The following is a 55,188-nucleotide window of genomic DNA, read 5'->3' on the forward strand; positions in this document are numbered from 1 at the left end:
CCGGCAGGCATGGTCGTCGCGCCGCCGGGGCAGCGTCCGGTCGCCCCTCTGCGTGGACGGCGCGGGCGCGCGCGGACGGTGACGGTCGTGCGCCCGTGAAGTGGCGGCCCCGGGACGGTTCCCGGGGCCGCACGCACGCCGGTCAGAAGCGCTTCGCGGCCTCGACGGCGTCGGCCGTGGCCAGGGCGCGGCCGGCGTCGGCGTCGGCGGTGGCGAGGTTGGGGCGGAAGGTGACCGGCGTGATGTCGGTGATGCCCGCCCAGCGCAGCCACTCCTCGAAGAACGGTCGCTGGAAGTCGGCGCCGAAGGCCGGGCCGCGGCCCTCGCCGTAGACGGCGCTGGTGTAGACGACCGCGGCCTTGCGGCCGGTGAGCAGGCCGCTGTACCCCTCGGCGGGGTCGAAGCCGAAGACCAGGCCCGGCTGGCTGACCACGTCGATGAACTGCTTGAGGATGTACGGGACCCCGGCGTTCCACATGGGGACCGAGAAGAGCAGCTTGTCGGCGGCGGCGAAGCGGTCGAACGCGGCGCGCGCGGCGGCCCAGGCGGCGGCGCCCTCGCCGGTGGGCTCGACCCCCGCGAACACGTCCATCTTCGCGCCGGCGGCGGCCGGTCCGAACGCCGGCAGCGTGCCGTCCCACAGGTCCCACTCGGCGATCTCATGGTCGGGGTGCTGCTCGCCGTACACCTGCAGGAAACGCGACGCGAGCGCGAGTGACTCGGAGCGGGTGCCGCGCGGGGACGCCGAGATGTGCAGCAGCTTGGTCATCGTGAACCTCCGAAAGAAAGTGTGTGCGCACGCACCTAACAACGCAAAGCTAGCCACTTGCGTGCGCACGCACAAGAGTTGGTACGGTGTGACGATGGACAACACGGCCGCCTGGGCGGGCCTGCTGCGGGTGCACGCCGCGCTGGTCCCGGTGCTGGACCAGGAGCTGCAGGCGGCCCACGGCCTGCCGCTGACCTGGTATGACGTGCTGCTGGAGCTCAACTCGGCGAAGGACCGCCAGCTCACGATGGGGGAGCTGGGCGCGAAGGCGGTGGTCAGCCGCAGCCGCAGCAGCCGCGTCGTCGACGAGCTCACCAGGGCCGGCCTCGTCGAGCGGGTCGCCAACCCGGCCGACGGGCGCTCGGCGTTCGCGCGGATCACGGCCGCGGGCCGGGCCAGGCTGCGGGCCGCCGCGCCGACCTACCTCGCCGGCATCGAGGCGCACTTCACCAGCAGGATGACCGCGGCCGAGGCGCGCACGGTCGCGACGGCATTGGAAAAAGTGCTCAAGGGGTAGATACTCACCGGGCATGGAGAAGGGCCCGGGTCGTGACCTCGCGCACGCGCTGCGCACCGGCCCGTTCTCCGCGGCGCTGCACCTCGCCATCGAGGACCGTGGCATCCGCCTCGACGAGATCCAGCAGCAGCTCGCCAGCAAGGGCGTCAGCGTCAGCATCACCACGCTGAGCTACTGGCGGCGGGGGCGCAGCCGCCCCGAGCGGCCCGAGTCGCTCAAGGCCGTCCGGCTGCTCGAGCAGATCCTGGCGCTGCCCGAGGAGTCGCTGATCGTGCAGCTCGGGCCGCGCCGCCCGCGGGGGCGCTGGCTGAGCCAGCCGCCGGGCACCATCGACGTCGACCGGCTGTTCAGCGACGGCATCAGCGTGGCGAAGATGGTCGGCGAGCTCGACCGGTGGATGTACCACGAGCTGACCAGGCTGAGTCTGCACGACCTGTACGTCGTCGGGGCCCAGCGGCAGGAGCTGGGCCTGACCTGCCGGCAGGTGCTGCGGGCCAACATCGACCGGGTCTCCCGCACCGTCGCGGTCTTCCTCACCGACGACCCGGCCGCGAAGGTGACCATCAGCGCGATCCGCAACTGCCGCATCGGCCGGGTCCGGTCCGACGCCGGCGGGCTCGTCGCAGCGGAGATCATCTTCGACCGGATGCTGGCGCAGGGGGAGACGGTGGTGCTGGAGTACCAGTACCGCAGCGACTCGCTCTCCGCGACCGACAACTACTACCGGGGCTTCTCGACCCCGGTCACCGAGTACGTGCTGCAGGTGCAGTTCGACCACGACGCGGTGCCGGCGCGCTGCCGGCGGTTCGAACGCCGCGCGCTCAACGCGCCGGACCAGGGCGTGTGGGAGACGTGGATCGGCTCGACCCACGGCGCCCACGTCGTCGCGTCCGACGTACCCCCCGGCATCGTCGGCATGCGATGGGAGTGGGAGTGAGCCTCGTTGATCACTCCCACCCCCGGACGGTGACCGGGCGCCCGATGTCGGCGGGCGCCCGGCCGGCTATCAGGAGGCGCTGATCGACACGTCGTCGAGGACGAAACTGGTCTGCAGCGACCAGTCCTCGACGCCGTTGAACTTCAGCGTGACCGTCTGCCCCGCGAACGCGCTCGCGTCGATGACCTTCTCCACGTACCCGTTGGTCTTGTCCAGGTTCGTGTACGTGGCCACGGTGGTGCTGCCGAGGGTGACGGTCAGCCTGTCGTAGACCAGGTTCTCGGTCTCCGCGGTGGTGATGCGGATCCAGAAGCGCAGCTGCACGGTCGTGCAGCCGGACGGGACCGCCACGGGCTGCGAGACCGTGTCGGTCTGCACCTGCCCGCCGCCGTTGAGCCACGCGTTGCGGGTGCCGCTGCGCGCCGGGTACTGCGACCACGTGCCGATCACGTTCGCGGTCGCGGTCCACGGCGACGTGCCGCTCTCGAAGCCACCGTTGCCGACGGGCTGCGAGGGTGTGCAGCCGCCGCCACCGGTGGTGACCGTCCAGGTGAACTGGGCCGACGCGGTCTTGTTCGCCGCGTCCTTCAGGGTCACCGTGACGTTCGAGGTGCCCGCCGTCGTCGCGCTGCCGGTGATCCGACCGGTCGACGCGCCGATGGACAGCCCGGCCGGGAGGCCGGACGCGCTCCAGGTGTACGGCGTGGTGCCGCCGCTGCCCTGGACCTGAACGTCGACCTGCTGGCCGACGACGGAGCTCTTGTTGCCCGGGTTGGTCACGGCCGGGTCGGTCGGCGTGCCGCCGCCGATGAACGCCGTGTACAGCAGCACGTTGGGCGAGCCGCTCCCGGCGCTGGTGATCTTCCCGGTGGTGCCGTTGTTCACGAGCGCGTCGCGGACCTGCGCCGGCGTCGCGTTCGGGTTCGCGCCCAGGTACAGCGCGGCGGCGCCGGCCACGTGCGGCGACGCCATCGAGGTGCCCGTCATCGTCGCGCTGCCGGTGTTGCTGGAGTACGACGCCGACACGATGCTCGTCCCCGGCGCGAACAGGTCCAGGCACGAGCCGTAGTTGCTGGTGCTGTTGCGGGCGTCGGAGCTGTTGCTGTTGCCGACGGTGATCGCCGCGCCGACCCCCTGCGGGCTGTAGTAGCAGGCGTCGTCGCCGTTGTTGCCGGCCGCCTGCACGAACTGGACGCCCGAGCTGATCAGGCTCGACACGGCGCTGTCCATGGCCTGGCTGCTGCACCGGCTGCCGCAGCCGATCGAGTAGTTCGCGACCGCCGGCTTCTGGGCGTTGGTGCGCACCCAGTTGATGCCCGCGATCAGGTCGTCGTTGGTGCCGGAGCCCTGGCAGTTCAGGACGCGGACCGAGACGAGGTTCGCCTTCTTCGCGATGCCGTAGGTGGTGCCGACGGCGGTGCCCGCGACGTGCGTGCCGTGGCCGTGGCAGTCGGCGGGGTTGCTGTCCCCGTCGACGATGTCGGTGCCCTGCTTCACCCGGCCGCTGAACTCGGTGTGGCTCGCGTTGAGGCCGGTGTCCAGCACGTACACGGTGACGCCCTGCCCGGGGCCGGCCGGGTAGGTGAACGCCTGGTTCAGGGGCAGGCTCCGCTGGTCGATGCGGTCGTCGCCCCAGTTCGGCGGGTTGTTCTGGGTGTCGAGGACGGTGATGCGCTGGACCGCCTCGACCGACGCGACGGCCGGGTCTGCGGCCAGCCGCTGCGCCTGCTGCACGGACATGTTCGCCGAGAAGCCCCGCTGCACGCTGTCGAACACGTGCCGGGTCTGCCCGCCGAACCTGCCGGTGAGCCGCTGGGCCTGGGTGGCGATCGCGGTGGAGCCGTCCTTCAGCGTGACGATGTAGCGGCCTGCCACCGCGTCGGGACTGTCCGCGTACAGGATCGCGCCCTGCGCGACGGCCGCCGCCGGCGCGGCCGCCGCGAAGGCACCGGCCAGCCCCGCCACGAGCGCGACGCCGGCCGCCGTAATTCGGTGGAACACGGTGAGACCTCCTCCGAGGGATGCCAGCTCCGTGGCCGGGTCCGGTTGACGCCGACCCCGGAGGGCTGGAGCAGAAGGTAGGAGGACGCGACCGGCGAAGGTCACCCCGGTGAACAGACGGCGACGATCTGCGCCGTCAAAACTGTTTATGAGTTGCGTGCGCTCACCGGCAGTGACCGGTGGATCGGTTGAGAAGCCAGCCGGCTATGAGCCGTCTGGCTAAAAGCTGCGTCGAAGGGTGCAGCGAAAGATCGCTTCGTGCGAGGCTGGCCGCGGCACCCGCACCAGCTCAGGAGGCACGGATTTGAGCAACAACCTGGATGTCGCGCTGAAGAGCGCGATGAACATCGAGGGGGCGTTCGCGGTCGCGCTCGTCGACTACACCAGCGGCATGACGCTGGGCACCCTCGGCGGCGGCGCCGACTTCGACATCACGGTGGCCGCGGCCGGCAACACCGACGTCGTGCGGGCGAAGCTGCGCACCATCGAGATGCTCGGTCTCGGCGAGCCGATCGAGGACATCCTCATCACGCTCGAAAGCCAGTACCACATCATCCGGCCGCTGCACTCCCGCAACGGTCACGGGCTGTTCCTGTACGTCGCGCTCGCGAAGGCGCGCGCCAACCTCGCGCTGGCCCGCCACCAGCTGCGCGCGATCGAGGAGGGCCTCGAACTGTGACGTCCGGCTTCTTCGGCGGCGCCCCCGACGAGGACGGCCTGCCGCGCAGGGAGGGCCTCGAGCCCGGGGGCGGCGTCGGTCAGCTGCAGTCGCCGCAGTTCGGCGCGCGGCCCGAGCCGCTCGACGCCGCCCTGTCCCCGGTGCGCGCCGCGATGGCGGACCTGCGCCTGCGCGTGCCGGGGGTCCGCGGCAGCGTGCTCGCCGGCGTCGACGGCCTGCTGGTCACCTATGACCTGGGCGCGTACGACGCCGGCGGAGGCACCGAGCCGCACGACGCGGCCGCGCTGGCGGCGACGACGTTCGGCCTGGGCCGGCAGGTGGCGCTGGTGCTGGGGCAGTCACCGTTCCGGGACGCGACCATGCGCAACGACGGCGGCTACTTCACCGTGTACGCCGTGGACGGCAGCACGCTGCTCGCGGTGCTCGGCAGCGACGGGCTCAACGTCGCCCGCCTGCACCTGGAGGCCCGCCCGACCTGCCAGCAGCTCGCCGCGCTGCTCTGAGCCCCGCCCCGGCTCCGGTCCCGCCCGGCGCCGTGCCCGCCCCGCGCGGCGCCGGCTACCAGCGGTCGTGGTGCACGGCGTCGGCGAGCGGGGCCCGGCGGCGCCAGCCGTGCCGCTCCAGGTCGGGGACGGATTCCAGGTGGGTCACCGGGCCCAGGCACAGCCAGGCGACCGGGCGGATGCCGGCCGGGACGCCCAGCAGCTCACGGACGAACGGCTCGCGGTAGAACGACACCCAGCCGACGCCGAGCCCCTCCGCGGTCGCGGCCAGCCACAGGTTCTGGATGGCGAGGCAGACGGAGTAGAGGCCGGCGTCGGCGATCGCGTGCCGGCCGAGGACCGCCGGGCCGCCCCGCCCGGGGTCGTACGTGACGACCACGGACAGGGTCGACTCCAGCACCCCGTCGATCTTGATGCGGGCGAAGGCCGCGGCCCGGTCGGCGTCGAGCGTCGCGGCGAACGTGTCGCGTTCGGTGCGGACGTGGTCGTGGAAGGCGCCGCGCAGGGCGGGGTCGCGGACGAGGACGAAGTCCCACGGCTGGGACAGGCCGACGCTCGGCGCGGCGTGGGCGGCGCCCAGCACGCGGTCGAGGACGTCGGCGGGGATCGGCGCGCCGGTGAACTGGCCGCGCACGTCGCGGCGGCGGTGCACGACGTCGTACAGGTCGGTGCTCATCAGGGCAGGCTCCCGCTGCTCGTGGCCGCCCGTCACGGACGGCCGGTGACCGCGAGGCCGGTCTTCGGACTCTCGGATCAACGCCTGCACCGTCCGCCTTCCCAGCCCTGAGGCCAGTGACCGCGCACCGCTGGTGCGCATGGACGGCAGCTCCCCGATCACCGCGGCGGGCCCGTGCCGGATTCATACCGGCTTCCCGATTCTCCCCGGTCGCCCGGGGCACCTCGCTTCAGTTCGTGCCGTCCGGCAGCATACGCGGCGGCCCGGCCGGGCCGCGGCATTCGCGGACCGCAGGGGCTCAGTCCGCGGCATTCGCGGACCGCAGGGGCTCAGTCCGCGGCATTCGCGGACCGTCAGGGCTCAGGGCACGCAGAGCCGGTAGTGAGTGGTGAGCCGGCCGTCCTCGACGAGGTGGAACGCGAGCGCCGGCGGCGGCTCGGGCCGGTCCTCGGGCTCCCACGGCAGCACCATCGTCGACTCGACGCCCGGCGCGGCGAGCACGGGCACGCCCGCGAACGTGCCGACGGCGGCGCTGTGGACATGCCCGCACAGGACGGCGAGCACGTCCGGGTGGCGGCGGAGGACCTCGGCGAGCCGCCCGGCGCCGAGCTGGCGGACCTGGTCCGCCGCGGGCTTGCCCACCGGTACCGGCGGATGATGGCAGCACACGAGCGCGGGCGTGCCCGTCGCCGCCGCGAGGGTGCCGTCGAGCCACCGGAGGGTGTCGTCGTCGAGCCAGCCCTCGGCGTGCCCGGGCACCGACGAGTCGCACAGCGCGAACAGCACCCCCGCCACAGTCTCGGCGCGGTCGGTCCGGAAGGCGGCCGGGTCGTCGTGGTTGCCGGGCACCGCGAGGACGGGCACACCGAGCGTCCGGAGCCGGCCGAACGCGGCGTATTCGGCGTCGAGTCCGTGGTCGGCGACGTCGCCGGTGACGAGCACGGCGTCCACCGGTTCGCGGAGGCTGCCGATGTACGCGATGACGCGGTCGAACCGGTCGGGCGGCTGCGCGCCGAGGTGGAGGTCGCTGAGGTGGGCGATGAGCACCCCTGCCGGTTACCCCGGCCGGCGCGCGGCTACCGCGGCGGGTGCGCGGCGCCCGCGGTCCCGTGGCGGTCCCGTGGTTATCGCAGCAGGTGTGCGCTGCCCGCGGTTTCGAACGCGGCGCGGACGTCGGCGATGCCCTCGGTGAAGTGGGCCCAGCTGTCGACGTGGACCGGCACCACGGTCTTCGCGTCCAGGAGCCTGGCCGCCGCCAGCATCCCGGCCGCGCCGAGGGTGAGGTCGGCGTCGCCGAGCAGCGCGGTGCGGGCCCGGCCGCCGAACAGGATCGCCACGTCGACGGACGGGAAGCGCTCCGCGACGGCGGCGACGACGTCCAGCGACGCGTTGTCGCCGCTGACGTAGACGGTCGGCAGGCCGTCGCCGTGCAGGACGAACCCGGTGACCGGGCCGGTGAGGTGTTCGGTGCCATCGGGGCCGTGCTGCGCGGGGACGGCGGTGACCCGCACGTAGCCGTCGCCGCCGGGCCGGGGCAGGTCGGTGTGGGACCACGGCTCCAGGCCGGTGACCTGGCCGCCCAGGCGGGCGGCCGCCGCCGGGGTGCTGAGCACCACCGGTACCGACGCCGCGAACGCACGACCGAGGGTGTCGAGGTTGTCAGGGTGCTGGTCGTGCGAGAGCAGCACGACGTCGACGGCGCCGGCGTCGTCGGGGGTGCCGGTGGCGGGCTCGGTCTTGGTCAGCACGCGGCTGCCGAGCGGGTACTGCCCGGGCGGGTCGAACGTGGGGTCGGTGATGAACGTGACGCCACCGACGCCGAACACCACCGTCGGGCCGCCGAACCGCTGGAACTGCATCGTCATGGGCTTCACCTTCGCCGGTCCCGGCGCGCGCCGGCAGTGGCTGGAACGCCATCCTCCGATACGATCAAGCCATGACGCGCTCGGCGACGACGGTCGGGGTGCTCATCGGCGACGGCGCGCCGATGCTGGAGGTCGCCGTGGCACCCCGGGTGTTCGGCGTCGCGGCCGCCTTCGACGTGCGGACCGCGGGGGAGCACCCCGGCCCGCTGACGACGACGGCCGGCATCGCCCTCACCGCCCCGCACGACCTCGACGACCTCGACACCGCCGGCGTCGTCGTCGTGCCCGGCTGGCGGGTGCCCGGCGGCGCGCCGGTCGCGCCCGGCATCCTCGACCGGCTCCGCCGCGCGCACGACGAGGGCGCCACCGTGGTCGGGCTGTGCCTGGGCGCGTTCGTGCTCGCCGAGGCCGGCCTGCTCGACGGCCGCCGCGCCACGACGCACTGGCGGCACCTGCCCGAGTTCGCGTCCCGCTTCCCCGCGGTCGACGTCGTCGAGGACGTGCTGTATGTCGACGAGGGCCTGGTCGTCACCAGCGCCGGCAGCGCCGCGGGCCTCGACGCCTGCCTGCACCTGCTGCGCCGCGACCACGGCCCGGCGCTCGCCAACGCGGCCGCCCGCGCCCTCGTCGTCGCCCCGCACCGGGCCGGCGGGCAGGCCCAGTTCATCGAGCGCCCGGTCCCGCGGCTGCGCGACGGCGACGCCGTGGGCGACGCGATGCGCTTCGCCCTGGAGCGCCTCGACGACCCGACCCTGGACGTCGACCGCCTCGCCGCCACCGCCCACCTGAGCCGCCGCACGTTCGACCGCCGCTTCCGCGAGGAGACCGGCTCGTCCCCGCTGCGCTGGCTGCTCCAGCAGCGTGTCCTGCGCGCCCAGCACGTCCTGACCACCACCGACCTGGACATCGACGCGGTCGCCCGCGCGTGCGGCTTCACCGACGGCGTCGCCCTGCGCCCGCACTTCCGCCGCCAGGTCGGCATCCCGCCGCACTCGTACCGCGCCGGCTTCCGCACCCCCTGACGCCGCCCGCTCCGCCCGGCTTCACGGCCGCCGCTTCCGGCTTGGCGGTGCGGCGGTTCCGGCGGCTCAGTGGGGGAGCAGGAGGGCGGGCAGGTCGCGCAGTGAGCCGATCCGGTGCGCCTCGCCGGGTGGGGCGGTGCCGGGGCGGTCGAGGTGGACGGCGTGCAGGCCGGCGGCGCGGGCCGGGAGGACGTCCAGGTCGTGGCGGTCGCCGACGCTCACGACGGTCTCCGGGGCGAGGCCCCAGCGGCGGCACGCCTCGGTGAAGACGGCGGGGTCGGGCTTGAACAGGCCGAGGGTCTCGGCGGTGTAGACGGGGCCGGCGAGGTCGCGCAGGCCGATGCGGGCGAGCTTGGCGGTCTGCTGCTCCTCGATGCCGTTGGTGAGGACGGCCGTGTGCAGTCCCGCCCGCCGGATCGCCGCCAGCGCCGGGCGGGCGTCGGGGTAGGCGGCCCACGACTGCTCGTACATCAGCAGAAAGCCGGAGAAGAGGGTGTCGAGCCGCCCGTCGTCCTCGCAGGGGGTGCCGAGCGCGGCGAGGAAGTCGCGGAGCCTGCCGCGGCGCTGCTGCTGGAACGTGACCAGCCCGGCCCGCCACGCCTCGAGGTGCCGCTCCTGGACCGTCGCCCACAGGGTCCGGGTGCCGGCGTCCGGCTCGACCCCGATCGTGGGCAGCCAGCGCAGGAGGGCCGCGCCGACGGCGGCCTCGTGGTCGAGCAGGGTGCCGTCGAGGTCGAGCAGGACGCCGCACAGCTCCACGCCGCGCACTCTACGGGGTGACGTTCATAACCCTATTTCCGATCGGAAAAGCAGGTATACGATCGCCCGGTGGAAGGGGTCAGGGCGCGGTGGGTCGTCGCGGTCTGCCTCGGCGCCGGGTTCACCACGCTGCTGGACCAGTCGGTGCTGAACGTGGTCGTGCCCGCGCTGCGTGGCTCGCTGCACGCCGGCACCGCGTCGCTGCAGTGGATCCTCGCCGGGTACTCGCTGACGTTCGGGCTGGCGCTGGTGCCCGCGGGGCGGCTCGGCGACCTGTACGGCAGGCGGCTGCTCTTCGTCGGCGGCCTCACCGTGTTCGCCGCGGGTGCGATCGCGGCCGCCACCGCCCGGCACGGCTGGGTCGTCGCCGCGGCCAGGCTCGTGCAGGGCTTCGGCGCCGGCACCGTCAACCCGCAGATCATCGGGCTGTTCCAGGACCTGTTCCGCGGGCGTGCCCGCGCCCGCGCGCTCGGGGCCTACGCCTTCGTCGGCGGGGTCGCCGGCATGCTGGGGCCGCTGCTCGGCGGGGCGGTGCTGCAGGCGGCCGGACCCGGGTCCGGCTGGCGGCTCGTCCTGGTGGCGAACCTGCCGTTCGCGGTCGTGACGATCCCCCTCGCGCTGCGCTTCCTGCCCCCCGGCCGGCCCGCGGGCCACACCGGCGACCTCGACCTCGGCGGCCTGCTGCTGCTCGGCGGCACCACCCTCGCCGCGCTGCTGCCGCTCGCCGGCACCGGCGGCGGCGCGTGGTGGCTGCTCGCCGCCGGCGCGGGGCTGGTGGCGTTCCTCGCGTGGGAGCGCCGGTGGACCGCGCTCGGCCGCACCGCGATCCTGCTGCCGGCGCTGACCCGCAACCGGGGCTACGTCCTCGGCGTGCTCGTGGCCATGTGCTACTTCGGCGCCACCCTCGCCCTCAACCTGGTGCTGTCGCTGTACCTGCAGGACGGCCTGCACCACCAGCCGCTCGCCGCCGCGGCGATCGCACTGCCGAGCGCGGTCGGCTTCACACTGACGTCGGCGCTCGCCTCGGGGCTGCGGCGGCGGGGGACCACGGTCGCGCTCGGCGTCGCGGTGGCCGGCATCGCGGCCTCGATCGCCTCGGTCGAGCTCCTTCCGGAGGGGCAGGTGGTGTGGGCCCTCGCGGTGGGGCAGTTCGTGACGGGGGCGGCGGGCGGCTTCGTCAACTCGCCGAACCAGGCGCTGACCCTGTCCCACGCGCCGCCGGGCGCCAACGGGCTCAGCGCCGCGCTGCTGCAGCTGTCGCAGCGGCTCGCCGCGAGCGTCAGCATCGCGGCCGTCAGCGGCATCTTCCTGGCGACGGCGGCCGCGCCCGGCGGTCACACCGCCGCGATGGCCCACGGTGCGGCGCTGTGCCTGGGACTCGCCGCGCTCGGCCTGCTCTTCGCCGCCCTCGACCGAGACCGCCGCCGAGACCGCCGCCGAGACCGCCGCCGGGACGGGCCCGGCCCGTCGCCCGTCGCGGCCGGACGCCCGTCGCGGGTGCCATCCGAGGACTGATCGCCGGCATCGGCCTCGCTATTGGTCGCTGTGGATGGGCGATGGCTAGCGTGGCCGGCGTGTACATCGCCCGGCCGGCGTCGACCGGTCCGCAGCACCGGGTCGTCGTCGGCCATCAGCTCTTCGGGATCGACGCGGCGGTCCGCGCGTTCGCCGACCGGCTCGCCGCCGAGGGCTGCCTGGTCGCCGTGCCCGACCTGTACCACCGCAGCGCACCCGGCGTCGAGCTCCCGCAGGACGACGAGGGGCGGGCCCGCGGCTTCGAGCTGCTGCACGGCCTCGACCGGGACGAGGTCGTCGCCGACGTCGCGGCGGCGGTCGACGTCCTCGGCGGCGACCCCGCCGGCGTCAGCATGGTCGGGCTGAGCGTCGGCGGGCACGCCGCCTATCTCGCCGCCGCGCGGCTCGGGCTGGCGGCGGCCGCGGTGCTCTACCCGGGCTGGCTCACCGGCACCCAGATCCCGATGAGCCGCCCCGAGCCGACGGTGACGCTGACCCCCGCCATCACGGGCCGCCTGCTGTTCCTCGTCGGCGGCGCCGACCACGTCGTGCCACCCGGGGACGTCGCCACCGTCGCCGCCGCGCTGCGCGACTCGGGCGTGCGGCACGAGGTCGTCGTCTACCCGGACACGCCGCACGCCTTCCTGCTGCCCGGTCCTCCCACGTACCGCCCGGAGCCCGCCGCCGACGCGTGGCGGCGGGTCCTGGAGCTGATCACGGCCTCGTAGGGTTGGACGCATGCGCGCCATCCGCTGCGACCGCTTCGGCGGCCCCGAGGTCCTCTCGCTCACCGATGTCCCCGACCCGGAGCCCGGCCCCGGCCAGCTGCTCGTCGACGTCAGCGCCGCCGGCGTCAACTACGCCGACACGTATCGCACGCTCGGCACGTACAGCGGCGGCCAGACCCTGCCGTTCATCCCCGGCACCGAGGTCGTGGGGCGCACCACCGGCGGCAGGAGGGTCGCGGCGCTCACCTTCGCCGGCGGCGGCTACGCGGAGCGCGCCGTCGTGTCCACTGTGGACGCCGTGGACGTGCCGGACGCCGTCGCCGACGGCGCCGCGCTCGCGCTGCTGGTGCAGGGCCTCACCGCGTGGCACCTGCTGCACGGCAGCGCCGCCCTGCGCCCCGGCGAGACGGTCGTCGTCAACGCCGCCGCCGGCGGCGTCGGCACCCTCGCGGTGCAGCTGGCCCGGCACCTCGGCGCGGGCCGGATCATCGCCGCCGCGTCCAGCCCCGCGAAGCGCGACCTCGCCGTGTCCCTCGGCGCCGACACGGCCGTCGACAGCGACCCCGGCGGCTACCCGGCCCGAGTCCTGGCCGCCAACGGCGGCGCACCGGTCGACGTCGTGCTGGAGTCGACCGGCGGGCCCGCGTTCACGGCCGCGCTGGAGGTCCTCGCGCCGCTCGGCCGGCTGGTCACCTACGGCGACTCGTCCCGCCTCGGCCGCCCGCCCGTCGACCCTTCGCTCCTCGCCGACCGCAGCGTCGCCGTCGCGGGCTTCTGGCTGCGCCCCGTCCTCACCCGCCCGGACGCGTTCGCCGGGCCCCTCGGGCAGCTGCTGGGCCTGACCGCGTCCGGGGTCCTGCGGCCGCAGGTGGGGCCCGCGTACCCGCTGCAGGACGCCCGCCGCGCCCACGAGGACCTGCTCGCCCGCCGCACCACCGGCAAGCTCGTCCTCACCGTCGACCGGCCCCGCTCATAGCTTCACGCCACGCGACCGGTCTTGCTGACGGCCTTTCACGCCACGCGACCGGCGTCGCGACGGCTTCACGCCACGCGGCTGGCCTTGCTGACGGCGTTCGCGCAACGACTGTCATCGGGCCGGCGGGGCGAGGTGGCGGTCGAGGAAGGCGGTGACGGTGCCGGCGAGCTCCAGGCGGTGGTCGGAGAGCGCGTGGTCGGTCGGGAAGAGCGTGTGCTCGAGGAGGATGTGCGGCCGCTGCTCGTACGCGCGAACCAGCGGCACATGGTGCACCTCGTGCGGGGTGACGGGGTCGCGGCCGGTGCCGATCAGCAGGACCGGGCGGCCCTCGAACGCGGGGGCGAGGCCGGCCAGGCGCCAGGCGGGACCGGCGGCGGTCATCTCGCGCACGAGGGCCTCGCCGCTGGTGCCGCGCAGCGGAAGCAGGTCGCTGCCGAGCGCCTCCACGCACTCGGCCCGCACCACCGGATCCGCGCACAGCTGCGCCGCGGTGCCGACGTCGAACCCGGCGACGGACACGGTCGCGCGGACGGCGGGGTCGGCGGCGGCGGTCATCAGCGCCGCGAACCCGCCGAGGCTGTGGCCGGCGACCGCGACCCGCGACGGATCCAGGCGGTGCGTGGCCGCGAACGCCTCCTCGCGGACGGCGGCCACGACCGCGGCGGAGTCCTCCAGGACGTGCCGCCACGAGTAGTCGCCGCCCATGCCCCACGAGCCGCGGTAGTGGAAGACGAGCGCCGCGTAGCCCGCCCGGCGCAGCGCCTGCGCGAGGTCGAAGTTGCGCTCGTTGCCCGGGAAGCCGTGCAGGAGCACGACGACCGGGTGCGGACCGTCCCCGGCGGGCAGGTGCAGGACGCCGGCGAGGCGCTCGCCGCCGCTGGTGAAGCTGACCGCGGGCGTGCCGGCGTACGGTGGCGTCGTCATCGTGCGGACGCTAGCACCCGGCGGCCGCCGCGCAGCGAGTTGTCCAACGGTGTCCAACGACGGGCGATAGACAGATGTCACATCGACACAATGCACGCATGGCGGCGTCGCAACTCGTACACGATGAAGCGTTCTGGAACTATCGGGAGCAGACCCGGCAGAACGGCACGCACCAGCACACCGGACGGTTACGGGCCTGGCGGGAGGACGGCGGGCGGCTGCTGGCGATGCTGACCGTGCAGCCGTACTTCGAGGACTACGGCTGCACGATCCCGCAGCAGGTGCGGGCGAGGTTCCCGTTCTCGGGGCGGCTCGTCGACGTCGTGTCGTATGAGCCGGGCTGGTGGGGCGGCAGCTGCCGGTACCACATCGCGGACCCGGCGCATGTGAGCATGCAGCGGTGGATGTCGGTGGACGCACGTGCGGTCGCCAGGCGTCTGGGGCCCGGGTTCCTGATCGACGACGAGGCGGACACGACGTTCGGCCAGCTCGGGGCGTGAGGTCGTTGTTGCTCGGCCCTAGTGGCGTAAATATCGGGTAAAACCGCATATATGCGGTTTGGCGTCCGTAGCGTCGGGTTGATGAGGATGGTTCACAGGCTGGTGGGCGCTCTGGCCGCCCTCGCGGTGACCGGTGCCCCGGCACTCTCCGCGCCCGCCACCGCACTCGTTCCTGTTCCCCCTGCGGCTTCCCCGTCTCCGGCTGTGCCTCCGGCGGTTTCGCCTTCGTCGGGTTCGGCGCCTTCGTCTCCTTCGCCTTCGTCTCCTTCGGCTTCGTCTCCTTCAGTTTCGGCTTCGGCTGCCGCTTCGGAGGATCTTCGGCCCGCGCTGCTGACCGCGGCGGACCTGCCCGACGGGTTCGTGCCGATCGCCGCGGCCACCAACGACAACGGCGCGGTCACGCTCGGCGGCAACTTTCCCGGCTGCCCCTCGCTGGACCCGGTGACCGGCGACGGCACGACGGCCGCCGCCGTCACGTACAGCAAGGGCGCCGTCGGCCCGTACCTGACGCACGCGCTCGTGCACTTCCCGACCGGCGGCGCCGCGACGGCGATGGACCGGCTCGCCGCCGCGGTCACCACGTGCAAGTCGTTCAGCCAGGAGCTCGCCGGGATCACGGTCCGCTTCACGCTCGCGCCCACCGAGGTGCCGCCGACACTCGGCCAGAGCGCCTTCGGGGTACGCATGACCGGCGACACCGACTTCGGCATCGCGGTCACCGCCGACATCGTCGCCGTCCGCCGCGGCGAGTTCGTGCTGTGGCTCAACGACATGACCGTCGGCACCACCCCCGCCGGCATGGTCACAACCCTCGCAAACGCCGCCGCCGACCGCTGCGCCTCCCGCATCAAGGGCTGCTGACCTACGATTCGCCAACACCACGACCACGTACTACGATGCGTAGTGAGCCCGCTCCGCGCCGAAACTACGATTTGGTGGCCGGTGTTACCGTGTGAGGGTCGGAACACGTCACGGGCATCGGTCTCCTCAACGAGTCGCCGGCCGACGAGTCCGCGGCTCGGGAGTGGTTCAGGAACCGCCGCCAGCGAGGACGACCCAACGGGCGCGGGCGACGTAGCAGGCGCGGGCGACGTAGCGGGCGCGCGGCCTGACGCGCGACGCAGTCAGCGACGGGGTCGGCGCCGGCAGTCCGCCTGCCGACGACGAGCCTGCCGGTTAGCTGGCCGCCGACGCCTTAGCCAGCGACGGCTAACCCAGCGACGGTTAGGCAGCGACGGCTTAAGGGCTGTCTCGCTCGTCTCCGGGGCTTGGCGACACCTCGCCAGGTGAGGTGTCGCCAAGCCCCGGAGACATCTTCGCCGCCGCATGTGGTGCTCGATGTTGTGCGATGCTCCCCGGCATGCGCATGCGGGTCCCCGGCTGGTGGCGCCTGCTGGCGATCCCGATGCTCGCGACCGCGGCGGTATTCCTCACCTGCTGCTATCAGCTCTCGTTCTTCGTCATCCCGCTCAATCCGTCAGGCGGCCCACCGAGGACGGGGGTCCGCGACGCCGACTTCTTGTCGCTGCCCGACGAGCTGAACGTCCACCAGCTCGCCCCCAGCTGCCTCGGCGTCCACGTCCCGTGCCTGCGCCTGTACGAGGTATGGAGCCGCCACGGCGCGCCGAACCCGGAGGTCATGACCCTCACCGCAGCAGCCCTGCGTGACCAGGGCTGGCCGATGATCGGTAACACCGAGGGTGCCTCCGGCTGCCGCCCGGTCCGCGGCGTCTTCACCTGGGCGGATCACTGTCTCTCACTACACCCGACCACGGAGTTCGTGGAACCCCGTCAGACCACGCACCCCGGCGCCATCGTCCTATGGGCCTCCAGCCAATAGGGGGTTGTTCATGAACCAGGAAGCGACCGACGACGGGTCAGCCGCCGCCGACGGGGTTAGCCGCCGACGGTGGCTTTGCGGGCCCACGACGGGTTGGCCGGCGATGTGGATTCGCGGGCCGACGGCGACTTGAACACGGCCCGGTCCAGGAAGGGCGTGCGCAGCCGGCCAGCGGCGAGGCAGACTGTCGGCCGGTCAAGCCACCGTCAGCAGCTAACAGGCGGCGGCTCAGTGGGCGACGGTGAGGACGACCTTTCCGGCTGAGCGGCCGGTCGCGACGAGTTCGTGGGCGCGTGCGACCTCCTCCAGCGGCAGGACGGTGTCGACCACGACCCGCAGCTCGCCCTTGTCGACCAGGTCCGCGAGTGACCGCAGCCCAGCGTGGTCGGGCTGCACGAGCAGGAATCCGGCCCGGCGGCCCTGCTGCCGGGCCTCGTCCGCCAGGTACGCCTCGGCGGGCGAGGCGAGGGACACCAGGATGCCGCCGGGGCGCAGGGTGCTGAGGGAGCGGGGGCCGTACTCGCCGCCGATCGGGTCGATCACGGCGTCCAGGTCGGTGGCGGCGTCCTCGAACTTGACCGCGGTGTAGTCGATCACCTCGTCCGCGCCGAGGTCGCGGAGCAGGTCGTGCTTGGCGGGGCTGGCGGTGCCGATGACGTGCGCTCCGCGGGACTTCGCGATCTGCACCGCGAGGTGGCCGACGCCGCCGGCGGCCGCGTGGATCAGGACCCGTTGGCCCGGCTGGATGTCTGCGGTGTCGACGACCGCCTGCCACGCGGTCAGGCCGGCCAGGCCGAGGCCCGCGGCCTCCACATGGGACAGTCGGGCCGGCTTGCGGGCCAGGTGCCGTGCCGGTGATGTCACGAAGTCCGCGTACGTGCCCGCCGCCTCCGGCAGGCGTGGCATGCCGAACACCTCGTCGCCCGGGCGCAGCCAGGTCACGCCGAGGCCGGTCTCCTCGACGACGCCGGACACGTCCCAGCCGAGCCGGACCGTGGTGCCGAGCAGGCCGCCGGTCGTGCGGTGCCACAGGTCGGTGGGGTTCACCGCGGTCGCGTGGACGCGGACGAGGACCTCCGAGATCCCCGGCTGGGGGCGGTCCACCTCCACGACCCGCAGCACCTCGGGACCGCCGAACCCGTCTTGACCGATCGCGCGCATCTTGTTGCTTCCCATCTGTTCGAACGACGTGTGTGCGTTCAGCGTCGCCGTGACGGGTGCCGCTTTCGAGTGGCCACATTGCCAGTATGTGCAAAGATCTGGCCATGGCAGCCACCGTGCATCGGGTCGTCGTCCTTGCCCTGGACGGGGTGTATCCGTTCGAGCTGAGCATTCCGAGCAGGATCTTCGGCACCGCCGGGCCGCTGCTGTACGAGGTGGTGACGTGCAGCCTCGACGGCGCCCCGGTCCGCACGGGCTACGACTTCGACGTCGCCGTCCAGCACGACGCGTCCGCGATCGACACCGCCGACACGCTGGTCGTGCCGCCGTTCGTGTGCGCGCCCGACGGGCCCCGCGACTGGCTGCCCGCTCCACTGGCCGCGGCGCTGCGACGGCGGCGTCCCGGGACGAGGATCGTGTCGATCTGCACCGCCTCCTATGTGCTGGCCGCGGCGGGGCTGCTCGACGGCCGCCGGGCCACCACGCACTGGAACGACGCCGAGCACTTCCAGCGCACGTTCCCTCAGATCGACGTCGACGCGTCTGTACTGTTCATCGACGACGGCGACGTGTTGACGGCGGCCGGTGCCGCCTCGGGGATCGACGTGTGCCTGCACCTGATCCGGCGGGACCACGGCAGCGCGGTCGCCAACCGGGTCGCCCGGCTCTGCGTCGTGCCACCGTGGCGGGAGGGCGGGCAGGCGCAGTACATCGACCGGCCGGTCCCGGCTCCGTCCACGGCGACGACGGCGGCGACCCGGCAGTGGGCCCTCGGCCGCCTCGACCGCCCGATCTCCCTGGCCGAGCTGGCGGCGCACGCGAGGATGAGCGTGCGGACGTTCTCCCGCCGGTTCCGCGAGGAGGTCGGCATGACGTCGGGGCAGTGGCTGACCCGCCAGCGGGTGGAGCACGCCAGGCGCCTGCTGGAGACGACCGACCTGCCGGTCGACCGGGTCGCCGCGGAGTCGGGCTTCGGCACCGCCGCCTCCATGCGCCAGCACCTCGCCGGCGCCATCGGCGTCCCGCCCATGGCCTACCGCAACACGTTCCGCGCTTCCGCACCGGCCTGACCCGACGCATCGGCCGCAGAAGCCGCAGCCTCGGAAGCCGCGACCGAGGGAGCCGCCGCCTCCGACGCGATGGCATCGGCGGCGGCGGTACGGAACTGCTGCGTCTCGACGACCCACCGGATGCGCTCCCGGTCACGTGGTGGCATCCGGGTCAGCAGATCGGCGACGTAGCCGGCGGGGAGAACGGTAACGAGGTCGTCGTCCGGCCATCCGTTGGGCAGGGCCGCGAGCACCAGCGCCGCGGCGTCCGGAGCCAGCGCGGTCAGGAACCGGGCGGTGACGTCAGGCGGTCGCCACCGCAATTGCTGGGCGGCCCGCAGGGGTGTCATCGCCGCGAGCCGCGCCACGGCGTCCCCGAAATCCATCAGCAGCAGGATTTCCGTCCGTTTCGGGCGGGGGAACCTGGCGGCGGCCGCCGCGGGTGGCATGGCGGCGAGCAGGCGGGCGGCAAGCGGCTCCGGCATCGCGTTGAACATCCAGGCCGCCGACCGCGGATCCATGGCGGCGACCGCACCGGCCAGCGCGGCGACATCCGGCACGGCAGCATCGGCCTCCGCCGGCGCCGGGGGAGGGGCGGACAGCAAGGCCGCGACGATCCGAGCGGCCGGGGCCGGTTCGAGGGCCTCGAACACCGCGGTCAGCCGTGCCGTGCCCAGGCCGGCGAGCTCCGCCGCAGCGACGGCCGGCGGCAGCGCGGCGAGGTCGGCGGCGGGCCGTGGGTGGGTGATCGGCACGCCGTGCGTGCGGCGCCAGCGGCGCCACGAGCGGGTCGTCAGGCTCTCGCGGGGGTGGTCGATCAGCCACAGCAGATAGCCGGCGCGGAGCCGGACGGCCTGGTCGGGCGAGCCGGCCCCGATCCGCAGCCGGTCCCGCAGCGACGGGCCGTCGAGGAACCGAGCCAGCCTGACGGGATGGCGTCCGGATCTGGGTTGGCGCGAACCGGTGCCGGCGTGGACGGCGTCGAGCACCAGATCCTCCAGCACGGCCCGGGCCCGCTCGGACACGCCGTGGCGGATGAACGCGTCGTCGGGCCAGCTGCCGCGCGGCAAGCGGGGCACCACCCGGCGCCACTCGGCCGGGAACTGCCGCCGCCACTGTACGAACAGCAGCGCGTACGGCTCGAGCGCGCGCAGCTCGCCGGCGGTCAGGTCGGTCGGGTACGCGGCGTACGCGGCGACCGGGTCGGCGAGGGTGCCGGTCGGGTGGGACTCGTAGCGCCGCCAGAGCAGCGCGACATGGCGTTCCACCGCGGCGGCCCTGACGGCGGGGTCGGCGGAGACGAGGTCGAAGACCCACGCGTACGCGGGCAGGGTGCGCAGGTCGAACCAGCCCATGGTCACTCCGAAAGCAGGGCGGAGACCTGCGGGGAGAAGGTCGCGTGCAGGACCAGCGCCGCACCGCCCACGACGGCGGAGTCGACGCCGAGGGGGGACAGCGCGACGTCGACGACGCGGATGTGACGGGCCAGGGGACGGGTGGCGAGGGCGCGGACGACGGCGTCGCGGAAGCGGTCCTCGACGTGGCGGATGCCGTGACCGCCGAGGATGACCAGGTCGACGTCGATGATGTTGACGACGTTGACGACGACGGTGGCGAGGTGCTCGGCGGCGGCGTCGATGACGGAGACGGCCAGGGGGTCGCCCGCGGCGGCGGCGAGGCAGATCGCCGGATGATCGACGGTGGACGGGTCGGCACGGAACGCGGCGGCGAGCGCCGACTCAGGCGCCCCGGCAACCGGCGGCGGCTCAACCACCGCAGCGGCAACGGGCGACGCCCTGCCAACCGAAGCGGCAGTGAGCGACGCCTTGGCGACCGGATCGGCAGCGAGCGATGACCCGGCAACCGGGGCGGTCGCGGACGACGAAACGGCGGCCGGGGAAGCGGCGAGGAGGCGGTGGGCGGCGGCGACGATCGCGGGCGGGTTGACCAGGCTCTCCAGGCAGCCGCGGTTACCGCAGTAACAGCCGGGCCCGTCGTCGGCGACGGTCGTGTGGCCGAACTCGGCGGCGTTCATCGAACCGCCGCGGAAGACCTGGTGGCCGAGGACGAGGCCGCCGCCGACGCCGGTGCCGAGGTGGAAGTAGGCGAAGTTGGCGACGCCGCGGCCCGCGCCGGCCCAGCGCTCGCCGACGGCGGCGGCGGTCGCGTCGTTGTCGAGCGTGACGTCGAGGCCGGTGGCGGTCGCGAGCATCTCCTTGATGGGCACGCGGGTCCAGTTGGCCAGCTGCGGCGGTGAGATGACCATTCCGACGTGCTGGTCGATGGGGCCGGGGGCGGCGAGGCCGAGGCCGAGGACCCGGTCGCGCTCGACGCCGGCCTCCCGCAGGACCTCGTCGACGAGCTCGGCCATCGCGGCGGTCACCACGGCCGGGTCGGCGGGGCGCGGGGTGGGGCGGCGGGCGGTGACCAGGGGGCGGCCGAGGAGGTCGACGACGACCGCGGCGAGCTCGACCGGGTCGAAGTGCAGGCCGACGGCGCGGCCGGCGTCGGCGTTGATGCGCAGGACGGTGCGGGGCTTGCCACCGCTGGAGCTGCGGGCGCCGTCCTCGTGGACGATGCCCTCGTCGATCAGCCGGCGGACGATGCCGGAGACGGTCTGCGGGGTCAGGCCGGTGTGCTGCGCGATCTCCACACGGCTGACGCCGTCGGCTAACTGAATCTGATCCAGCACCACAGCTCGGTTGTATTGCCCTACTTTAGGGAGGTTGGTCCCTACCTGTCGCACCCGTTACCGCCTTCGCACCCGTTGCTCATCACATCCTCTCCCAGGACGTTGACTTTGTAAAACAATTTGATTTACGCTCGGACACACGCAGCTCACCGCCCAGACACGAGACCGTGCCTCGCGAGGCAGCGTCATTACCGGATTGTTACCAACCAGTCCAGCTGGCGGCTTTGCAAAGTCTGCGATCTGAAATAAGTTGGTCGCCACAACAAATGTGCCAACTGGCGTTCCCCCGGAGGCAACATGACGAGCAGCGCTCCGGTCTTGCTGGAGATGCGGTCGATCACCAAGGAGTTCCCCGGCGTCAAGGCGTTGTCGGACGTCAACCTGGTGGTCCGGTCCGGCGAGATCCACGCCATCTGCGGCGAGAACGGTGCCGGCAAGTCCACTCTGATGAAGGTGCTCAGCGGCGTCTACCCGTATGGGTCCTACGACGGCGACATCTTCTACCAGGGCAACCAGGTCCGCTTCCCGGACATCCGGTCCAGCGAGCACGCCGGCATCGTGATCATCCACCAGGAGCTCGCCCTCGTCCCGGGCATGTCGATCACCGAGAACCTGTTCCTGGGCAACGAGCCGAAGAAGTTCGGTGCGATCGACTGGCAGGCCGCCAACAAGAAGGCCTACGAGCTGATGGCGCTGGTCGGCCTCAAGGAAGACCCCGACACCCTCATCAAGGACATCGGCGTCGGCAAGCAGCAGCTCGTGGAGATCGCGAAGGCGTTCGCCAAGGAGGTGCGGCTGCTGATCCTCGACGAGCCGACCGCCGCGCTCAACCAGAACGACTCCCAGCACCTGCTGGACCTGCTCACAGGGTTCAAGGAGCGGGGCATCACCTCGATCATGATCTCGCACAAGCTCAACGAGATCGAGGCGATCGCCGACACCATCACGATCCTGCGCGACGGCAAGACCATCGAGAGCCTCGACGTCAAGGGCGACGGGGTCAACGAGGACCGGATCGTGCGGGGCATGGTGGGCCGCGACCTCAACAGCCGCTTCCCCGACCACACGCCGAAGATCGGCGAGGTGTTCTTCGAGGTCCGCGACTGGACGGTCCGGCACCCGATCTCCGCCGAGCGCCTCGTGTGCAAGAACTCGGCCTTCAACGTCCGGCGCGGCGAGATCGTCGGCTTCGCCGGCCTGATGGGTGCCGGCCGCACGGAGCTCGCGATGAGCATCTTCGGCCGGTCCTATGGGACCTGGCTGTCGGGGCACATCTTCAAGGACGGCAAGGAGATCGAGCTCAAGTCGGTCTCCGAGGCCATCAAGGCGGGCCTTGCGTATGTCAGCGAGGACCGCAAGGCGGTCGGGCTCAACCTCCTCGACGACATCAAGACGTCGATGGTCGCGGCCAAGTTGTCGAAGATCTCCCGCAACGGCGTGCTCGACCCGATCAAGGAGCACTCCGCCGCCGAGGCCTACCGCAAGAGCCTGCGGGTCAAGACCCCGACGGTCGACGAGGGCGTCACCAAGCTCTCCGGCGGCAACCAGCAGAAGGTCGTCCTGGCGAAGTGGATGTTCACCGACCCGGACCTGCTGATCCTCGACGAGCCGACCCGCGGCATCGACGTGGGCGCCAAGTACGAGATCTACGGGATCATCCAGCAGCTCGCCGACCAGGGTAAGGGCGTCATCGTCATCTCGTCCGAGCTGCCCGAGCTGATCGGCCTGTGCGACCGCATCTACACCGTGTTCGAGGGCACCATCACCGGCAACATCGAACGCCGCGACGCCAACCCGGAACTCCTCATGAAGCAGATGACCTCCGCGAAGACCGCGCCGACCATGAAGAAGATGCCGACGTCATGAGCCGATTCAAAGACCTGCAGAAGAACCTCTTCGGAGGCTCGACCTCCAACGCCCGGCAGTTCGGGATGATCTTCGCGCTCCTGGCGACCATCCTGTTCTTCCAGTTCAAGACCGACGGCCTGACCCTCACGTCCGGCAACCTGATCAACGTCGTCCTCCAGGGCTCGTACATCCTGATCCTGGCCATCGGCATGCTGATGGTCATCGTGGCCGGTCACATCGACCTGTCCGTCGGATCGGTCGCCGCCTTCGTCGGCATCATCGTGGCGAAGGTCATGAAGGAGTGGGACCTGCCCTGGTGGGCGGCGATCCTCTTCGGCCTCGGCGTCGGCGCGATCGTCGGGGCGTGGCACGGCTTCTGGGTCGCCTACATCGGCGTGCCGGCCTTCATCGTCACGCTCGCCGGCATGCTGCTGTTCCGCGGCGGCAACCAGTACATCGGCAACGCCGACTCGGTGCCGGTGCCGGCGGCCTTCAAGGAGATCGGCGCGGGCTACCTGCCCGAGGTCGGGCCCGACACCGGGTACAACAACCTGACATTGCTGCTCGGCCTGGCCGCCTGCCTCGCCGTGGTCTACCGGGAGTACCGGGCCCGGCAGGTGCGCTTCGCGATGAACGCGGACCCGACCCCGATCTGGGTGTCGGCCATCCGCCTGGCGGTCATGCTCGGCGTGATCATCTTCGCCACGCTGCGCTTCGCCGGCGGCCGGGTGGGCACCAGCTTCCCGATCTCCGGCATCATCCTGGCGGTCCTGATCCTCTGGTACTCCTTCTACACCCGCAACACGGCCGGCGGCCGCTACATCTACGCGGTGGGCGGCAACTCCCGCGCCGCGGAGCTGTCGGGCGTGAAGCTCAAGCGGGTCAACTTCTTTGTCATGTTCAACATGTCGGTCCTCGCCGCACTGGCCGGCATGATCTTCGTGGCCCGTTCCGGCGCCTCCGGCCCGCAGGACGGCCTCAGCTGGGAGCTGGACGCCATCGCGGCCGTCTTCATCGGCGGCGCGGCGGTCTCCGGCGGCCTCGGCACCATCAGCGGTTCGATCGTCGGCGGTCTGGTCATGGCCTTCCTCACCAACGGCCTCCAGCTGCTCGGCACCGGCGCCGACAAGACCCAGATCATCAAGGGTCTGTTCCTGCTCGCCGCCGTCGCGTTCGACGTCTACAACAAGAGCCAGGGTCGCTTCTCGATCATCGGATCGTTGAGCAAACCCTTCCGCCGGGAGTCAACCGGAGGTCCGTCCGCACCATCCGGAACCGGACAAGAGGCCGCCAAGACCCCGGTGGCCGGCTGACGCCCTGTCCCGCCCCAACACCCGCACCTCCCATCCGAAGAAAGGCAATCCGAAACATGCGCAAGTTCCTCACCAGGAGCCTCGCCGTCAGCGCGGTCGCTCTGCTCGCACTCGGCACCGCCGCCTGTGGCGACTCGGAGCGCGAGGGCAGCAGCAGCCCGAGCGGTGCCGCCGCCAAGGGCTTCGCCGCCGACTCGCTGATCGGTGTCGCGCTGCCGTCGAAGACGTCGGAGAACTGGGTGCTCGCCGGTGACCTGTTCACCAACGGCCTCAAGGACGCCGGCTTCAAGTCCGACGTGCAGTACGCCGGTGCCTCGACCACGGTCGCGGACCAGCAGGCGCAGATCTCCGCCATGGTCACCAAGGGCGCGAAGGTCATCGTCATCGGCGCGACCGACGCCGCGCAGCTGTCGACCCAGGTCAAGGCCGCCCACGACGCCGGCATCAAGGTCGTCGCGTACGACCGCCTCATCACCCAGACGCCGGACCTGGACTACTACATCGCGTTCGACAACTTCAAGGTCGGCCAGCTCCAGGGCCAGGCCCTGCTGGACGGCATGAAGGCCAAGAAGGCGACCGGCCCGTGGACCGTCGAGCTGTTCTCCGGCTCGCCGGACGACAACAACGCCGGTGTGTTCTTCAACGGCGCGATGGACGTGCTCAAGCCGCTCATCGACAAGGGTGACGTCATCGTCGGCTCCGGCCAGAAGGACGTCAAGCAGACCGCGATCCAGGGCTGGAAGGCCGAGGGTGCGCAGCAGCGCATGGACTCCCTGCTGACCTCGACCTACACCGCCGGCAAGACCCTCGACGGCGTGCTCTCCCCGAACGACACCCTGGCCCGCGCGATCATCACCTCGGTGAAGGCCGCCAACAAGCCGATCCCGGTCGTCACCGGCCAGGACTCCGAGGTCGAGTCGGTCAAGTCGATCATGGCTGGCGAGCAGTACTCCACGATCAACAAGGACACCCGCAAGCTGGTCGCCGAGACCATCAACATGGTGAAGGCGCTGCAGGCCGGTAACGAGCCGACCATCAACGACACCAAGTCCTACAACAACGGCGTCAAGGTCGTCCCGTCCTACCTGCTCCCGCCGGTGATCGTGACCAAGGCCAACGCCGCCGAGGCGTACGCCAACGACCCGAAGCTGTCCCCGCTCACCAAGTAACTCGAGCGATCCGCTAACACAGCGATCAGGTAGTACGAGGCAACTCACCGTCGTGGGCCCCCGGAACACGGTTCCGGGGGCCCACGGCCGCTCTAGGGAGCGAAGGAGCGATCCGTGTCCACGAGCCCCCAGCGGAGCACCCCGACCCAGGACTCGGTCCGCCGCCAGAACCTGGGCGCGCTGCTGCGATACGTGCACGTCAGCGGCGACACGTCCCGCGCCGAGCTGACCAACCAGCTCGGTCTCAACCGCAGTACCATCGGCGCCCTCACCGCGGACCTCGCCGGCGCCGGGCTCATCGACGAGGGCGTGCCGCAGGAGACCGGCCGGGCCGGTCGGCCGTCGCTGGTCGTGCGGCCGAGGTCGTCGTGGGTGTACGGCTACGCGATGAGCATCGAGGTCGACCGGCTGCGCGCGGCGCGGGTCGGGCTCGGCGGCAAGGTCCTCGACAGCCGCGAGCTGCCCCGCCCGCACGGCACGGCGGTCCGCGACACCGTCGCGACGCTCGCCGGGTTCGTCCGCGACATGCAGCGCACGGTGTCGGCGTCAGGGCCCGGCGGCGCCGTCTTCGTCGGCAGCGGCATCGCCGTGTCCCGCATGATGCGCCACGCCGACGGCACCGTCCGCATGCTGCCCGCCGGGGCGCGGCTCGGGTCCGACCTCGACGGGTGGTCGGAGCTGGGTCTGGACAGGGAGCCGCTCGTCGGCAACGTGGCCGACCTCGCCGCGCTCGCCGAGCACACCCGGGGCGCCGCTGTCGGCCTCGACAACGTCGTCTACCTGCACGGCGACGCCGGCATCAGCGCCGGGATCATCGCCGGCGGGCGGCGCGTCACCGGCCATGGCGGTCACGGCGGCGAGGTCGGGCACATGGTCGTCAACCCGCAGGGCCGCGACTGCGGCTGCGGCTCGCGGGGCTGCTGGGAGACCGAGATCGCCCAGCACGTGCCGCTGGACCGCGCCGGCGTCCTCGCGGCCGTCGAGGCGGCCCGGCGCGGCGACCCGCCCGCGCGCGCCGCGGTGCGCCAGGCCGCGGACTGGCTCGGCTTCGGGGTCGCCAACCTGGTCAACGTCTTCAACCCGACGGCGGTCGTCTTCGGCGGCGCGCTGCGGGAGCTGTACCTGACGGGCGCCGCCCACGTCCGGAGCCGCCTCTCGACGATGTCGCTGCCGGCCTGCCGGGAGCACGTACGGCTGCGGACGCCGCTGCTCGGGGACGACGCCCCGCTGGTCGGCGCGGCCGAGCTCGCCTTCGAGCGCCTCCTCGCCGACCCCCTGGAAACCGCCGAGACCTGACCTCCGGAAGGCGCCGCGGACGTGAGGGCTGCGGGCCGGCGACCGGGCCGACCACTGGCTGGCGTTCCGGCTCAACCGGCGCCTGTACGACTCCCTCGCCGGACACGACGTCGCCGGGCGCGGCAACCCGGTGGCCCGGGCCGCGATGCTCCTGCTCGCCACCCCGCTCGCGCTGGTCCCGCCGCTGCCGCTCGGCACCGGCGTCCACCTGACGCTCAGCGGCACCCCGTCCGGTCACGTCATCGGCCCGGTCCTGCTCATCGGCGTGATCTCCGCGGCCTGGCCGCACCGCCGCGACCGGCACTGGCAGCCGTGGATCGTCGACCGGGCCGCGGCGCCGGCGCTGTTCACCCTCCTCGACCGGGTCGCCGCGGCGGCCGGCGCGCCGATGCCGCACGAGGTGCGACTGGACCACGACATCAACGCGTACGTCACCGTGCGCGGACTCCGCCGGCGCCGGACGCTGTCCATGGGCTGCCGCTGTGGGCGTCCCTCGAGCCGCAGGAGCGGATCGGGCTGCTCGCGCACGAGCTCGGGCACTTCGTGAACCACGACCCCCGCCGCGGCGTCGTCGTCCGCACCGCCATCGGGGTCCTGCGGAACCTGCTCGACATGCTCGGTTCCACGCTCCGGATGGGCATCTGGATGCTGCCGCTGGTGGTCGTCGTGAGCCCGGTGCTGTGGCTGCTGTCCACGGCGCTGCTGGTCCTGTCCGGCCGGGACAGCCAGCGCGCCGAGTACCTCGCCGACCAGATCGCCACCCGGGTCGCCGGCTCCGCGGCCATGGAGGGCCTGTTCGACGGCCTGGTCGTCGCCGGCGGCCTGCCGGCGGCGATGTCGGCCGGTCACCGCCGCCACGCCGACCCCCACGCCTGGCGGTCCGCCGCCGGCTGGCTGCGCGGCGCGGCGACCCTGGACGCCGAGCGGACGCTCACCCTCAGGCACCAGGCGGCGCTGCTGGACTCACATCCGCCGACCGGGCTGCGCCGGCGGATGGTCCGGTCGTGGGCCGTCCAGGAGCCGCGGGTCGCGCCGCCCGAACAGGAGTGGACGGCGATCGAGCACGACCTGAGCCCGTGGTACGCGAAGCTGGCCGCCCGCCTCCGCGGCTGACGCCCCGCGCGCCCGGACGCAAGAGCTGGGTACAGGAGCAGGAACTTAACGGACCACCGCGGTCAGGGCGTCAGGATCGTCGAAGTCGTCGGTGCCGGCGCCGGTGGCGTCCGGGTCCGCCGGCTCGGTGGCGAAGAGGGTGAGGGTGGCGCCCGGCGGCAGCGACTCGCGCAGCGCCGTCAGTTCCTCGCCGGGCCCGACCCGGTGCCAGCGGCGCTCCCCGCCGGACCGCTCCAGCAGCGGCAGCGCGGTGCCCGCCGCGGCCGCCCGGCCGGCCACCTCCGACCACCACGCGTCGCCCGCGACCGGCAGCGGCGGCACGACGGGGACGGCGCGCTTCGACAGCTCGAGCAGGCTCGCCTGCTCCTGCGACCGGCTCCGCCGCGGCGCCAGCCGCGAGCGCAGCAGCGCGGCGTACACCCGGCGGCGGACCCCGAACACGGCGACGCCGAGCAGCACGACCAGCGCCAGCCGGGCCGCCAGGATCGGGATCATCCACCGCAGGCGCACCTCGAAGCCGTGCGCGGCCAGCAGATCCGCGTGGGGCAGCGTCGCCCCGGCCACGAGGGTGGCCGCGGCGCCGACCTGGAACACCGTCAGCGCGGTGGTGCGCAGGACCGTGGCGGGCTCCTCGCCGAGCCCTCGCACGGCGGCGGCGCTCAGCAGGTACCAGCCGGCGACGGCGGCGAGCAGGACGAAGAACAGCACCATCTGGGCCGTGCCGAGCCCCTGACCGGCCACCAGGACGTGCAGGTCGGGCGACGGCAGCGCGGCGCGGACCCGCAGCACGTACGCCAGGTCGTCCGCGGCCACGGCGGCGAAGACCCCCGCCACGGCGAGCAGGCCCCACGTGGCCCACTCGACCCGCGCGCCTGCGCCGCCCGCGGCGAGCCGGAACGGCGGCCGGACCGCCGCGACGTCCTGCGTCATACCCGCCACCCGCCCGCCACCGCGTGGAGCCGGTCGGCCGCGGGCACGTCGCCGGTCGTGACCGCCCAGCGGTCACCGGCGACCAGCGCCGCGGGCAGGCCCGCGAAGCCGCTGGCGATCACGGTCAACCGCTCCGACTCGACCCAGGCGTCGCGCTGCGCGTTGTCGTCGAACGTCACCACCGTGACGTCGAAGCCGCCCTCCTTGCAGGCGACGGTCTCCCGCGTCCCGGTGGCGTGCTTCGGCTCCGCCGGCGGGCAGCCGAGGAACGCGGCGAGCGTGGTAGCCGACGGCGCGTCGGACGCGTCGGACTCACGGCCGGACGCGATGCCGTAGGCCGCGATGACCGCGACGGCGACCAGCGTCCACAGGTAGCGTTGGAAGGACACGCGCGCACTGTACCGGCGCAAGGTCCACTGCGTTGACCGCCGGCGACCAGGATGTGTGCGTCGGGCGGGACGCCGCTGAAATTCCCTGGGGCCGCCTGTCGATTTCGGTGCCGCCCGCATCGTCGTACAGGTAAACGGCCGCTTGGAAGGGACAGCACGTGGCGAAGTACCTGATTCTCATCTACGGCGACGAGCAGCGCTGGGACGCCGAGACCCCGCAGGAGCTGCGGGCCAAGGACGAAGGGCACCGGGCGTTCGCCGCCACCGGCGGTGCCCGCGTCCTCGCCGGGCACGAGCTGGAGTCGTCCTCGACGGCGACGACGCTGCGCGGCAACGACGGCGAGGGGCTGCTGACGACCGACGGGCCGTTCCTGGAGGCGAAGGAGGCCCTCGGCGGCTTCTACGTCATCGAGGCCGCCGACCTCGACGCGGCGATCTCCCTGGCGGCGCTGCTGCCGGAGCTCGCGTCCGGCCACGGCGGCGTCGAGATCCGGCCGATCGTGGATCACGGGTGAGCGGCCCGGAGCGCAGCGGAGAGGCTGCTCACCAGCATTGCAGGGCCGGCGTGCGGCGGTGCTGGAGCGAAGCGGAGGCGCCGTCGTGCGACGCAGTCGCGGAGGCGCACCGTCGCGAGTGGGCCCGCGTGCTCGCCGCGACGGTGCGGGTCACCCGCGACCTCGACCTCGCCGAGGAGTGCGTCCAGGAGGCGTACGCGCAGGCCCTGCGCTCCTGGCCCGCCGACGGCGTCCCGGCCCGTCCCGGCGCGTGGCTCACGACCGTCGCCCGCAACCGCGCCCTCGACGCGCTGCGCCGCGAGTCCGCCCTGCGCCGCGCGCTGCCACTGCTGGTGCCGGTGCCCGAGGCCGGGGAGCCCGCGCCCGACGGCCGGCTCGAGCTCATCTTCACCTGCTGCCACCCGGCCCTGTCGCGGGAGGCGCAGGTCGCGCTGACGCTGCGGCTCGTCTGCGGGCTGACGACCGCGGAGGTGGCGCGGGCGTTCCTCGTGCCGGAGGCGACGATGGCCGCCCGGGTGACCCGCGCCAAGCGGAAGATCAGCGCGGCCCGCATCCCGTTCCGGGTGCCGTCGCCGGACGAGCTGCCAGTGCGGGTCGGTGCCGTGCTCGAGGTCGTCCACCTCGTCTTCACCACCGGCCACACCGCGCCCGTCGGCGAGCAGCTGGTCCGGCAGGACCTGGTCGACGCCGCGATCGGCCTGGCCCGGGTGCTGCGGCTGCTGGTGCCGGGCGACGCCTCGGTCGCCGCCCTGCTGGCGCTGATGCTGCTGATCGACGCCCGCCGCGCCACCCGCGACGCCGGCGGCCGGCTGCTCCTGCTGTCCGAGCAGGACCGCACCCGCTGGGACGCCCGCCAGATCCGCGAGGGCACCGACCTGCTGACCTTCGCGCTGCGCCGCAGCCCCCCGACCCGCTATGCCGTCGAGGCCGCGATCGCCGCCGTCCACGCCGAGGCGCCCTCGTGGGAGGCGACCGACTGGCAGGAGATCGTCGCGCTGTACGACGTCCTCCTGCGCCTCTGGCCGTCGCCGGTCGTCGCGCTGAACCGCGCGGTCGCCGTCGGCCTGCGCGACGGTCCCGCGGCGGGGCTGTCCGCGCTCGCCCCGCTGCTCGACTCGCCGTCGCTGTCGACGTACGCCTACCTCAGCGCGGCCCGCGCCGACTTCCTCCGGCGGCTCGGCCGCCTGCCCGAGGCCGCCGAGGCGTACGCGGAAGCCCTGGCCCTGACCGGCAACGACGTGGAGCGCGCCTTCCTCGCGGCACGCCTCGCATCGCTCACGCCGTGACGAGGTCGTTCGCGGTGCGCAGGACGGGTGCGGTGCGCCAGGCGGGGGAGTCCGGTGCGGGCAGGTCGGAGCCGGTGACGCGCAGGGTCACCGAGGCGCCCGGCAGCAGCGTCACGAGCTGGTCGTCGACCGTCGCAGAGGGGGAGAGACGGTCGGCGAACAGGGTCAGGTCGCGCACGAGCGTGCGGGCGGTGATCTCCACGTCGGCGCCGCCGTCGAACGGCCGGACGGTCACGTCGACCGAGGCGGCCGGGTAGGCCAGGTCGACGTCCTCGGCGAAGAACCACACCGCGCGGTCGGCGGTGATGAGCTCCGCCGACGGCGAGTCCGGCGTGACCACGTCCGCGGGCAGCGGCAGGGTCACCGACCCGAACGCCGGCACGTCGAGCGTGACCGTGGTCTTCGCCCTGATGTCGCCGGTGAAGGAGACCCGCTGCACGTCCAGCTGGGCCTGCCAGGGCAGCGCCGAGTCGTTGACGGCGACCAGCGCCGGTGCGCCGTCGCGCGGCTGGAAGGTGAGGAGGCGGTCGGCGTACACCCGCCGCAATGCGAACCAGAGCGGCTTGCGGCGGCCGTCGCCGTCCACGGCGGACCACGACGTGACGGGCCAGTTGTCGTTGAGCTGCCACAGGATCGTGCCCATGCACAGGGGGCGCAGCGAGCGGAAGTGTTCGATCCCGAACGTGATGGCGCGGGCCTGGTTGAGCTGCGTCGCCCAGTGCCAGTCGTCGAAGTCGGCGGGTGCGGGGAAGTGGCCGGTGAGGCCGCGGGCGAGCTTGCCGTTGCCGTCGGCGGCCTTCTGGTGGTGCAGGACGCCCGGTGAGGCCGGGGTCAGCGGGTCGTCGGAGACGGCGCGGCGCAGCGTGGCGAACGAGGGTGGCGCCTGGAAGCCGAACTCGGCCAGGAAGCGGGGGCGGTAGGTGCCGTAGTGCTGGTAGTCGTGGGTGTTCCACACGTCCCAGATGTGGGTGGTGCCGTGCGCGGGGTCGTTCGGGTGCACGTCCGGGGTCCCGGAGTAGGGGCTGCCCGGCCAGTACGGGCGGGAGGGGTCCAGCGAGTGGACGATCCCCGGCAGTACATCCAGGTAGTAGCCCTCGCCCCAGGTGCGACCGTCGAGGGCGGCCTGCCAGTCCCAGTCGTGCCAGCCCCAGATGTTCTCGTTGTTGCCGACCCACATGACCAGGCTCGGGTGCGGCATCAGGCGGACCACCTGCTCGCGTGCCTCCGCGGCGACCTCCGACGCAAGGGGCTCCTCCTCGGGGTAGGCGGCGCACGCGAACAGGAAGTCCTGCCCGACGAGCAGCCCGAGGGAGTCGGCGAGGTCGTAGAAGTCCTCGCTCTCGTACCGGCCGCCGCCCCACACCCGCAGGTAGTTCACCCCGGCGTCGACGGCCTGGGTGAACCGTGCCTCGTAGCGGGCCCGGTCGACGCGGGTGACGAACGCGTCGTCGGGAATCCAGTTCACGCCCCGCACGAACACCGGCACCCCGTTGACGACCAGGGTGAACGCCGTCCCGTCGGCGTCGGCGGCGGTGTCCAGCTCCACCGTGCGGAAGCCGATGCGGCGCTGCCACGCGTCGAGCGGATCCGGGCCGGCGGACAGGGTCACCGACAGGTCGTACCGCGCGGGGTCACCGTAGCCGCGGGGCCACCACAGCCGCACGTCCGGCACCCGCACCCGCACCGACGCCTCGGTGGCCCCGGCCGGGACCTCCGCCGACGCCGTGACGCCGGCGACCGAGGCGGTCACGGTCAGCGGGTCGTCGGCGGCGCGTTCGACGGTCACGTGCACGTCCACGATGCCGTCGGCACCGTCAACGCTCACGACCGGCCGCACCGAGTCCAGGCGCGCCACCGACCACGACGAGAGTCCGATCGGCCGCCAGATGCCGGCGGTGACGAGGGTCGGACCCCAGTCCCAGCCGAAGTTCGAGGCCATCTTGCGGATGTACTGGAACGGCTCGTCATACGCGTTGGGGCGGGCTCCGAGCGCGTCCCGGACGCCCAGCGCGTACTCGTACGCCGAGTCGAAGTGCACCTCGAGCACGTTGCCGACGGGTCGCAGCAGCGAGCGCACGTCGAACCGGTAGCCGCGGTGCATGTTCGCCGTCCGGCCCAGCCGCACCCCGTTGAGCGTCACCGTCGCCACCGTGTCCAGGCCGTCGGCGACCAGGTCGACCCGGTCGGCCTGGTCGGCCTCTGTGGCGGTGTCGAACGACGTCGAGTACACCCACGACGACCGGCCGATCCATGCCAGGTCCAGCTCGTTCGCGTCCAGGTACGGGTCGGGGATCAGCCCGGCGGCGAGCAGGTCCGTGTGCACGCAGCCCGGCACGGTCGCCGGCACGGGGCCGTCGATGGAGGGTGCGCGCAGGGTCCATCCCGAGTGGAGGGGACGCAGGACAAGCATGTGGTGTGCTCCCGTGGTCACTGCCGGACTGAACCGGATAAGTACGCGAAGCATGACCTTAAGTTGGTGGTGTAAGGAGTGTCAACAGTAGCGCGCTGAACCGGTTGCGAACGGTCAGGCGGTGCGGCCGGGGCGCAGCGGCCGGGTCGACTGGCGGGCGGTGAGGGTGCCCGGGGGCAGCGTGACGTGGCTGATGCCGCCGCCGTTGATGGTCGTGAGCAGGGCGCGGGCGGCGAGCTCCGCCTGCTCCGCCGGGGTCTGCTGCACGGCGGTGATCGCCGGGACGGTGATCTGGCACAGGTCGGAGTCGTCCCAGGCGACGACCGAAACGTCCTCCGGCACGGACAGGCCCATCTCGTGCGCCACCTTCAGCGACGCGGCGGCCATCACGTCGTTGTCGAACACGACGGCGGTCGGCGGCTCCGCGCCGCTCATCAGCTCGCGCATCGCCCGCATGCCGTCGACGGCGCTGTAGTTGGTGTAGACGACCCGGTACCGGTCGGTGTCGAGCCCGGAGTCGGTGAGCGCCGCCAGGTACGCGGCGTCGCGCTGGCCGGTGTGGAAGAGCTCCTCGGTGCCGGCGACGCGGGCGATCGTGCGGTGCCCGAGGGCCCGCAGGTAGCCGACGATGGCGCGGGCGGTGCCGGCCGTGTCGGCGTCGACGGTGCTGCACCCGTCGAGCCCGGGCTTGCCGCCGATCACCGCGGCGGGCAGGCCGATCTCGACGAGCGCGTCGAGCCGTGGGTCGTCCTTGCGCAGGTCGGTCAGGATGACGCCGTCGACGTGCCGGCCCGCCCACCACTTGCGGTACACCTCGATGGTGTCCTCGATCCGGTCGACGAGGTGCAGCACCAGCGCGATGTCGTTGCGGTTGAGCTCGGCCTCGACGCCGCTGAGCATCTGCGTGAACCAGGAGTCGACGATCATCACCCGCGGCGGCCGGACGAGGACCAGCCCGACCGCGTTGGCGCGGGCGGTGCCCAGCGAGCGGGCGGCGATGTTGGGTGCCCAGCCGAGGTCCCGGGCGGCGGCGAGCACCCGCGCCCGGGTCTGCTCCGAGACGCCGGGCCGGTTGTTGAGCGCGTAGGACACGGCCGCCTCGGACACCCCGGCGTGGACGGCGACCTGGCGGATCGTGACCCGCGCCTGCCCGGCCGCCTCGCCGCCGGTGTCCTTCGCTGCTGCGGCCACCTGTGCTCCCGCCTGCTCGCCCTGCACTGTCCGTGAGGGTACATCCCCACAGGGCGGTCACACCGGCGGCGGCACCGCAAGCCGTCATGCCGGCGGCAGCCCCAGGTGGGAACGCAGCGTGGTGCCCTCGTACGCGGTGCGGTAGACGCCGCGCTCCTGCAGCTGCGGCACCAGCCGGTCCACGATGTCCTCGACGGTGCCGGGCAGCAGCTGCGGCAGCAGGTTGAACCCGTCGACGACCCGGTCCCGCACGTAGCGGGCCCACTCGTCGGCGACCTGCCCGGGCGTGCCGACGAACGTGTTGTGCCGCGGCGTCACCTCGATCACCAGGTCCCGGATCGACAGCCCGCGCTCCGCCGCGAGGGCCCGCCACCCGGCGACCCGTTGCAGCTTGCCGGTGCGCAGCTCGATCGGGATCGTGCCGCGCGACGGGTCCAGCTCGCCGTCGGCCGGGTCGATGTCCGGCAGCGGACCGTCGGGGTCGTAGCCGGAGAGGTCCTTGCCCCAGTACTGCTCCAGGAACGCGATCGCGCGCGGCCCGGTGGTCTGTTCCCGGGTGATCCAGTGGGCCCGCTCCCGCGCCTCGCCGGCGGTGTCGCCGAGCACGACCGACGCGCCGGGCAGGATCCGCAGGGAGTCCGCGGACCGGCCGTGCCGGGCGAGCCGCGCCCGCAGGTCCGCGGCGTAGGCGGCGGCCTTGTCGTAGTCGGTGTTGGCGGAGAAGACCACGTCGGCGTGGCGGGCGGCGAGCTCGCGGCCGCCGTCGGAGTCGCCGGCCTGGAAGAGCACCGGCCGCCCCTGCGGGCTCGGCGGGACCGCGCCGGTCGCGTCGAGCGTGACGAGGTCGGCGTCACGGACGACGTGCTCGTTGCGCCACAACGCCTTCGCGGTCTCGACGAACTCGGTCGCCCGCTCGTAGCGGCGCTCGTGCGGCAGCCAGCCGCCGCGCCGGAAGTTCGCGCCGGTCCACGCGTTGTCGGTGGTGACGATGTTCCAGCCGGCCCGGCCGCCGGACACGGCGTCGAGCGAGGCCAGGCGCCGGGCCAGGTCCGCCGGGTAGTTGTAGGTGGTGTTCTGCGTGGCGACGAGCCCGATGTGGGTCGTCTCCGCGGCCAGCGCGGCCAGCTGGGTGATCGCGTCGGGCCGCCCGGCGACGTCGAGGTCGTACACGGTGCCGCGGTTCTCCCGCACCCGCAGGCCCTCGCCGAGGAAGAACGCGTCGAACAGGCCGCGCTCCAGGGTCCGCACGACGTCGACGAACGTGTCGATGTGGGTGTGCTCGGCGAAGTCCGGCTCGGTCCACAGCAGGTTGGGCCCGACGCCGGTGAAGAACACGCCGAGATGCAACTGGGTCATGCGACGCTCCTCGCGACGGCGTAGCGGTTCGTGGGGCGGGGGAGGCCGAGCGTCTCCCGCAGGGTCGCGCCGTGCGTACCTGCGGCGATGGCGGGTGGTGTACCGCCGTGGAAGTGCACCCCGTCGACCACACTCTCCAACCGGGTGGCGTCGAACGAGGCGGGCACGTCGGCGAAGACCAGCGGCACCCCGGTCGCGCGGGCCGCGACGGCGCGCTCGGCGATCTCGGCCACGCCGGAACCCTGCACCAGCGCGACATCGAGCTCCGCCTTGAGCGAAGCGGCGCCGATGACGACGACCTGCCCCTGCGGCGGGCGGGGCGTGATGAGCGGGCCGACGACGGAGAACCCGGGGCCCTCGAAGTCGACGTGGTGGACCTTGCGGGAGTCGAGGAACCGGCCGGTCTGCACGTCCCGGATGACCGCGTCGTCCTCCCACGAGTCCCACAGCCGGCGGGCGACCTCGACCACGTCGGCGACCTCGCCGGCGTCGACATGGAGGCGGCCGACGGTGGCGAGGTCCCCGGCGGCCGTGGTGGCGCCGACGACCCAGCCGGCCCGCCCCAGCGACGCGTGGTCGAGGCCGGCGAGCTGGGTGGCGAGGTGGAACGGCTCGGTGGTGGTGACGTGCAGCGTCGGCGCGAGCCCGATCCGGGTGGTGCGCCGCGCCAGGTAGGCGGCCAGGACCCCGGCCTCGACCCCGGCCCGCCGCGGCGCGTCGGGGAACGTCACGAACGCGTAGCCGGCCCGCTCTGCGTCGAGCACGGCCCGCTCCAGGGCAGCGAGCGAAGGCGCCTGGACCTCGGTGGCGTAGAGCATCAGGCCGGCCCTCCCACGAGCGACGGGACCCGCACCGCCCGGAACGTGGTGCGGCGGCGCAGCCGGAAGCCGATCGACTCGTACAGGCGGATCGCGTCGGTGTTCGTCGCCGCGGCATGCAGGAACGGCTGCTCGCCGCGGGCGCGGATGCCGTGCGCGACGGCCCGCACGAGCCTGGTCGCGAGGCCCTGCCCGCGGTGCGCCGGGTCGGTGCAGACGGCGGAGATCTCGGTCCAGCCGGGCGGGTGCAGGCGCTCCCCGGCGAGCGCGACCAGCTTCCCGTCGCGGTGGATGCCGAGGTACGTGCCGAGCTCGATCGTGCGCTGCCGGAACGGCCCCGGCTGGGTCCGTTCGACGAGGTCGAGGATCTCGGGCACGTCGGCGGCGGTCAGGACGGCGGACTCGGGGTCGGGCCGCGCCTCGAGGGCGACGTCGATCAGCTGCACGCCGCCGGCCTCGAGGACGACCTCCCAGTGCGCCGGCGGGGGCGGCGCCGTGCCGGTGATCGTGACGACCTCGCCGGCGCCGGCGAGCGCGGCCACGTCGTCCCAGACGTCCGGGCCTGAGCCGGGCGCGACGGTGATGAAGGGGGTGACGTCGGTCTGGTAGCGGATGGCGTCGCCGCTGCGCTCGGCGAAGCGGGCGTGCGGGCCGGTGAGCGCGGCCCAGGCCGGGTTGTCCAGAATATGCATGATTGTCCCTGGTGGAGAGCGGTCAGCTGGCCAGCGCCGGCAGCGCGGCGAGCAGGGTCCGGGTGTAGGCATGGTCGGGCCGGGTGAAGACGTCCTCGACCGGGCCGTGCTCGACGACGCGGCCGTCGTGCATGACGAGCACGCGGTCGGCCAGGTGGTGGATGACGCCGAGGTCGTGGGAGATGAACAGCAGCGCCGTGCCGTCGGCGGCGCGCAGGTCCGCGAGCAGGTCGAGGACCTGCGCCTGGACCGACACGTCGAGCGCCGACACGGGCTCGTCGCAGACGAGGACGTCGGGGCGGGGGCCGACGGCGCGGGCGATCGCGACCCGCTGCCGCTGCCCGCCGGACAGGGCCCTCGGGTGGCGGCCCAGGTGCGCGGCGCTCAGGCCGACCCGCTCCAGGAGCTCCACGACCCGGTCCCGGCGGGCCACGCCACGCAGCCCGAGGGGCTCCGCGATGAGTTTCTCCACGGTGTACCGCGGGTCGAACGAGCTGAGCGGGTCCTGCGACACGACCTGCAGCCGGCGGCGGTCGGGCCGGCGCCGCCGCTCGGGCACCCCCGTCCAGGGCCGGTCGCCCAGGTGCACGGTGCCGCCGTCGGGCTCCAGGAGCCCGAGCGCGATCCGCGCCACGGTGGTCTTGCCGGAGCCGGACTCGCCGACGACGCCGAGGATCTCGCCGCGGGCGAGCGTGAAGCTGACGTCGTCGACGGCGTGCCGGGCGCCGTAGTGCTTGTGCAGCCCTTCGGCGCGCAGCACGACCCGGTCCGGCTCGACCGCCGCCGGCGGCAGCGGCTCGCGGGCGGCCGAGGACAGCCGGTGCCCGCGCGAGGCGGCGGTCGGCACTGCGGCGAGGAGCATGCGGGTGTAGTCGTGCTCGGGTGCGGTCAGGATCCGCCCGGTCGGGCCCTGCTCGACGATGACGCCGTCGTGCATGACGAGGACCCGGTCGGCGATGCCGGCGACGACGGCGAGGTCGTGGCTGACGAGCAGCAGCGTCGAGCCGGCCGCGCGGCGCTCCGCGAGCAGCCGCAGCAGCTGCGCCTGCACGGTGACGTCCAGCGCCGTGGTCGGCTCGTCGGCGATGAGCAGCGGCGGGTCGGCGGCGATCGCCGAGGCGATCAGCGCGCGCTGGCGCAGCCCGCCGGACAGCTGGTGCGGGTACTGCTTCGCGCGGACCGCGGGCTCCGGCACGTGCACCGCGTCGAGCAGCGCGGTGATCCGCGCGTCACGGGTGGCGGCGGTGCCGACGCCGTGGGTGCGCAGCACCTCGCCGATCTCCTGGCCGACGGTGTTGAGCGGGTCGAGCGAGACGAGCGCGTCCTGCAGCACGAGCCCGGCGACCCGGCCGCGCAGCCGGCGCCAGTCCCGGTCGGTGAACCGGGTCGTGTCGCTCCCTCCGACGTCCAATGTGGACGCCCGCACCTCGGCGCCGGGCCCGGCGAGCCCGACGAGGCTGCGCGCGGTGACACTCTTGCCGGAGCCGCTCTCACCGACGATCGCGACACACTCGCCACGCTCGACGGTGAAGCTGACGCCGCGCACGGCGGGCACGGGCCCCGCGCCGTGCCCGGGAAACGTGACCCGCAGATCGGCGACGGTGACCAGCGGCGCCATGTCAGCGCCTCCCTTCGAAGCGGCGCTGGAGCCGGCGGCCCACGGCGGTGAGCGAGATGACGGTGATCGTGAGGGTCGCGCCGGGCAGGATCGCCGCCCACCACGCGACGCGCAGGTAGTTGCGGCTCTCGGCGAGCATCGCGCCCCACTCCGGGGACGGTGGTTGCGGGCCCATGCCGAGGAACGACAGCGCGGACGCGTTGACGATCGCGGTGCCCAGCCCGATGGTGGCGATGACCGGCAGCGGCCCGAGGGCGTTGGGCAGCACGTGCCGCCACACGAGACGGGCCCGGGACAGGCCGAACGTGACGGCCTGCTCCACGTAGCCCGACCGCCGGACCAGCAGCGTCTGGGCGCGGACGATACGGCCGTACCGTGGCGCGAACGCCAGGGCGATGGCCATGACCAGGCTCGGGGTGCCCGGCTCGGTGAACGCGATGAACAGCAGCGCGAGCAGCACCTCCGGAAACGCGGACAGCACGTCCAGCGCGCGGCTGAGCACCTCGTCGACGGCGCGCGGCGCCAGCCCGGCGAGCAGCCCGGCGATCCCGCCGGCGAGCACCGACAGCAGCGTCGACACGAGGCCGATGCTCAGCGAGTAGCGGGCGCCGTGCACGACCCGGGTGAAGACGTCGCGCCCGAGCTGGTCGGTGCCGAACCAGTGCGCCCCGCCCGGCGGCTCCAGCGCGTGGAACGGGTCCGCCGCCAGGGGGTCGGCGCCGGTGATGAGCCTCGGCGCGACAGCCGCGACGGCGACGAGCAGCAGCACGACGCCGGCGGCCACCGCGCCGGGCGCCCACCGCAGGGACCGGCCGCGCGGCCTCTCGACGGCGGGAACGGCGGGGACGGCGGGCAGGGCGATCGACATGACGGTCAGCCTTTCCGCAGGCGCGGGTCGATGAGCAGGTACGCCAGATCAGCGAGGGTGCTGAGCACCACGTAGATGGCGGCGGCGAGCATGACGACGGCGAGGACCACGGGGATGTCCTTGTTGCCGACGGCCTCGGTGGCGACCTCGCCGAGGCCGGGCCGGCCGAAGACCCGCTCGACGACGACGGCGGCGCTGAGCAGGAAGCCGATCAGCGTCCCGGCGAGCGTCACCGCGGGCAGCAGCGCGTGCCGCAGGGCGTGCCGCCACAGCAGGGCGAGCCGGGTCAGGCCGCGGGCGCGGGCGGTCACCGCGAAGGGCTCCTCCAGCGCGCGTTCGAGGCCTTCGCGGATGACCTGGCTGAGCAGCCCGCCGATCGGCAGCGCGAGCGACACGGCCGGCAGGACGAGCGCGGACGCGTCCCGGTCGCCGGAGACGGGGAACCAGCCGAGCTGGAAGGAGAACACGCTCAGCAGCAGGATGCCGATGAGGAAGCCGGGCGCGGACACGATGGACAGCTCGAGGCCGGAGACGAGGCCGCGCAGCCACCGGGCCCGGCCGGTCGTGACGATCGCGAGGCCGACCGCGATGACGGCGCTGAACGCGGTGGCGAGCAGCGTGAGCTTCACCGTGGGCCAGACCTGGCTGCCGATGACGTCGGCGACCGGCCGTTGCAGCACGTACGAGCGGCCGAGGTCGCCGTGCAGGAGCCGCCACAGGTAGCCGAGGTACTGCACCACCGCCGGCCGGTCGAGGCCGAGGTCGCGGGCGATCTGGGCGCGGATCTGCGGCGTGTCTGGGCCGTCGCCGACGAGGGTGTCGACGGTGTCGCCCGGGGCGAGGCGCAGCGCGAGGTAGGCCGCGGAGGCGGCGGCCCAGAGGACCACCGCCCCGCTGCCGAGCCGCCGCAGGACCGGCTTCAGCATCGGCGGCATCGCTACCTGCCGATCCACACGTTGTAGGCGCTGCCGGGCACGCCGGCCGTCGGCTCGAAGCCCACGCCACCGACCTTCCGCTGCGCGGCGACCTGGTCCGCCGGCGCGTACAGGGGCAGCAGCACGGCCTTGTCGTTGAGGGTCTTCTGGACGGTGGAGTAGGCCGCCTTGCGCCTGGCCGTGTCGCTGGTCGCCGCCGCCTCGCTGATCAGCTTCTCCAGCTCCGGGTCGACGTAGCCGTGCCGGTTGATCGGGGCGCCCTTCGGCACGATCAGGCCGATCGCGGCGCCGGCGTCGGTGTCGGCGCGGGAGTTGTCGAAGACCTCGAACTCGCCCTTGGCGATCGCGTCGGCGGCGGTGCCCTGGTCGACGACCTTGACCTGCAGGTCGATGCCCGCGCTCTGCTTCACCGCGGCCTGCACGGCCTGGGCGAGGATGTCGCGCTTGTCCCGCACGAACGGCGCCGACAGCACGATCCGCGCGGTGAGCCGCTTGCCGTCCCTGGTGCGGAAGCCGTCGCCGTCCCTGGTGCCCCAGCCGGCCTCGTCGAGCAGGCTGTTGGCCTTCGCGGGGTTGTTGCCGTACGTCTTCTCCACCGAGGGCTCGTAGAACGGGCTGGACGGGCTCAGCAGGCTCCAGGCCCGGGTCGCGGTGCCGCGGTAGACGCCCTGCAGGACGGCGTCGACGTCGACCGCGTCGCGGAACGCCTGCCGGACCCGGATGTCGTCGAACGGCGCGTGGGTCAGGTTGAAGTAGAGGTTGTACGCCGTGCCGCTGTTGAGCTGCTTGGCGAAGCGGAGGCTCGGGTCGCTCTTGACCAGTTCCTGCTCCGTGGCGGGCACGCCCTCGATCACGTCGACCTGGCCGGAGGTCAGGGCGCCGACGCGGACGCTGGACTCCTTGAGGAACCGGTAGGTGACCTCGTCGAGGTAGGCGGGTCCCTGATGGCCGGCGTTGGCGGGCGCCCACGCGTAGGCCGGGTTCTTCGTGTAGTGGACCTCCTGGCCCTTGGTGTAGCGGTCGAGGATGAACGGCCCGGTGCCGACGACGGACGGGCCGCCGGCCTTCAGGTCGGGGCTCTTCAGCGACTTCGGCGACACCTGCGCGCCCTGCGGGGAGGCGAAGAAGTCGAGGATGAGCACGTCGGGCTGCTTGAGGTGGACGGCGAGCGTCCTGCCGTCGACGACCTCGGCGTCCTTGAAGTACTTCAGCTGGGTCGCGGCGACGCTCGGGGCGTAGCCGGGCGCGAGGAGCTGGTCGAGGTTCGCCTTGACCGCGGCCGCGTCGAACTTCTCGCCGTCGTGGAAGGTGACGCCGTCGCGCAGCTTGAACGTGTAGGTGAGCCCGTCGGCGGACGCCTCCCACGAGGTCGCCAGCCACGGCAGGTAGCCGCCCTTGTCGTCGTGGGTGAGCAGCGCCTCGAAGCTGTTCCACACCAGCAGGCGGGCCTTGGCCTGGGCGTACTGGTGCGGGTTGAAGGTGACGGGCTCGGTCTCGATCGCCCAGGTGAGTTTGCCGCCCTGGACGGGCGCGCCGGTGGCCTCGGCGGCGGGGTCCCCGGCGGCGCCGTTGCAGCCACCGAGCAGTAGGGCCGCGACGGCAAGGGACGCAAGGAATCTACGCATGGGACATCCTCAATGGGGGGTTCGCGACGGGTTCGAGGTGCGCGACGAAGCGACGGGCCGGCACCGCGGGTGGGTCAGCGGCCTCTCGTCGGGTCAGTGCAGCAGTGGCTGTGCGTGACTGTCAACGGTCGATGGGCGGTCCTGTCGGCCATGTCACGTACCCCTGGATTAATTCCTAGTATCCACGTAGGATTGGTTGGCTATGCTGCTCCGGATCAACGGAGGACCACCATGTCGAAACTGCCCCGCTCAAGCCGTCTGGCCAGCCCGGTCGACACGACGGCCCACGGCGTGTACCGCATTCCCCAGGACCCGGACGACCCCCGTCCGCTGTACCGGTTCGCCGGTCGCGTGGACCCCGAAGCCCCGCCGGGCCGCTACCACCTCTACACGGGCTGGTTCTGCCCGTGGTCGCAGCGCGTGACGATCGCGCACGCGCTCGCCGGCCTGCGGGACGTCGTCAGCGTGTCCTATGTGGACAATGTCCGCGACGGCCGCGGCTGGGCCTTCCGGGAGCGCTACGGCCCCGATCCGGTCAACGGGTTCACGCTGCTGCGGCAGGCGTACGACGCGACCGAGCCGGACTTCGACGGGCACGTCTCCGTCCCGACGCTGTGGGACCGCACGGACGGCGTGGTGCTCAGCAACGACTGCAAGGGCATCGGCATCGACCTCGCGACCCGGTTCCGGCACCTGGCGACGCCGGTGATCGACACCTACCCGGAGGCGCACCGCGAGGAGATCGAGCAGCTCGACGAGTGGCTCAACCCGGCCGTGAACCGCGGGGCCCGGGACAGCACCGAGCTGCTGGACGCCTTCGGCACCCTCGACGAGCGGCTCGCCACCCGGCGCTACCTGCTCGGCCCTGAGATCACCGAGGCCGACATCCGGCTGTACGTGACGCTCGCGCGCCACGGCGCCGGGCTCGCCGACTTCCCGCACCTGTGGGCCTACGCCCGCGACCTCTACACGGTGCCCGCCTTCCGTGACACCACCGACTTCACCACGTACGCCGAACCCGTCGTCCTGGACTGGGACGAGCCGGTGCACCGCGCGGAAGGGATCCCCGCGTGACCTCGCAGCTCCATCTGGCAGTCGCGCTGGACGGTGCCGGCTGGCACCCCGCCGCCTGGCGCGACCCGTCCACGCACCCGGATTCGTTGTTCGCGCCGGAGTACTGGCTGGACCTGGTCCGCATCGCCGAGCGCGGCAAGCTCGACTTCGTCACCATCGAGGACTCCCTCGGCCTGCAGTCCGGCCGGCACGACGGCCTCGACGGGCGGGCCGACCACGTCAAGGGCCGCCTCGACGCGCTGCTCATCGCGGCCAGGGTCGCGCCGGTCACCACCCACATCGGGCTGGTGCCGACCGTGACCACGACCCACACCGAGCCGTTTCACGTCTCCACCCAGCTCGCCACCCTCGACCACCTGAGCACCGGCCGGGCCGGCTGGCGGGTGCAGGTGTCCGGGCGGGCCGGCGAGGCCGCGCACTTCGGCCGCCGGGAGTTCCCCGAGATCGACCCGGCCGCGTACGCCGAGCCGGCCGGGCAGGCGTTCATCGCGGAGCTGTTCGCCGAGGCCGCCGACCACATCGAGGTGGTCCGCCGGCTGTGGGACAGCTGGGAGGACGACGCCGAGATCCGCGACGTCGCCACCGGCCGGTTCGTCGACCGGGACAAGCTGCACCACATCGACTTCAGCGGCCGGCACTTCAGCGTCAAGGGCCCCTCGATCACGCCGCGGCCGCCGCAGGGCCAGCCGGTCGTCACCGCCCTCACCCACACGCCGCTCGGCTACGGGCTCGGCGCCGACATCCTCTACGTGACCCCGAAATCCGTCGAGGACGCCGCCGCGCTGGCCGCCGCCGCCCGCCCGGCGCGGGTCTTCGCCGACGTCGTCGTGTTCCTCGACCCGGACCGCAAGGACCGCCTCGACGAGCTCGACGGCGGCCCGTACACCAGCGACGCCCACATCCACGTCGGTGACGCCGCCGGGCTGGCCGCGCTGCTGCTGTCGTGGCGGGACGCCGGCATCGACGGCTTCCGGCTGCGCCCCGGGGTGCTGCCCGCCGACCTGACGGCCATCGTCGACGAGGTGTTGCCGCTGCTGCGGGCCGAGGGCGCGTTCCGCACCGGCTACACGAGCACCACCCTGCGCGGGCACCTCGGCCTGCCCGCCGCGCGGAACCGGTACGCCCGCATGGAGGTCACCGCATGAAACAGGTCATCCTCGCGGCGCACTTCCCGGGCGTGAACAACACGACCGTGTGGAGCGACCCGGCCGCCGGCAGCCAGATCGCGTTCGAGTCGTTCCGCCGCTTCGCGCAGACCGCGGAGCGCGGCAGGTTCGACTTCTTCTTCCTCGCCGAGGGCCTGCGGCTGCGCGAGCAGCGCGGCCGCATCCACGACCTCGACGTCGTCGGCCGGCCCGACGCGCTCACCGTCCTCGCCGGGCTCGCCGCCGTCACCACCCACCTCGGGCTGACCGGCACCGTCAACGCCACCTTCAACGAGCCCTACGAGCTGGCCCGCAAGCTCGCGTCCCTGGACCACCTGTCCGGCGGCCGGGCCGGGTGGAACGTCGTCACCTCCTCCGACGCGTTCACCGGCGAGAACTTCCGCCGCGGCGGCTACCTCGACCGCGCCGACCGCTACACCCGCGCCGCCGAGGTCCTGCACACCGCGCGCGAGCTGTGGGACACCTGGCCCGCCGGCGAGGTCGTCGCCGACCGCGTGTCGGGTGCGTTCACCCGTACCGGCGACCCGGGCGCATTCGTCCACAGTGGACAGCACGTCGACATCCGCGGCCACTTCACGGTGCCGCGCACGCCGCAGGGGCGGCCGCTCATCATCCAGGCCGGCGACTCGGACCCCGGTCGCGAGTTCGCCGCCCGCGACGCCGACGCCATCTTCTCCCGGCACGGCACCCTCGAGGCCGGCAAGGCGTTCTACGCCGACGTGAAGGGCCGCATGGCGAAGTTCGGCCGGCGCCCCGACGAGCTGAAGATCCTGCCGGCCAGCACGTTCGTGCTGGGTGCCACCGAGTCGGAGGCCGCGGACAAGGCGCACCACATCCGGCGGCAGCAGGTCAGCCCGCAGACCGCGATCCTGCTGCTGGAACAGCTGTGGAACAAGGACCTCAGCGACCACGACCCCGACGGCCCGCTGCCCGTCTTCGACCCGGTCCCGGACGACGACTCCATCATCAAGGGCCGCGCCCGCCTCTTCGACGACCCCCTCGCCACCGCCCGGCAGTGGCGTTCCCTGGCGGAGGAGAAGGGGCTCGGCATCCGTGACCTCATCATCGAGGTGACCGGCCGGCAGACCTTCATCGGCACCCCGTCCACGGTCGCGGCCACCATCGACGAGTTCGTGCAGAGCGACGCGGCCGACGGGTTCATCCTCGTGCCGCACATCGTGCCGGGCGGCCTGGACGAGTTCGTCGACGGCGTCGTGCCGCTGCTGCAGGAGCGCGGCGTGTTCCGCACCGACTACACCACCACGACGCTGCGCGGGCACCTCGGACTGCGGCATGAGTGACCCCGTGACCGGCCCCGTGACCGACCCGGTGTTCCACTGGTTCCTGCCGACGGGCGGCGACGACCACGCCGTCGGCGCCGGCACCCACGGCGGCATCATCGGCGCGCAGGACACCGCCCCGCTGCCGCGCTCCGCGACGTTCCGCGCCCCGACCCTGGACTACCTGACCCAGATCGCCCGCGCCGCCGACCAGCTCGGCTACGCCGGCGTGCTCACCCCGACCGGGGCGCACTGCGAGGACGCGTGGCTCACCACGGCCGCGCTGATCGCGCAGACCCGGCGGCTCAAGTTCCTCGTCGCGTTCCGCCCCGGGCTCATCACCCCGGTCCTCGCCGCGCAGATGGCCGCCACGTTCCAGCGGCTGTCCGAGGGGCGGCTGCTGCTCAACGTCGTCATCGGCGGCAGCGCCGCCGAGCAGCGCGGCTACGGCGACCCGCTCGACCACGACGCCCGCTACGAGCGCGCCGGCGAGTTCCTCGACGTGGTCCGCGCCGCCTGGTCCGGGTCCCGCTTCGACCATCACGGCGTGCACTACGACATCGACGGCGGGCTGCTGCGCGAGCCGCCGCCGGTCACGCCGACGGTGTATCTCGGCGGGTCGTCGTCGGCCGCGGTCAAACTCGCCGCCCGGCACGCCGACGTGTACCTCACCTGGGGCGAACCCGTCGCGCTCGTGGCGGAGAAGATCGCCGCGGTCCGCGCCGCCGCCGAACGGCCGGTGCGCTTCGGGATCCGGCTGCACGTCATCACCCGGGCCACCGCCGGCGAGGCCTGGTCCGCGGCGGAGCGGCTCATCGCCGGCCTGTCCGACGAGACGATCCGCGAGCGGCAGGAGAGCCTGCGCGGCCTCGACTCCGTCGGCCAGCGCCGGATGCTCGACCTGCACGGCGGCGACCGCGACCGGCTCGTCGTCGCCCCCAACCTGTGGGCCGGGATCGGCCTGGTCCGCGGCGGCGCCGGCACCGCCCTCGTCGGCAGCCACGCGGAGGTCGCCGCCCGCATCGCCGAATACCGGGCGGCCGGGATCGACGAGTTCATCCTCTCCGGCTACCCGCATCTGGAAGAGGCGTACACGTTCGCCGAAGGAGTGCTGCGGTGAAGTTCCTCGCCATCACGCTCATCGTCACCGACGGCAGGAAGCCGGCCCGCGAGCGGCTGCGCGAGGTCGTCGACAACGCGGTCCTCGCCGAGCAGCTCGGCTTCGACGGCTTCGGCGTCGGCGAACGCCACGAGCGGCCCTTCATCTCCTCCTCGCCGCCGGTCGTGCTCAGCCACATCGCCGCCCGCACCAGCGTCATCCGGCTCTTCACCGCCGTGACGACGCTGAGCCTCCTCGACCCGGTCCGCGCGTTCGAGGACTACTCCACCCTGGACAACCTCTCCGGCGGCCGCCTGGAGCTCATCGTCGGCAAGGGCAACGGCGCCGCGCAGGCCCGCCTGTTCCACGTCACGGCGGACGACCAGTGGGACCGCAACCGCGAAGGGTACGAGCTCTTCACCCGGCTGTGGCGGGAGGACAAGGTCACCTGGTCCGGCCGCTTCCGGCCACCGCTGTCGGAGGCCGAGGCCTGGCCGCGGCCCCTGCAGCAGCCGATCCGCATCTGGCACGGCAGCGCCACCAGCAAGGCGTCCGTCGAGCTGGCCGCCCTGCACGGCGACCCGCTCTTCTCCGCCAACGTCACCAACCCCGTCGAGCCCTACGCCGACCTGGTCGCCCACTACCGTTCACGGCTGGCATTCCACGGGCACGACCCGTCGAAGGCGCTCGTCGGCGCCGGGTCCGCCGGGTTGTACGTGGCCGAACGGTCCCAGGACGCCGTCGACACCTACCGGCCGATCTTCAATGCCCGCCTGGAGACCTTCCGGCGCGTCGGCGTCGAGCCGGTGTTCCACACCATCGAGGACGCGATCGAACGCAGCTCGCTCCTCGTCGGCAGCCCGCAGCAGATCATCGACAAGGTCCACCGGTGCCACGTCCATCTCGGCCACGAGGTCATGCACGTCCAGGCCGACGCCGACGGGCTCACCGACAAGCAACACCGCGGCTCCCTGGAGCTCTTCCAGGCCGAGGTCGCTCCTGTACTGCGACGCGAGATCCCGAGTCGCCCGTTCCCCACCCCGGCGGTGCCGTCATGACCGTGCCTCTGTCCATCCTCGACCTGTCCCCGATCAGCTCCGGCAGCGACGCGGGCGCCGCGCTGCGCAACACGATCGACCTCGCCCGGCGCGCCGAGTCCTTCGGCTACCACCGGTTCTGGGTCGCCGAGCACCACTTCGCGCCCGGCGTCGCCAGCGCCGCGCCGGCCGTGCTCATCGGCCTCATCGCCGCCGCCACCGACCGGATCCGGGTCGGCTCGGGCGCCGTGCAGGTCGGCCACCAGACCGCGCTGTCCGTGGTGGAGCAGTTCGGCCTCCTCGACGCCGTGCACCCCGGCCGGCTCGACCTCGGCCTGGGCCGCTCCGGTCAGCGCGGCTCCTTCGCACCCACGCCGGTCGCCGCCCAGCCCGCACGTGTCGTGGACGGGCTGCTCATCCCGCCGGCGTTCGACTTCTCCCGGCTGATCACCCAGCCGCGGTTCGCGCTCTTCGCGCAGCTGCTGCAGCAGCCGGGTGCGCAGTCGCCGGACTTCGCCGAGGTGGTCGACGACATCCGGGCCCTCATCGCCGGCACGTACACCCGCGACGGCCTCGACGTGCACGCAACCCCCGGCGAGGGTGCGAAGGTCGAGCTGTGGATCCTCGGCTCCAGCGGCGGCCAGAGCGCCACGGTGGCGGGGGAGCGGGGGCTGCCGTTCGCCGCCAACTACCACGTCGCCCCGGCGGCCGTCCTCGAGGCGGTGGCGGCCTACCGGGCGGCCTTCCGTCCCGGGGTCCTCGACCGGCCCTACGTCGTGGTCTCCGCGGACGTGGTCGTCGCCCCCTCGGCGGCGGTGGCGAAGCAGCTGGCGTCGCCGTACCGGCACTGGGTCCGCAGCATCCGCACCGGCGCCGGCGCGATCCCGTTCCCGACCCCGGCGGAGGCGGCCGCGACCCCCTGGACCGACGAGGACCGGGCGCTGGTCCAGGACCGGCTGGACACGCAGTTCGTGGGGGACCCTGCCTCGGTCGCGGCCCAGCTGCGCACGTTGCGGCGGGCCACCGGCGCCGACGAGCTCCTCGTCACCACGATCACCCACGACCACGCGGACCGGGTCCGCTCCTTCGAGCTCCTCGCCCGCGAGTGGCACGGCGAGGGCTCCGAGGGCTGACCCGCCGCGTGGCGTCCCGCCGTCCGGCGCCCGGTCGGCGTGCCGCCCGCAGGGCCGCCATGCGGGCGGACTTCGTGAGGGCGTCGCCGGGCGTCGCCCGCGGGGCTGTCACGCGGGCGGACTTCGTGAGGGCATCGACCCGCAGGGCCGTCATGCGGGCGGACCTCATGGGGTCCCGTCAGCGTGCCGCCCGCAGGGCCAGCCACGCGGCGAGGGCGAACCCCATGAGGGCCGCGGCGGCGCGCAGGACCCTCGGGTCGAGGCGGCGGGTGACGGCCGGGCCGATCGCCCCGCCGATCGTCGTGCCGGCCGCCAGGGGCACCACCGTCCACCAGGCGACGTCGGTAGCGAGCACGAACACCACGGCGGGCAGCACGCCGGCGCAGGCGGTCAGCGCGTTCTTCACCGCGTTGGCGCGGAGCAGGTCGGCGTCGACCAGGTGCAGCACGGCGGCGAGCGTGAGGATGCCCGCGCCGGCGCCGAAGTATCCGCTGTAGACGCCGACCGCGAAGACCGCCACCGGCCACGTCCTGTCGCCGGGCCGTGCCGGCCGCCCGCCGTGGGGCGACGACCCGGCGACGGGGCGGACGAGGATCAGCACGGCGGCGAACGCGACCAGCACCGGCACGATCCACGCGAACACGTCCGCCGGCGTCACCAGCAGCAGCACCGCCCCGGCGGTGCCACCGGCCGCCGCGAGCGCGGCCCACCCGGGCAGCCCGCGCCGGTGCGCCCGCAGCTCCTGCCGTGACGCCGCCGACGCCGCGACCGCCCCGCTGATCAGCGCCACCGTGTTAGCGACGTTGGCCTGCACCGGCGCCAGCCCGGCGGCGAGCAGCGCGGGGAACGCGACCAGCGACGCGATCCCGCCCGCGGTGCCGATCACCCCGCCGATCACCCCGGCGAGGAGGAGGAACACCGTTGACATCCACCGATCTTATACCTAGCCTCTCTAGGTATGGATGTGCGGGGGCACCTCGACCTTTTGCTGCTGACCGTGCTGGCCGACGCCGGCCCAGTGCACGGCTATGCGCTGATCGCCACCCTCCGGGAGCGGTCGGGCGGCGCGTTCGACCTGCCGGAGGGCACCGTCTACCCGGCTCTGCACCGCTTGGAACGTGACGGTCTCGTCGTCAGCCACTGGGAGCACGCCGTCCCCCGCCGCCGCCGCGTCTACTCCCTCACCCCCGACGGCCACCGCGCCCGGGTGACGAAGCAGGCCGAGTGGCACACCTTCCTCACCGGCGTCGAGTCCGTCCTCGCCGGCACCGCGGCACCGTAGGCCGCCGGCGTGGGCTTCGACGTCGGCGTCGGGCTGTTCCTCTGCGCCGAGACCGTCCGGCCGCTGGAGGAGCGGCGGCGGTTCCTGGACGCCGTCAACGCCACGCTGGAGCGGCACGGGCTGCCCCCGCACCGGGAGCCGCGGTCCGTCGCCGAGATCGATCCGCCGCTGCCGCCGGGGACGGATCCGTGCCTGCTCGGCGCGTCGATGGGCGCGTACTCGTCGCACGCCCGGCGGTCCGACCGGCTCGACTGGCTCGCCCGGCACGTCGCGGTCCGCGGCACCGCGCCGGCCGCCGGCCCGCCGTACGGGCCGGAGCTGTACCAGGCGTATGACCGCCTGCCGGACCGCGCGGCGACGTTCGACCACCTGCTCGCCGCGTGCGGCGATGGGGTCGTCGTGCTCCCGCGGCCGCTGGACCGGGTCCTCGCCGGCGACCACTGCTGGCTGATCTCGGCGGACCGGCTGCGCGCCGAGGCCGTGGCGCTCGGGTACGTCCTGCGCACCGCCGACCCGGCCGTCAGCGACTCGCCCGTCGTGGACTGGATCACCGGGACGCCCGTGCCGGACCGCTCGTTCGAGCACCTCCGCGCCCGGATCCCGGACGATGCCGACGTCTGGCAGGGCTGGGCCGAGGAGTCCGACCTGTGCCACCGCCTCCTGCAGAGCGCGGACGACGTGCTGCGGACGGGCGCGCTGGGCATCACCAGCTGACGCCGCCCCGGGTCCTGGCCCGAGCCGGGGCGGGCAGCACTGTCAGTCGAGCATGGCGCCGCAGGTGACGTTGACGGCGGTGCCGGTCATCGTGCGGGCCAGGTCCGAGGCGGCGAACACCGCGACGTCGCCGACGTCCGCCAGGGTCGCGGCGCGGCCGAGGAGGGTCTGGCCGGTGATGGACTTCTCGATGGCCTCGCGGGCCGGGGCGTCGGCGGGGATCGAGTCGGGCAGGCCGCCGGTGCGTAGCGTCAGGACCCGGACGCCGTGCGGGCCGAGCTCCGTGGCGAGCTGGCGGCGCATGTGCTCGACGGCCTGGAAGCCCGCCTGCAGGCCGCCGAGGTGGAAGTCGCGCGGGGGGTCGCCGGCGCCGCCGAAGAACAGCAGGACGCCGCCGCGGCCGTCGCGGACCATGTGACGGGCGGTGGCGCGGGACGTGATGAACTTCGAGCGGACCGACTGCACGACCGGGGCCAGGTAGTCCTCGACGGTCATGTCGATCATCGGGGTGCCCTGGACGTCGGCGTCGGCGATGACGTTCACGGCGATGTCGATCCGGCCCGTCGCGGCCACGACCGCCGCCGCGTGGGCGTCGACGGCGTGCTCGTCGAGCGCGTCGACGGCGGCGGTGTCCGCCGCCCCGCCCGAGGCGCGGACGTCGGCGGCGACCGCGTCCAGGGTGGCGAGGGTGCGGCCGGTGAGGAACACCCGGGCGCCCGCCCGGCCGAACGCCCGCGCGATGGCGCCGCCGACCGAGCCTCCGCCGCCGTAGATGATCGCGTTCCTGCCTGCGAGGAGCATGCTGGTTCCTTCCCGTGGGTGTACCTGTCACCGGTACAACCCCGCGGGCCGGCCAGACTCATCGGCCGGCGCCGCTCATCGGACGGCGAGTGTGGCCGGCAGCTCGAAGGCGGGGAACAGTGTCGGGTCGAGGAACGACACCACGTCGCTCAGTTGGCCGCCGCGCACCGTGACCACGTCGATGCTCGCCGCGACGAAGGCGTCGTCGCGCAGCAGGTACGTCCCGAAGGCCGGCCGCCCGTTGGCCCGGGCCGGCAGGAACCGCCACCGGTGGTGCGCCGGACCGGCGAGGAGGAACGTGCGGATGGCCGCGGCGCCGCGGTACACCTCGGGCAACGGCGGCATCGAATACTTCGCGTCGCCGGCGAGCATGCTCACGATCGCGTCCACGTCGCCGCGCTCCCAGGCCGTGCGGTACGCCCCGGCGACCGCCGCCACGTCCCCGGCGGCCGTCGGCTCAGGCGCGGGCAGGGCCGCCCGCGCCCGCTGGACGGCGCTGTTGACGGCGGCGACCGTGGTGCCGAGCAGGCCGGCGGTCTCCGCGGCGGAGAAGCCGAGCACGTCGCGCAGCAGGACCGCGGCCCGCGGGCGCGGCGGCAGGTGCTGCAGGGCGGCCACGAACGCCAGCTCCACCGAGATCCCGGTCAGCGCGTCGGGCAGTGGCTGCAACCACAGCGGCTCACCCTCGGCGTCGGCGGGCAGCTCGCGGCGGCCGCGCCGCTGCAGCGCGGTGAGGCAGCGGTTGGTGGCGATGCGGAACAGCCAGGGCCGCACCCCGTCGTGGTCGGCGAGCCGCTCGAACGCCTTCCACGCCCGCAGGTACGTCTCCTGCACCGCGTCCTCGGCGTCGTGCAGCGAGCCCAGCATGCGGTAGCAGTGCGCGAGCACCTCACCACGCAGCGGGCCGGTCAGCGCCTCGAACGTCACCCGCCCATCGCTCACCGTGGCTGGAGACGCTGCCGCACCGTGGCGGGGGACGGGTTCACCTGCGCGTAGCCGTTGATGACGACGGTCGGCACGGTCTCGTTGCCGTCGGCGACCGCCCGCACCGCAGCGGCGCCGTCCGGGTCCCGCCAGATGTTGACCCACGCCGCGTGCCGCGCCCGGCCCAGCAGGCTCAGCCGCAGGCGCAGGCAGTACTGGCAGCCGGGCCGCCAGTAGACGACCGGCCTCCCCGACGCCTGCGCCTCGGCCGCGGGCGTGTGCCGCGGGAACGCGAGCGGCGAGAACGCGAGGCCGATCGCGGCGAAGAGCAGCCCGAAGACCACCGCGCCGGTCGGGGAGCCGCTCCGGAGCTGGTTGGCGACGACCACGGCGCCGATGGCCACGAACGCGAGGGGCACCAGCCATACACGGGTCACGGCACACACCCTAACCCGTCACGACACGATGGCCCCGTGCTCGTCGACGACCTTGTCGCGCCAGTAGCGGTCCCACTCGTCGTCGACGTACTTGGGGACCTTGCCTGCGGGGTAGTCGACGTATCCGGCCGGTGGGCCGGTGCCGTCGCGGACGCAGGTGCGGCCGGTGGCGTTGCCGACGGCCTTCACCGGGTGCTCGCCGGAGCCGCAGACGCGCTCCTTGAACGAGCACCCGCCTCCGGCGAGCAGGACCGCGGCCAGCAGGGGGACGAGCACGCGCTGGGGCATGCTCTCAGTGTGGCCCCACCGGGGCGTCGCCGCGCAGCGTGATGCGGTGCATGACGCGGTGGGCGGTGCCGTAGTCGCGGTTGGCGTAGTGGGCGGTGCTGCGGTTGTCCCACATGGCGACGTCGCCGGGCCGCCAGCGGTGCCGCACGATGTGCTCCGGCTTCGTCAGGTGCGCGTAGAGCAGGTCGAGGATGCCGCGGCTCTCCGCCTCCGAGACGCCGACGATGTGCGACGTGAACCCGGGATTGACGAACAGGCCCTTCCGGCCGGTCTCCGGGTGGACCCGCACCACCGGGTGCTCGACCGGGTCGAGGCGGGTGACGACCTCGCCGTCCCACACGCTGCCCTTGCCGCCGCGGCGCTGCGCCAGGTAGTACCCGAACTCCCGGTTGCCGTCGTGCACGGCGGTCAGCTGGTCGGCGAGGGCTCGTACAGGAGCGGACAACGACGCATAGGCCAGCTGGCTGTCCGCCCAGTTGGTGTCGCCACCCGACGGCGGCAGCACGACCGCCCGCAGGATCGAGCCGAGCGGGGGGCGGGGCATGAACGTGACGTCGGTGTGCCACACGTCGGCGAAGCCGTTGTCGGCGCTGTCGAGCGCGTACACCTCGGGGTGGGCCTCGTCGACGCCACCCACGACGGGGTGCGACGCGGTCAGCTCGCCGAGCCGCCGGCCGAGCCGCACCTGGCCGTCGTTGTCGAGTTGCTGCCCTTCGAAGAACAGCACCTTGTGCTCGACGAGCGCGGCCCGCACCTCGGCGAGCTCGTCGTCGGTGGCCCGGTCCAGGTCGATGTCGTGCACGTCGGCGCCGAAGTGCGGGCCGAGGTGGTCGAGCTTCACACTGTGCTCCTCTCACTTGCCTTGCCCTGGGCCGCTTCGCGTTCATGTGCCGCTTCGCGGACGGCGTGGCCGATGGTGGTCCGCAGCGCCGCGTACTCCGGCAGGCCTCGCAGCTCGTCCGGCTCGACGCCGGTGCGGGGCAGGTCGATGTCCAGGTCCAGGGCGACCCGGCCGGGGCGGCTCGTCAGCACCACCACGCGGCTGCCGAGGAACACCGCCTCGTCGACGCTGTGGGTCACGAAGACACAGGTCCGTCCGGTCTCCGCGGTGACCCGCCGCAGGTCCTCCTGCAGCCGCTCCCTGGTCAGCGCGTCGAGCGCCGCGAAGGGCTCGTCCAGAAGGAGCAGCGGATTCGGTACGGCCAGGGCCCGGGCGATCGCGACGCGCTGCTGCTGCCCACCTGAGATCTGCCAGACCCGCCGCCCGGCGACGTCGTGCAACCCGACCCGCTCCAGCAGCTCCAGCACCCGCTGCTGGCGTTGTTTTTGGGGTACGCCGGCATACCGCAACGCGAGCTCGACGTTGCCGCCGACGGTCTTCCACGGCAGCAGGCGCGGCTGCTGGAACACCAGGCCGGCGCCGCGCCCCGGCTCCGGGACCTCGCCGCCGGCGCGCACCGTGCCGGCG

The 55,188-nt window shown here is 73.3% G+C and carries 56 protein-coding genes and 1 riboswitch (1 of these 57 only partly in view); of the genes, 28 read left to right on the forward strand and 28 right to left on the reverse strand.

The genetic code is table 11. The features are described from left to right. Nucleotides 1-142 precede the first annotated feature (142 nt). Entirely contained in the window at nt 143-769 is a 627-nt protein-coding gene (locus ABZ321_RS30135; protein WP_354897452.1) for an NAD(P)H-dependent oxidoreductase, read from the reverse strand. A gap of 94 nt (nt 770-863) precedes the next feature. Between ABZ321_RS30135 and ABZ321_RS30140 the strand changes: the two genes are divergently transcribed. Together ABZ321_RS30140 and ABZ321_RS30145 are read left to right on the forward strand one after the other, a co-directional pair. Continuing rightward, entirely contained in the window at nt 864-1,286 is a 423-nt protein-coding gene (locus tag ABZ321_RS30140; RefSeq protein WP_344504067.1) for a helix-turn-helix domain-containing protein, read from the forward strand. 13 nt (nt 1,287-1,299) lie between these two features. Continuing rightward, on the forward strand, nt 1,300-2,223 hold the full coding sequence (locus tag ABZ321_RS30145; protein WP_354897455.1) for a hypothetical protein: 924 nt from the start codon (nt 1,300-1,302) through the stop codon (nt 2,221-2,223). A 69-nt stretch (nt 2,224-2,292) separates the two neighbouring features. Here ABZ321_RS30145 and ABZ321_RS30150 read toward each other — a convergent pair whose 3' ends face one another. Continuing rightward, on the reverse strand, nt 2,293-4,224 hold the full coding sequence (locus tag ABZ321_RS30150; protein WP_354897458.1) for a S8 family serine peptidase: 1,932 nt from the start codon (nt 4,222-4,224) through the stop codon (nt 2,293-2,295). A gap of 340 nt (nt 4,225-4,564) precedes the next feature. Between ABZ321_RS30150 and ABZ321_RS30155 the strand changes: the two genes are divergently transcribed. Together ABZ321_RS30155 and ABZ321_RS30160 are read left to right on the forward strand one after the other, a co-directional pair. Beyond that, nucleotides 4,565-4,903 carry a hypothetical protein gene (locus tag ABZ321_RS30155; protein ID WP_354897814.1) on the forward strand — a complete coding sequence of 113 codons (339 nt, stop codon included), beginning with the start codon at nt 4,565-4,567 and terminating at the stop codon, nt 4,901-4,903. Continuing rightward, on the forward strand, nt 4,900-5,406 hold the full coding sequence (locus ABZ321_RS30160) for a roadblock/LC7 domain-containing protein (protein ID WP_344504070.1): 507 nt from the start codon (nt 4,900-4,902) through the stop codon (nt 5,404-5,406). The genes ABZ321_RS30155 and ABZ321_RS30160 overlap by 4 nt, the downstream gene beginning before the upstream one ends. A gap of 55 nt (nt 5,407-5,461) precedes the next feature. On the opposite strand, the gene bluB is transcribed toward ABZ321_RS30160, so the two are convergent. The 3 genes from bluB to ABZ321_RS30175 all read right to left on the reverse strand — a co-directional run bounded on the left by bluB (nt 5,462) and on the right by ABZ321_RS30175 (nt 7,947). Beyond that, the gene (gene bluB / locus ABZ321_RS30165) at nt 5,462-6,082 is read right to left on the reverse strand and encodes a 5,6-dimethylbenzimidazole synthase (RefSeq protein ID WP_354897461.1); all 621 of its coding nucleotides are present in this window, start codon (nt 6,080-6,082) and stop codon (nt 5,462-5,464) included. A gap of 37 nt (nt 6,083-6,119) precedes the next feature. Continuing rightward, nucleotides 6,120-6,324: riboswitch (cobalamin riboswitch) on the reverse strand. 118 nt (nt 6,325-6,442) lie between these two features. Then, entirely contained in the window at nt 6,443-7,129 is a 687-nt protein-coding gene (locus ABZ321_RS30170) for a metallophosphoesterase (RefSeq protein WP_354897464.1), read from the reverse strand. Between the two features lie 77 nt (nt 7,130-7,206). Next, nucleotides 7,207-7,947 (reverse strand): MBL fold metallo-hydrolase, encoded by a 741-nt coding sequence (locus ABZ321_RS30175; protein ID WP_354897467.1) that lies wholly within the window; start codon nt 7,945-7,947, stop codon nt 7,207-7,209. Between the two features lie 71 nt (nt 7,948-8,018). Here ABZ321_RS30175 and ABZ321_RS30180 point away from each other — a divergent pair, with 71 nt between their 5' ends. Beyond that, complete coding sequence (locus tag ABZ321_RS30180) at nt 8,019-8,969, forward strand: helix-turn-helix domain-containing protein (RefSeq protein WP_344504074.1); 951 nt, start codon at nt 8,019-8,021, stop codon at nt 8,967-8,969. A 66-nt stretch (nt 8,970-9,035) separates the two neighbouring features. Here ABZ321_RS30180 and ABZ321_RS30185 read toward each other — a convergent pair whose 3' ends face one another. After that, complete coding sequence (locus ABZ321_RS30185; RefSeq protein ID WP_354897471.1) at nt 9,036-9,728, reverse strand: HAD family hydrolase; 693 nt, start codon at nt 9,726-9,728, stop codon at nt 9,036-9,038. Between the two features lie 69 nt (nt 9,729-9,797). Here ABZ321_RS30185 and ABZ321_RS30190 point away from each other — a divergent pair, with 69 nt between their 5' ends. The 3 genes from ABZ321_RS30190 to ABZ321_RS30200 are packed head-to-tail and all read left to right on the forward strand — an operon-like array spanning nt 9,798 to nt 12,947. Next, on the forward strand, nt 9,798-11,243 hold the full coding sequence (locus tag ABZ321_RS30190; RefSeq protein WP_354897474.1) for an MFS transporter: 1,446 nt from the start codon (nt 9,798-9,800) through the stop codon (nt 11,241-11,243). 41 nt (nt 11,244-11,284) lie between these two features. Then, on the forward strand, nt 11,285-11,971 hold the full coding sequence (locus ABZ321_RS30195; RefSeq protein ID WP_354897477.1) for a dienelactone hydrolase family protein: 687 nt from the start codon (nt 11,285-11,287) through the stop codon (nt 11,969-11,971). A 10-nt stretch (nt 11,972-11,981) separates the two neighbouring features. Further along, a complete protein-coding gene (locus tag ABZ321_RS30200) occupies nt 11,982-12,947 on the forward strand; it encodes a zinc-binding dehydrogenase (RefSeq protein WP_344504078.1) in 966 nt (321 codons plus the stop codon). Between the two features lie 111 nt (nt 12,948-13,058). On the opposite strand, the gene ABZ321_RS30205 is transcribed toward ABZ321_RS30200, so the two are convergent. Beyond that, nucleotides 13,059-13,871: an alpha/beta fold hydrolase gene (locus tag ABZ321_RS30205; protein WP_344504079.1), complete on the reverse strand. Its 813-nt coding sequence runs from the start codon at nt 13,869-13,871 to the stop codon at nt 13,059-13,061. 98 nt (nt 13,872-13,969) lie between these two features. Here ABZ321_RS30205 and ABZ321_RS30210 point away from each other — a divergent pair, with 98 nt between their 5' ends. The 3 genes from ABZ321_RS30210 (at nt 13,970) to ABZ321_RS30220 (ending at nt 16,211) form a co-directional block, all read left to right on the forward strand. After that, on the forward strand, nt 13,970-14,371 hold the full coding sequence (locus ABZ321_RS30210) for a hypothetical protein (protein WP_344504080.1): 402 nt from the start codon (nt 13,970-13,972) through the stop codon (nt 14,369-14,371). Between the two features lie 360 nt (nt 14,372-14,731). Then, nucleotides 14,732-15,232 carry a hypothetical protein gene (locus ABZ321_RS30215; RefSeq protein ID WP_354897482.1) on the forward strand — a complete coding sequence of 167 codons (501 nt, stop codon included), beginning with the start codon at nt 14,732-14,734 and terminating at the stop codon, nt 15,230-15,232. Between the two features lie 499 nt (nt 15,233-15,731). Next, on the forward strand, nt 15,732-16,211 hold the full coding sequence (locus ABZ321_RS30220; protein WP_354897485.1) for a hypothetical protein: 480 nt from the start codon (nt 15,732-15,734) through the stop codon (nt 16,209-16,211). A gap of 228 nt (nt 16,212-16,439) precedes the next feature. Here ABZ321_RS30220 and ABZ321_RS30225 read toward each other — a convergent pair whose 3' ends face one another. Next, nucleotides 16,440-17,387, reverse strand: a complete 948-nt coding sequence (locus ABZ321_RS30225; protein WP_354897488.1) for an NADP-dependent oxidoreductase — start codon at nt 17,385-17,387, stop codon at nt 16,440-16,442. Nucleotides 17,388-17,476: 89 nt separating this feature from the next. On the opposite strand from ABZ321_RS30225, the gene ABZ321_RS30230 reads away from it, so the two are divergent. Further along, nucleotides 17,477-18,442 (forward strand): helix-turn-helix domain-containing protein, encoded by a 966-nt coding sequence (locus ABZ321_RS30230; protein WP_344504084.1) that lies wholly within the window; start codon nt 17,477-17,479, stop codon nt 18,440-18,442. On the opposite strand, the gene ABZ321_RS30235 is transcribed toward ABZ321_RS30230, so the two are convergent. Beyond that, nucleotides 18,406-19,776 carry a hypothetical protein gene (locus ABZ321_RS30235; RefSeq protein WP_344504085.1) on the reverse strand — a complete coding sequence of 457 codons (1,371 nt, stop codon included), beginning with the start codon at nt 19,774-19,776 and terminating at the stop codon, nt 18,406-18,408. The genes ABZ321_RS30230 and ABZ321_RS30235 overlap by 37 nt on opposite strands. 2 nt (nt 19,777-19,778) lie before the next feature. After that, nucleotides 19,779-21,167 carry an ROK family transcriptional regulator gene (locus ABZ321_RS30240; RefSeq protein ID WP_354897491.1) on the reverse strand — a complete coding sequence of 463 codons (1,389 nt, stop codon included), beginning with the start codon at nt 21,165-21,167 and terminating at the stop codon, nt 19,779-19,781. Between the two features lie 243 nt (nt 21,168-21,410). Between ABZ321_RS30240 and mmsA the strand changes: the two genes are divergently transcribed. From mmsA to ABZ321_RS30270, 6 genes are all read left to right on the forward strand, one after another. Further along, a complete protein-coding gene (gene mmsA / locus ABZ321_RS30245) occupies nt 21,411-22,979 on the forward strand; it encodes a multiple monosaccharide ABC transporter ATP-binding protein (protein ID WP_344504087.1) in 1,569 nt (522 codons plus the stop codon). Then, entirely contained in the window at nt 22,976-24,274 is a 1,299-nt protein-coding gene (gene mmsB / locus ABZ321_RS30250; RefSeq protein WP_344504088.1) for a multiple monosaccharide ABC transporter permease, read from the forward strand. The genes mmsA and mmsB overlap by 4 nt, the downstream gene beginning before the upstream one ends. Nucleotides 24,275-24,330: 56 nt before the next feature. Beyond that, nucleotides 24,331-25,443 (forward strand): sugar-binding protein, encoded by a 1,113-nt coding sequence (locus ABZ321_RS30255; RefSeq protein WP_344504089.1) that lies wholly within the window; start codon nt 24,331-24,333, stop codon nt 25,441-25,443. 114 nt (nt 25,444-25,557) lie between these two features. Beyond that, a complete protein-coding gene (locus ABZ321_RS30260) occupies nt 25,558-26,739 on the forward strand; it encodes an ROK family protein (RefSeq protein ID WP_354897496.1) in 1,182 nt (393 codons plus the stop codon). 130 nt (nt 26,740-26,869) lie between these two features. Next, the gene (locus ABZ321_RS30265; protein WP_354897499.1) at nt 26,870-27,286 is read left to right on the forward strand and encodes a M48 family metallopeptidase; all 417 of its coding nucleotides are present in this window, start codon (nt 26,870-26,872) and stop codon (nt 27,284-27,286) included. Then, nucleotides 27,283-27,852: a hypothetical protein gene (locus ABZ321_RS30270; RefSeq protein WP_354897502.1), complete on the forward strand. Its 570-nt coding sequence runs from the start codon at nt 27,283-27,285 to the stop codon at nt 27,850-27,852. The genes ABZ321_RS30265 and ABZ321_RS30270 overlap by 4 nt, the downstream gene beginning before the upstream one ends. A gap of 45 nt (nt 27,853-27,897) precedes the next feature. On the opposite strand, the gene ABZ321_RS30275 is transcribed toward ABZ321_RS30270, so the two are convergent. Together ABZ321_RS30275 and ABZ321_RS30280 are read right to left on the reverse strand one after the other, a co-directional pair. After that, on the reverse strand, nt 27,898-28,782 hold the full coding sequence (locus ABZ321_RS30275; RefSeq protein WP_354897503.1) for a hypothetical protein: 885 nt from the start codon (nt 28,780-28,782) through the stop codon (nt 27,898-27,900). Continuing rightward, nucleotides 28,779-29,171: a hypothetical protein gene (locus tag ABZ321_RS30280; RefSeq protein ID WP_354897506.1), complete on the reverse strand. Its 393-nt coding sequence runs from the start codon at nt 29,169-29,171 to the stop codon at nt 28,779-28,781. Before ABZ321_RS30280 ends, ABZ321_RS30275 begins: the two co-directional genes overlap by 4 nt. Before the next feature lie 158 nt (nt 29,172-29,329). Between ABZ321_RS30280 and ABZ321_RS30285 the strand changes: the two genes are divergently transcribed. Continuing rightward, complete coding sequence (locus tag ABZ321_RS30285) at nt 29,330-29,686, forward strand: YciI family protein (protein WP_344504096.1); 357 nt, start codon at nt 29,330-29,332, stop codon at nt 29,684-29,686. Nucleotides 29,687-29,814: 128 nt separating this feature from the next. Next, nucleotides 29,815-30,972: a DUF6596 domain-containing protein gene (locus ABZ321_RS30290; protein ID WP_354897817.1), complete on the forward strand. Its 1,158-nt coding sequence runs from the start codon at nt 29,815-29,817 to the stop codon at nt 30,970-30,972. Here the strand turns inward: ABZ321_RS30290 and ABZ321_RS30295 are convergent. The 9 genes from ABZ321_RS30295 to ABZ321_RS30335 all read right to left on the reverse strand — a co-directional run bounded on the left by ABZ321_RS30295 (nt 30,962) and on the right by ABZ321_RS30335 (nt 42,485). Beyond that, nucleotides 30,962-33,382: a glycoside hydrolase family 2 protein gene (locus ABZ321_RS30295; RefSeq protein ID WP_354897509.1), complete on the reverse strand. Its 2,421-nt coding sequence runs from the start codon at nt 33,380-33,382 to the stop codon at nt 30,962-30,964. The genes ABZ321_RS30290 and ABZ321_RS30295 overlap by 11 nt on opposite strands. A 114-nt stretch (nt 33,383-33,496) precedes the next feature. Continuing rightward, a complete protein-coding gene (locus tag ABZ321_RS30300) occupies nt 33,497-34,573 on the reverse strand; it encodes a LacI family DNA-binding transcriptional regulator (RefSeq protein WP_344504098.1) in 1,077 nt (358 codons plus the stop codon). Nucleotides 34,574-34,657: 84 nt separating this feature from the next. After that, on the reverse strand, nt 34,658-35,929 hold the full coding sequence (locus ABZ321_RS30305; protein ID WP_354897512.1) for an LLM class flavin-dependent oxidoreductase: 1,272 nt from the start codon (nt 35,927-35,929) through the stop codon (nt 34,658-34,660). After that, nucleotides 35,926-36,747: an LLM class flavin-dependent oxidoreductase gene (locus ABZ321_RS30310; RefSeq protein WP_354897515.1), complete on the reverse strand. Its 822-nt coding sequence runs from the start codon at nt 36,745-36,747 to the stop codon at nt 35,926-35,928. Before ABZ321_RS30310 ends, ABZ321_RS30305 begins: the two co-directional genes overlap by 4 nt. Beyond that, nucleotides 36,747-37,439 carry a GNAT family N-acetyltransferase gene (locus ABZ321_RS30315; protein WP_344504101.1) on the reverse strand — a complete coding sequence of 231 codons (693 nt, stop codon included), beginning with the start codon at nt 37,437-37,439 and terminating at the stop codon, nt 36,747-36,749. Before ABZ321_RS30315 ends, ABZ321_RS30310 begins: the two co-directional genes overlap by 1 nt. A gap of 22 nt (nt 37,440-37,461) precedes the next feature. Further along, complete coding sequence (locus tag ABZ321_RS30320) at nt 37,462-39,057, reverse strand: ABC transporter ATP-binding protein (protein WP_354897518.1); 1,596 nt, start codon at nt 39,055-39,057, stop codon at nt 37,462-37,464. 1 nt (nt 39,058) lies between these two features. Then, nucleotides 39,059-39,925: an ABC transporter permease gene (locus tag ABZ321_RS30325; RefSeq protein ID WP_354897521.1), complete on the reverse strand. Its 867-nt coding sequence runs from the start codon at nt 39,923-39,925 to the stop codon at nt 39,059-39,061. 5 nt (nt 39,926-39,930) lie between these two features. After that, complete coding sequence (locus ABZ321_RS30330; RefSeq protein ID WP_344504104.1) at nt 39,931-40,851, reverse strand: ABC transporter permease; 921 nt, start codon at nt 40,849-40,851, stop codon at nt 39,931-39,933. Nucleotides 40,852-40,862: 11 nt separating this feature from the next. Further along, complete coding sequence (locus ABZ321_RS30335) at nt 40,863-42,485, reverse strand: ABC transporter substrate-binding protein (RefSeq protein WP_354897524.1); 1,623 nt, start codon at nt 42,483-42,485, stop codon at nt 40,863-40,865. 231 nt (nt 42,486-42,716) lie between these two features. Here ABZ321_RS30335 and ABZ321_RS30340 point away from each other — a divergent pair, with 231 nt between their 5' ends. The 6 genes from ABZ321_RS30340 to ABZ321_RS30365 are packed head-to-tail and all read left to right on the forward strand — an operon-like array spanning nt 42,717 to nt 49,274. Then, complete coding sequence (locus ABZ321_RS30340; RefSeq protein ID WP_354897527.1) at nt 42,717-43,559, forward strand: glutathione S-transferase C-terminal domain-containing protein; 843 nt, start codon at nt 42,717-42,719, stop codon at nt 43,557-43,559. Beyond that, the gene (locus tag ABZ321_RS30345; RefSeq protein WP_354897530.1) at nt 43,556-44,704 is read left to right on the forward strand and encodes an LLM class flavin-dependent oxidoreductase; all 1,149 of its coding nucleotides are present in this window, start codon (nt 43,556-43,558) and stop codon (nt 44,702-44,704) included. Before ABZ321_RS30340 ends, ABZ321_RS30345 begins: the two co-directional genes overlap by 4 nt. Further along, the gene (locus tag ABZ321_RS30350; protein WP_354897533.1) at nt 44,701-46,026 is read left to right on the forward strand and encodes an NtaA/DmoA family FMN-dependent monooxygenase; all 1,326 of its coding nucleotides are present in this window, start codon (nt 44,701-44,703) and stop codon (nt 46,024-46,026) included. Before ABZ321_RS30345 ends, ABZ321_RS30350 begins: the two co-directional genes overlap by 4 nt. Next, on the forward strand, nt 46,019-47,125 hold the full coding sequence (locus ABZ321_RS30355; protein WP_344504110.1) for an LLM class flavin-dependent oxidoreductase: 1,107 nt from the start codon (nt 46,019-46,021) through the stop codon (nt 47,123-47,125). The genes ABZ321_RS30350 and ABZ321_RS30355 overlap by 8 nt, the downstream gene beginning before the upstream one ends. After that, on the forward strand, nt 47,122-48,162 hold the full coding sequence (locus tag ABZ321_RS30360; protein ID WP_354897536.1) for an LLM class flavin-dependent oxidoreductase: 1,041 nt from the start codon (nt 47,122-47,124) through the stop codon (nt 48,160-48,162). The genes ABZ321_RS30355 and ABZ321_RS30360 overlap by 4 nt, the downstream gene beginning before the upstream one ends. Then, nucleotides 48,159-49,274: an LLM class flavin-dependent oxidoreductase gene (locus tag ABZ321_RS30365; RefSeq protein ID WP_354897539.1), complete on the forward strand. Its 1,116-nt coding sequence runs from the start codon at nt 48,159-48,161 to the stop codon at nt 49,272-49,274. Before ABZ321_RS30360 ends, ABZ321_RS30365 begins: the two co-directional genes overlap by 4 nt. Nucleotides 49,275-49,452: 178 nt before the next feature. Here the strand turns inward: ABZ321_RS30365 and ABZ321_RS30370 are convergent, their stop codons facing one another. Continuing rightward, nucleotides 49,453-50,202, reverse strand: a complete 750-nt coding sequence (locus ABZ321_RS30370) for a sulfite exporter TauE/SafE family protein (RefSeq protein WP_354897542.1) — start codon at nt 50,200-50,202, stop codon at nt 49,453-49,455. A gap of 30 nt (nt 50,203-50,232) precedes the next feature. On the opposite strand from ABZ321_RS30370, the gene ABZ321_RS30375 reads away from it, so the two are divergent. Beyond that, nucleotides 50,233-50,556: a PadR family transcriptional regulator gene (locus ABZ321_RS30375; protein WP_344504114.1), complete on the forward strand. Its 324-nt coding sequence runs from the start codon at nt 50,233-50,235 to the stop codon at nt 50,554-50,556. Between the two features lie 9 nt (nt 50,557-50,565). Continuing rightward, nucleotides 50,566-51,270 (forward strand): hypothetical protein, encoded by a 705-nt coding sequence (locus ABZ321_RS30380; RefSeq protein ID WP_354897545.1) that lies wholly within the window; start codon nt 50,566-50,568, stop codon nt 51,268-51,270. A gap of 42 nt (nt 51,271-51,312) precedes the next feature. Here ABZ321_RS30380 and ABZ321_RS30385 read toward each other — a convergent pair whose 3' ends face one another. The 6 genes from ABZ321_RS30385 to ABZ321_RS30410 form a co-directional block, all read right to left on the reverse strand. Next, nucleotides 51,313-52,071: an SDR family oxidoreductase gene (locus tag ABZ321_RS30385; protein WP_354897548.1), complete on the reverse strand. Its 759-nt coding sequence runs from the start codon at nt 52,069-52,071 to the stop codon at nt 51,313-51,315. 75 nt (nt 52,072-52,146) lie between these two features. Further along, nucleotides 52,147-52,998, reverse strand: coding sequence for an RNA polymerase subunit sigma-70 (locus tag ABZ321_RS30390; RefSeq protein ID WP_354897550.1), 852 nt, complete (start codon nt 52,996-52,998; stop codon nt 52,147-52,149). An 11-nt stretch (nt 52,999-53,009) separates the two neighbouring features. Next, the gene (locus ABZ321_RS30395) at nt 53,010-53,432 is read right to left on the reverse strand and encodes a glutaredoxin domain-containing protein (protein WP_344504118.1); all 423 of its coding nucleotides are present in this window, start codon (nt 53,430-53,432) and stop codon (nt 53,010-53,012) included. Nucleotides 53,433-53,450: 18 nt separating this feature from the next. Continuing rightward, nucleotides 53,451-53,720 carry a hypothetical protein gene (locus ABZ321_RS30400; protein WP_354897553.1) on the reverse strand — a complete coding sequence of 90 codons (270 nt, stop codon included), beginning with the start codon at nt 53,718-53,720 and terminating at the stop codon, nt 53,451-53,453. A 4-nt stretch (nt 53,721-53,724) separates the two neighbouring features. Further along, nucleotides 53,725-54,561, reverse strand: coding sequence for a TauD/TfdA family dioxygenase (locus tag ABZ321_RS30405; protein WP_354897556.1), 837 nt, complete (start codon nt 54,559-54,561; stop codon nt 53,725-53,727). Further along, nucleotides 54,558-55,188, reverse strand: partial view of an ABC transporter ATP-binding protein gene (locus ABZ321_RS30410; protein WP_354897559.1) — the 3' portion only. Its footprint extends 176 nt past the window's final position; the window shows 631 of its 807 coding nt (coding positions 177-807); the start codon falls outside the window, past its right edge — the gene reads right to left on this strand; it ends in the stop codon at nt 54,558-54,560. The genes ABZ321_RS30405 and ABZ321_RS30410 overlap by 4 nt, the downstream gene beginning before the upstream one ends.

Origin of the sequence: Dactylosporangium sp. NPDC006015, from assembly GCF_040614215.1 — a bacterium.
GTDB lineage: Bacteria > Actinomycetota > Actinomycetes > Mycobacteriales > Micromonosporaceae > Dactylosporangium > Dactylosporangium maewongense.

Excerpts from the sequence above, each read along its gene's own strand:
- ABZ321_RS30350 (WP_354897533.1), top strand. The coding sequence starts at position 44,701 with ATGAAACAGGTCATCCTCGCGGCGCACTTCCCGGGCGTGAACAACACG.
- ABZ321_RS30310 (WP_354897515.1), bottom strand. The coding sequence starts at position 36,747 with ATGCTCTACGCCACCGAGGTCCAGGCGCCTTCGCTCGCTGCCCTGGAG.
- bluB (WP_354897461.1), bottom strand. The coding sequence starts at position 6,082 with ATGAGCACCGACCTGTACGACGTCGTGCACCGCCGCCGCGACGTGCGC.
- ABZ321_RS30210 (WP_344504080.1), top strand. The coding sequence starts at position 13,970 with ATGGCGGCGTCGCAACTCGTACACGATGAAGCGTTCTGGAACTATCGG.
- ABZ321_RS30205 (WP_344504079.1), bottom strand. The coding sequence starts at position 13,871 with ATGACGACGCCACCGTACGCCGGCACGCCCGCGGTCAGCTTCACCAGC.
- ABZ321_RS30140 (WP_344504067.1), top strand. The coding sequence starts at position 864 with ATGGACAACACGGCCGCCTGGGCGGGCCTGCTGCGGGTGCACGCCGCG.
- mmsA (WP_344504087.1), top strand. The coding sequence starts at position 21,411 with ATGACGAGCAGCGCTCCGGTCTTGCTGGAGATGCGGTCGATCACCAAG.
- ABZ321_RS30180 (WP_344504074.1), top strand. The coding sequence starts at position 8,019 with ATGACGCGCTCGGCGACGACGGTCGGGGTGCTCATCGGCGACGGCGCG.
- ABZ321_RS30335 (WP_354897524.1), bottom strand. The coding sequence starts at position 42,485 with ATGCGTAGATTCCTTGCGTCCCTTGCCGTCGCGGCCCTACTGCTCGGT.
- ABZ321_RS30200 (WP_344504078.1), top strand. The coding sequence starts at position 11,982 with ATGCGCGCCATCCGCTGCGACCGCTTCGGCGGCCCCGAGGTCCTCTCG.
- ABZ321_RS30325 (WP_354897521.1), bottom strand. The coding sequence starts at position 39,925 with ATGTCGATCGCCCTGCCCGCCGTCCCCGCCGTTCCCGCCGTCGAGAGG.
- ABZ321_RS30135 (WP_354897452.1), bottom strand. The coding sequence starts at position 769 with ATGACCAAGCTGCTGCACATCTCGGCGTCCCCGCGCGGCACCCGCTCC.
- ABZ321_RS30175 (WP_354897467.1), bottom strand. The coding sequence starts at position 7,947 with ATGACGATGCAGTTCCAGCGGTTCGGCGGCCCGACGGTGGTGTTCGGC.
- ABZ321_RS30370 (WP_354897542.1), bottom strand. The coding sequence starts at position 50,202 with ATGTCAACGGTGTTCCTCCTCCTCGCCGGGGTGATCGGCGGGGTGATC.
- ABZ321_RS30275 (WP_354897503.1), bottom strand. The coding sequence starts at position 28,782 with ATGACGCAGGACGTCGCGGCGGTCCGGCCGCCGTTCCGGCTCGCCGCG.
- ABZ321_RS30400 (WP_354897553.1), bottom strand. The coding sequence starts at position 53,720 with ATGCCCCAGCGCGTGCTCGTCCCCCTGCTGGCCGCGGTCCTGCTCGCC.
- ABZ321_RS30340 (WP_354897527.1), top strand. The coding sequence starts at position 42,717 with ATGTCGAAACTGCCCCGCTCAAGCCGTCTGGCCAGCCCGGTCGACACG.
- ABZ321_RS30220 (WP_354897485.1), top strand. The coding sequence starts at position 15,732 with ATGCGCATGCGGGTCCCCGGCTGGTGGCGCCTGCTGGCGATCCCGATG.
- ABZ321_RS30305 (WP_354897512.1), bottom strand. The coding sequence starts at position 35,929 with ATGACCCAGTTGCATCTCGGCGTGTTCTTCACCGGCGTCGGGCCCAAC.
- ABZ321_RS30225 (WP_354897488.1), bottom strand. The coding sequence starts at position 17,387 with ATGGGAAGCAACAAGATGCGCGCGATCGGTCAAGACGGGTTCGGCGGT.
- ABZ321_RS30330 (WP_344504104.1), bottom strand. The coding sequence starts at position 40,851 with ATGCTGAAGCCGGTCCTGCGGCGGCTCGGCAGCGGGGCGGTGGTCCTC.
- ABZ321_RS30145 (WP_354897455.1), top strand. The coding sequence starts at position 1,300 with ATGGAGAAGGGCCCGGGTCGTGACCTCGCGCACGCGCTGCGCACCGGC.
- ABZ321_RS30295 (WP_354897509.1), bottom strand. The coding sequence starts at position 33,382 with ATGCTTGTCCTGCGTCCCCTCCACTCGGGATGGACCCTGCGCGCACCC.
- ABZ321_RS30320 (WP_354897518.1), bottom strand. The coding sequence starts at position 39,057 with ATGGCGCCGCTGGTCACCGTCGCCGATCTGCGGGTCACGTTTCCCGGG.
- ABZ321_RS30235 (WP_344504085.1), bottom strand. The coding sequence starts at position 19,776 with ATGGGCTGGTTCGACCTGCGCACCCTGCCCGCGTACGCGTGGGTCTTC.
- ABZ321_RS30385 (WP_354897548.1), bottom strand. The coding sequence starts at position 52,071 with ATGCTCCTCGCAGGCAGGAACGCGATCATCTACGGCGGCGGAGGCTCG.
- ABZ321_RS30365 (WP_354897539.1), top strand. The coding sequence starts at position 48,159 with ATGACCGTGCCTCTGTCCATCCTCGACCTGTCCCCGATCAGCTCCGGC.
- ABZ321_RS30195 (WP_354897477.1), top strand. The coding sequence starts at position 11,285 with ATGGCTAGCGTGGCCGGCGTGTACATCGCCCGGCCGGCGTCGACCGGT.
- ABZ321_RS30375 (WP_344504114.1), top strand. The coding sequence starts at position 50,233 with ATGGATGTGCGGGGGCACCTCGACCTTTTGCTGCTGACCGTGCTGGCC.
- ABZ321_RS30230 (WP_344504084.1), top strand. The coding sequence starts at position 17,477 with ATGGCAGCCACCGTGCATCGGGTCGTCGTCCTTGCCCTGGACGGGGTG.
- ABZ321_RS30355 (WP_344504110.1), top strand. The coding sequence starts at position 46,019 with ATGAGTGACCCCGTGACCGGCCCCGTGACCGACCCGGTGTTCCACTGG.
- ABZ321_RS30255 (WP_344504089.1), top strand. The coding sequence starts at position 24,331 with ATGCGCAAGTTCCTCACCAGGAGCCTCGCCGTCAGCGCGGTCGCTCTG.
- ABZ321_RS30155 (WP_354897814.1), top strand. The coding sequence starts at position 4,565 with ATGAACATCGAGGGGGCGTTCGCGGTCGCGCTCGTCGACTACACCAGC.
- ABZ321_RS30315 (WP_344504101.1), bottom strand. The coding sequence starts at position 37,439 with ATGCATATTCTGGACAACCCGGCCTGGGCCGCGCTCACCGGCCCGCAC.
- mmsB (WP_344504088.1), top strand. The coding sequence starts at position 22,976 with ATGAGCCGATTCAAAGACCTGCAGAAGAACCTCTTCGGAGGCTCGACC.